43 protein-coding genes and 1 pseudogene are annotated in these 42,872 nt (G+C 48.8%); 33 read left to right on the top strand and 11 right to left on the bottom strand.

The window, feature by feature from the left end:
• Positions 1–3,026 (top strand): annotated as a pseudogene (locus B7L70_RS13220) (hypothetical protein); the annotation flags it as partial.
• A 38-nt stretch (positions 3,027–3,064) separates the two neighbouring features.
• On the opposite strand, the gene B7L70_RS03555 reads toward B7L70_RS13220, so the two are convergent.
• From B7L70_RS03555 to B7L70_RS14095, 5 genes are all read right to left on the bottom strand, one after another.
• Complete coding sequence (locus tag B7L70_RS03555; RefSeq protein WP_081226522.1) at positions 3,065–3,319, bottom strand: hypothetical protein; 255 nt, start codon at positions 3,317–3,319, stop codon at positions 3,065–3,067.
• Positions 3,320–3,602: 283 nt separating this feature from the next.
• Positions 3,603–5,201 (bottom strand): hypothetical protein, encoded by a 1,599-nt coding sequence (locus B7L70_RS03550; RefSeq protein WP_081226521.1) that lies wholly within the window; start codon positions 5,199–5,201, stop codon positions 3,603–3,605.
• Between the two features lie 247 nt (positions 5,202–5,448).
• A complete protein-coding gene (locus tag B7L70_RS13215; protein ID WP_162009084.1) occupies positions 5,449–5,610 on the bottom strand; it encodes a hypothetical protein in 162 nt (53 codons plus the stop codon).
• Entirely contained in the window at positions 5,591–5,944 is a 354-nt protein-coding gene (locus tag B7L70_RS03545; protein WP_081226520.1) for a ribbon-helix-helix domain-containing protein, read from the bottom strand. The genes B7L70_RS13215 and B7L70_RS03545 overlap by 20 nt, the downstream gene beginning before the upstream one ends.
• 18 nt (positions 5,945–5,962) lie before the next feature.
• Positions 5,963–6,094: a hypothetical protein gene (locus tag B7L70_RS14095; RefSeq protein ID WP_255408838.1), complete on the bottom strand. Its 132-nt coding sequence runs from the start codon at positions 6,092–6,094 to the stop codon at positions 5,963–5,965.
• Positions 6,095–6,991: 897 nt separating this feature from the next.
• On the opposite strand from B7L70_RS14095, the gene B7L70_RS03540 reads away from it, so the two are divergent.
• The 4 genes from B7L70_RS03540 (at position 6,992) to B7L70_RS03525 (ending at position 10,620) form a co-directional block, all read left to right on the top strand.
• Positions 6,992–7,870: a hypothetical protein gene (locus tag B7L70_RS03540; protein WP_081226519.1), complete on the top strand. Its 879-nt coding sequence runs from the start codon at positions 6,992–6,994 to the stop codon at positions 7,868–7,870.
• A 117-nt stretch (positions 7,871–7,987) separates the two neighbouring features.
• Positions 7,988–8,536 carry a hypothetical protein gene (locus B7L70_RS03535; RefSeq protein WP_101940223.1) on the top strand — a complete coding sequence of 183 codons (549 nt, stop codon included), beginning with the start codon at positions 7,988–7,990 and terminating at the stop codon, positions 8,534–8,536.
• Positions 8,537–8,556: 20 nt separating this feature from the next.
• Positions 8,557–8,877: a hypothetical protein gene (locus B7L70_RS03530; RefSeq protein ID WP_081226517.1), complete on the top strand. Its 321-nt coding sequence runs from the start codon at positions 8,557–8,559 to the stop codon at positions 8,875–8,877.
• Between the two features lie 21 nt (positions 8,878–8,898).
• Positions 8,899–10,620 (top strand): hypothetical protein, encoded by a 1,722-nt coding sequence (locus tag B7L70_RS03525; RefSeq protein WP_081226516.1) that lies wholly within the window; start codon positions 8,899–8,901, stop codon positions 10,618–10,620.
• A 74-nt stretch (positions 10,621–10,694) separates the two neighbouring features.
• Here the strand turns inward: B7L70_RS03525 and B7L70_RS03520 are convergent, their stop codons facing one another.
• Positions 10,695–11,360, bottom strand: coding sequence for a hypothetical protein (locus tag B7L70_RS03520; protein ID WP_081226515.1), 666 nt, complete (start codon positions 11,358–11,360; stop codon positions 10,695–10,697).
• Between the two features lie 255 nt (positions 11,361–11,615).
• Between B7L70_RS03520 and B7L70_RS03515 the strand changes: the two genes are divergently transcribed.
• The 10 genes from B7L70_RS03515 to B7L70_RS03470 all read left to right on the top strand — a co-directional run bounded on the left by B7L70_RS03515 (position 11,616) and on the right by B7L70_RS03470 (position 20,738).
• The gene (locus B7L70_RS03515; RefSeq protein ID WP_081226514.1) at positions 11,616–12,635 is read left to right on the top strand and encodes a TFIIB-type zinc ribbon-containing protein; all 1,020 of its coding nucleotides are present in this window, start codon (positions 11,616–11,618) and stop codon (positions 12,633–12,635) included.
• 133 nt (positions 12,636–12,768) lie between these two features.
• The gene (locus tag B7L70_RS03510) at positions 12,769–14,604 is read left to right on the top strand and encodes a hypothetical protein (RefSeq protein ID WP_081226513.1); all 1,836 of its coding nucleotides are present in this window, start codon (positions 12,769–12,771) and stop codon (positions 14,602–14,604) included.
• Between the two features lie 45 nt (positions 14,605–14,649).
• Positions 14,650–15,597: a hypothetical protein gene (locus B7L70_RS03505; protein ID WP_081226512.1), complete on the top strand. Its 948-nt coding sequence runs from the start codon at positions 14,650–14,652 to the stop codon at positions 15,595–15,597.
• A 21-nt stretch (positions 15,598–15,618) separates the two neighbouring features.
• Positions 15,619–16,506: a hypothetical protein gene (locus B7L70_RS03500; RefSeq protein ID WP_081226511.1), complete on the top strand. Its 888-nt coding sequence runs from the start codon at positions 15,619–15,621 to the stop codon at positions 16,504–16,506.
• Between the two features lie 28 nt (positions 16,507–16,534).
• Positions 16,535–16,987, top strand: a complete 453-nt coding sequence (locus B7L70_RS03495) for a hypothetical protein (protein WP_081226510.1) — start codon at positions 16,535–16,537, stop codon at positions 16,985–16,987.
• Between the two features lie 54 nt (positions 16,988–17,041).
• Positions 17,042–17,512: a hypothetical protein gene (locus B7L70_RS03490; RefSeq protein ID WP_081226509.1), complete on the top strand. Its 471-nt coding sequence runs from the start codon at positions 17,042–17,044 to the stop codon at positions 17,510–17,512.
• A 111-nt stretch (positions 17,513–17,623) separates the two neighbouring features.
• Positions 17,624–18,205, top strand: a complete 582-nt coding sequence (locus B7L70_RS03485) for a hypothetical protein (protein WP_081226508.1) — start codon at positions 17,624–17,626, stop codon at positions 18,203–18,205.
• A 42-nt stretch (positions 18,206–18,247) separates the two neighbouring features.
• Complete coding sequence (locus B7L70_RS03480) at positions 18,248–18,583, top strand: hypothetical protein (RefSeq protein WP_081226507.1); 336 nt, start codon at positions 18,248–18,250, stop codon at positions 18,581–18,583.
• 29 nt (positions 18,584–18,612) lie between these two features.
• Positions 18,613–19,737, top strand: coding sequence for a hypothetical protein (locus B7L70_RS03475; RefSeq protein ID WP_081226506.1), 1,125 nt, complete (start codon positions 18,613–18,615; stop codon positions 19,735–19,737).
• Positions 19,737–20,738, top strand: a complete 1,002-nt coding sequence (locus B7L70_RS03470) for an ATPase domain-containing protein (protein WP_081226524.1) — start codon at positions 19,737–19,739, stop codon at positions 20,736–20,738. The genes B7L70_RS03475 and B7L70_RS03470 overlap by 1 nt, the downstream gene beginning before the upstream one ends.
• A gap of 28 nt (positions 20,739–20,766) precedes the next feature.
• On the opposite strand, the gene B7L70_RS03465 is transcribed toward B7L70_RS03470, so the two are convergent.
• A complete protein-coding gene (locus tag B7L70_RS03465) occupies positions 20,767–21,213 on the bottom strand; it encodes a hypothetical protein (protein WP_143701522.1) in 447 nt (148 codons plus the stop codon).
• A gap of 54 nt (positions 21,214–21,267) precedes the next feature.
• Between B7L70_RS03465 and B7L70_RS03460 the strand changes: the two genes are divergently transcribed.
• From B7L70_RS03460 to B7L70_RS03425, 8 genes are all read left to right on the top strand, one after another.
• Positions 21,268–22,845: an ATPase, T2SS/T4P/T4SS family gene (locus B7L70_RS03460; RefSeq protein WP_081226504.1), complete on the top strand. Its 1,578-nt coding sequence runs from the start codon at positions 21,268–21,270 to the stop codon at positions 22,843–22,845.
• Positions 22,846–22,851: 6 nt separating this feature from the next.
• Positions 22,852–23,667, top strand: coding sequence for a ParA family protein (locus B7L70_RS03455; RefSeq protein ID WP_081226503.1), 816 nt, complete (start codon positions 22,852–22,854; stop codon positions 23,665–23,667).
• A 268-nt stretch (positions 23,668–23,935) separates the two neighbouring features.
• Entirely contained in the window at positions 23,936–24,325 is a 390-nt protein-coding gene (locus B7L70_RS03450; RefSeq protein WP_081226502.1) for a hypothetical protein, read from the top strand.
• Positions 24,322–24,840: a hypothetical protein gene (locus tag B7L70_RS03445; protein WP_081226501.1), complete on the top strand. Its 519-nt coding sequence runs from the start codon at positions 24,322–24,324 to the stop codon at positions 24,838–24,840. Before B7L70_RS03450 ends, B7L70_RS03445 begins: the two co-directional genes overlap by 4 nt.
• A 10-nt stretch (positions 24,841–24,850) precedes the next feature.
• Positions 24,851–26,935 carry a helicase HerA domain-containing protein gene (locus B7L70_RS03440; RefSeq protein WP_238376081.1) on the top strand — a complete coding sequence of 695 codons (2,085 nt, stop codon included), beginning with the start codon at positions 24,851–24,853 and terminating at the stop codon, positions 26,933–26,935.
• Between the two features lie 58 nt (positions 26,936–26,993).
• Entirely contained in the window at positions 26,994–27,905 is a 912-nt protein-coding gene (locus tag B7L70_RS03435; RefSeq protein WP_143701521.1) for a hypothetical protein, read from the top strand.
• 139 nt (positions 27,906–28,044) lie between these two features.
• Entirely contained in the window at positions 28,045–28,755 is a 711-nt protein-coding gene (locus B7L70_RS03430) for a hypothetical protein (RefSeq protein ID WP_081226499.1), read from the top strand.
• 103 nt (positions 28,756–28,858) lie between these two features.
• On the top strand, positions 28,859–30,604 hold the full coding sequence (locus B7L70_RS03425) for a hypothetical protein (protein WP_081226498.1): 1,746 nt from the start codon (positions 28,859–28,861) through the stop codon (positions 30,602–30,604).
• 252 nt (positions 30,605–30,856) lie between these two features.
• Here B7L70_RS03425 and B7L70_RS03420 read toward each other — a convergent pair whose 3' ends face one another.
• A complete protein-coding gene (locus tag B7L70_RS03420) occupies positions 30,857–31,651 on the bottom strand; it encodes a hypothetical protein (RefSeq protein ID WP_143701520.1) in 795 nt (264 codons plus the stop codon).
• Positions 31,652–31,954: 303 nt separating this feature from the next.
• Between B7L70_RS03420 and B7L70_RS03415 the strand changes: the two genes are divergently transcribed.
• A complete protein-coding gene (locus B7L70_RS03415) occupies positions 31,955–32,740 on the top strand; it encodes a hypothetical protein (protein WP_081226496.1) in 786 nt (261 codons plus the stop codon).
• A 70-nt stretch (positions 32,741–32,810) separates the two neighbouring features.
• On the opposite strand, the gene B7L70_RS03410 is transcribed toward B7L70_RS03415, so the two are convergent.
• Positions 32,811–33,077, bottom strand: a complete 267-nt coding sequence (locus tag B7L70_RS03410) for a hypothetical protein (protein ID WP_081226495.1) — start codon at positions 33,075–33,077, stop codon at positions 32,811–32,813.
• Between the two features lie 493 nt (positions 33,078–33,570).
• Between B7L70_RS03410 and B7L70_RS03405 the strand changes: the two genes are divergently transcribed.
• A complete protein-coding gene (locus tag B7L70_RS03405) occupies positions 33,571–34,305 on the top strand; it encodes a hypothetical protein (RefSeq protein ID WP_081226494.1) in 735 nt (244 codons plus the stop codon).
• 10 nt (positions 34,306–34,315) lie between these two features.
• Here the strand turns inward: B7L70_RS03405 and B7L70_RS12990 are convergent, their stop codons facing one another.
• On the bottom strand, positions 34,316–34,522 hold the full coding sequence (locus B7L70_RS12990; RefSeq protein ID WP_143701519.1) for a hypothetical protein: 207 nt from the start codon (positions 34,520–34,522) through the stop codon (positions 34,316–34,318).
• Positions 34,523–34,595: 73 nt separating this feature from the next.
• On the opposite strand from B7L70_RS12990, the gene B7L70_RS13210 reads away from it, so the two are divergent.
• The 8 genes from B7L70_RS13210 (at position 34,596) to B7L70_RS03365 (ending at position 42,257) form a co-directional block, all read left to right on the top strand.
• Positions 34,596–34,739: a hypothetical protein gene (locus B7L70_RS13210; protein WP_162009083.1), complete on the top strand. Its 144-nt coding sequence runs from the start codon at positions 34,596–34,598 to the stop codon at positions 34,737–34,739.
• A 58-nt stretch (positions 34,740–34,797) separates the two neighbouring features.
• On the top strand, positions 34,798–35,730 hold the full coding sequence (locus B7L70_RS03395) for a hypothetical protein (RefSeq protein ID WP_081226492.1): 933 nt from the start codon (positions 34,798–34,800) through the stop codon (positions 35,728–35,730).
• Positions 35,727–37,703, top strand: a complete 1,977-nt coding sequence (locus B7L70_RS03390; protein ID WP_081226491.1) for a hypothetical protein — start codon at positions 35,727–35,729, stop codon at positions 37,701–37,703. The genes B7L70_RS03395 and B7L70_RS03390 overlap by 4 nt, the downstream gene beginning before the upstream one ends.
• A 38-nt stretch (positions 37,704–37,741) precedes the next feature.
• A complete protein-coding gene (locus B7L70_RS13205; RefSeq protein ID WP_081226490.1) occupies positions 37,742–37,963 on the top strand; it encodes a hypothetical protein in 222 nt (73 codons plus the stop codon).
• Between the two features lie 149 nt (positions 37,964–38,112).
• Positions 38,113–39,945, top strand: coding sequence for a hypothetical protein (locus B7L70_RS03380; RefSeq protein ID WP_143701518.1), 1,833 nt, complete (start codon positions 38,113–38,115; stop codon positions 39,943–39,945).
• A gap of 45 nt (positions 39,946–39,990) precedes the next feature.
• The gene (locus B7L70_RS03375) at positions 39,991–40,860 is read left to right on the top strand and encodes a hypothetical protein (protein ID WP_081226488.1); all 870 of its coding nucleotides are present in this window, start codon (positions 39,991–39,993) and stop codon (positions 40,858–40,860) included.
• Between the two features lie 382 nt (positions 40,861–41,242).
• Complete coding sequence (locus tag B7L70_RS03370) at positions 41,243–41,923, top strand: endonuclease NucS domain-containing protein (RefSeq protein WP_162009082.1); 681 nt, start codon at positions 41,243–41,245, stop codon at positions 41,921–41,923.
• Between the two features lie 142 nt (positions 41,924–42,065).
• Positions 42,066–42,257, top strand: a complete 192-nt coding sequence (locus B7L70_RS03365) for a hypothetical protein (protein WP_081226486.1) — start codon at positions 42,066–42,068, stop codon at positions 42,255–42,257.
• A 305-nt stretch (positions 42,258–42,562) separates the two neighbouring features.
• On the opposite strand, the gene B7L70_RS03360 is transcribed toward B7L70_RS03365, so the two are convergent.
• On the bottom strand, positions 42,563–42,802 hold the full coding sequence (locus tag B7L70_RS03360) for a hypothetical protein (RefSeq protein ID WP_101940221.1): 240 nt from the start codon (positions 42,800–42,802) through the stop codon (positions 42,563–42,565).
• Positions 42,803–42,872: the final 70 nt, after the last annotated feature.

The following is a 42,872-nucleotide window of genomic DNA, read 5'->3' as shown; positions in this document are numbered from 1 at the left end:
TCGACCTAACCAACCAGTTCAACACGATAAAGGCATTCATGGGCAAACTAATCAACGAGACAGAGGTCTCGAAAAAGCTCATCTACCCAAACGTCACAGTGCCGAGTTACGCACTCCCGAACCCAACGCCGGTCGGCTACAGGCAGATGGAATTAAGTATTAATTGCATTAATTGGAATAATTATTCGGTAGTTGTTCCGCTGACAATCACGATTCACGGCGTAGCCGACAACCCGTGGTTTGCCTCTGTACCATTCCTCATAAGCCCAGCCGACGCCTGGATCATAAACTCACCAATTGTTGGTGATAAGCCGTTGCTCATTAATTGGTGGGACGTAGATGTGAAGGGACTACTTGGCTTCCTCGGCATACCAATAGCCAATTGGCTAGCCGAAATAGCCGTGATATACGGCTTGTTGGACGGAGCGGCCTGGTTCTTCGGACTACCAACAATACTAAGCCCAGTCTACTCAATAATGCAGGGCGTAATAATGGAATTATCGCTGGTGCTGTACCTGCAAATAAGGGCGATAGGCAGGTTAATGCAGAGGGCTGTTAGGAAAATCACGAAGTCAATAGGCACAAGGCTACAGGGCACCTACCAAGCCCTCTCAAACAAACACCCAAAACTAGCCAAGGCATTGAGTGCACCATCTAGTACTATCGGTAGTGCTAGGCGATTTCTCCACGAGCACCTTGGGTCGTGGGTAGCACACCACAGGGTTGTCAAGCAAGCCCTAGAGCGAGTCACGAGCCCAACAGCGGCGATGGCTGTGAGGATCGTTTTGAACCCATGGCACCAGGGACTAAGCGAGGTAGAGGCACGCCTAGAAAAGAAGCGTCGGTTGTACGAGTCGATGGGGCTTAGGAGGAAGGCCCGGCTGTACAGGTTCGCTGCGGGCACCACAAGGTTCGTTAGGGACTACAGCAAGATTAGGGCGTACTCCGAGAGGGGGCTACTCTTCGAGTACACAAGGCGTGAGTTGTCGAAGCTCGGCGAGGAGCCAACACAGCTCAGCCAGTCCCTAACAAAGGAGGGGGAGGGTGGCTTGGTCACGTATAGGCCCTCGCCCCAATCCATACTCCTCGATTGGCCAAGGCAGGTGAGGAGGCTAGCCCCACCCCTCGCCAGAATCACGAGGCAAGTAACCCAGGCGGAGGTGATTGTAACGCTCGAGGAACTGCTTGGGAAGAACCACCCAGCCGTGGGGCTCGTTAGGCACCACTTCGAGACCGGCAATTACGCCGCGGCAAACGCAATAGCCCTAGGCAAGGCAGTCGGCGTGAGACTCATCAAGCCCCTCCAGGCGGAGGTGCAATTAATCAAGGAGGAATTAGGCGAAATCGGGAGGGCACTCAGGAATTGGGAGGGCTTTGTGATTAAGCACATCGGTGATAAAACGGAAGTGTACATCCACGACGCAAGGCTAACCCACGCACTCGACTCGCTGGCGCGGCGTGTGGGTAAGGACCCAGCCACAGCCAGCGAAGCACTGGGCAAAGCCATTGAGAGGGTGACGGCTGTTGTCAGGGCTAACCTGACTAGGGGTGCATTGAGGGATGAGTTCCTGGGCGAGGTCGTAAGTAGGCTAAAGCCGATTAGGGAGTTCATGGAGGCGGCGAATAAGGGTGTTTTTATCAGTCTCAACCACTCAATCATCCAGAGGCTCATCGACTTCCTAGGCCCGGAGTCTGAGAGGGCGGTTAGGGAGGTGTTCAACACGAAGGGATTAATCGACAAAGATGCAGCAAATGAAATCATAAACAGGCTCAAGCCAACAATCCAAAGGAGGGTTAGTGAGGAGGTTGAGGCGGCTAGGTACGCAGTCGCGCTCAGGCACCACGCGGATGAGGTCGTTAGGGAGTTCGCAAGGGAGCTAGGCATCGACAGGAGGGTGGGCGAGATAGAGGGGGAGGTCAAGGAGCTTGGGGACTTCGTTAGGAGGGTCACCATGTCGACACTCCCAATGCCTAGGGAGAGGATCACCAACCCAGAGCTCTTCGGCGAGTTTAGGGAGGTCGGTGGTGGTAGGGTTGTCCTCAGGGAACCACTCAACATGGACATAAGGATTGACTTGCAGTTACCCAAGGAAATACTCAACGACCCAGGGCTATCGCTGCTGCTCACGGCTTGGTTGGTCAACTACTACGCCGATAGGTGGCACGGCTGGTTCATACGAAGCCCAGGCGATGCCATTTACTACACCTCGCTCTACAAGGCACTAACGCCGGAGGCGGAGGTGTTGGCAATACTGTTCGCATCGGGCATAGACCCAGCGAGACTCGACTGGGGAGGGCTACTCGACGAAAAAGAGAGGATTGAGGAGAGGATGGATAGGATAAGGGCACAACTTAAGGAGTCCAAGGACGAGGGAGAAAGAGCAAAACTAAGGGAGGAGTTGGGGAGGCTGAAGGAGGAGTATGAGAACACGCTCAGGGCATTGTTCCACTGGGCGAACGCATTTAGGGCATTCCTAAGCACACTCCCAAGCGAGGAGGGGGAGAGAATCTACAACTCACTGCCGAACAAGCTTAGGGACTACATAGACACGGCAAAGGACCCGAGGGATGCGTATGAGGCATACGTGAAGGGCGTCGCCTTAAAGATCGAGGGGATGAAGAGGAGGATGGGTAGGGCTGGTGAGGGTGGGGAGGAGGAGGGCGGTTGGGTGAGAATCGATGACGTGGCGGAGATGAGGGAGTTGATTAGGAACAGACTACCAATGCTCGACGCGTTAATCGAACCGGTTAGGGTCGAGTTGGTTGATGCAATAACCGAGAGGGTTGGTGAAGTGGTCAGTGAGTCGGGTAACGACCAGCCGGCGAGGGCGATGCTCGAACAAGCACTCAACGAGTTGGGGAGGGGGAACCTAGACAACGCAGTTAGGCAACTAAGAAACGCCATCGACCACCTGAGGGAAGTGGCTAGGGAGAGGGAGGACTTAGTAATGGACGTTAGAAGGCTCGATGCATTGGTTAAACAGCTCGAGGCATTGAACGCCTTGATGAGGCTAATGCGGGCCTAGGCAGGTCCTATTGATCAAAGCCTGCACTAGTTGTTGGCTCACCAATCTGATGTGCTCTTAAATCGACGAATTAATGAGATTACGCCGTCAGCAGCCAGAATAGGAACCACTATTATCATTATTGCAATTACCATAAACCAACCAAGCCCCTCATAATATTTAAGCCAAGGAACCACTGGTCTTAACGGTGTCTGTGAAAAATGCTTGATCATTGACGGCACAACTACCACTAAGAGGAGGAAGGTCACGGCTATAGCTATACCGATACTAACTAAATCGTTCCCGTAACTCATCAACTCATAACGACCCCTTGACCCTTTTAAACCCTTCAAGCCGTGACTCACCGTGAACACCGCATCTGAGGGTGAGGTAACTTCCAGCCTCAATCTGAATCTTTCGGCATCACTAGGTGTAATCGCTTAGGGCACTGAGCAACTGGGTGCAAACCTTAGGTACCAGTTCCTAAGCTTCTCATGCCTTGGGGATTGGTGGTGTTTGGTGTGGGGGTTTCGTCATGGTGGAGTTAATTGGGGGGAAGTTTGTTGGTTTTGATTTGGGTGTGTGTTTTGTTTTTGTTTATTTTTGTTTGTATGTTATTGTTATTGTTGTTTGGTTTGTTATTGTTATTGTGGCTATGTATGAGCCCCACGGTGTCCCTATGTAGTTCATGGTATTGTTGTTAACATTCAGTCCAGCCAGTGTGTAGCCGTTGTATGGCCATATTATGAGCGTTATTGTAGTGTTCACTGGCAGCACAAGGCTATTACTCACTGGTCCATTGAGTATTAGCGAGGTCATTGGTAGTCCGGGTTTGTTTATGAGCATTATCAAACCACCACCATAACTCATATTCAAACCAACACCAACCATTGGTTCGCAACTAATTAGAACAGTCACGTAATTAGCACCATTACTCAACGTAACCTCGTTAGAAGGCTCATAGGTTACTGAAGGACTTGGGCAGTCACTGATTGAGGAAACATTGAGGGAAACACTGGTACCAGGCCAACCAGGAAAGGCAGGGCCAAAGGACGCGGAACCAGAGCCACTATAGTACGTGTACCAACCAGTTGAGGCATTGGCGTAAATAGTCCAGGATGCAAAACTCGGAGCCACGACACGTACATACAAAGGAGACGGAGGAGGCGGGGTAGGAGCCGGAGGCGAGATATAGGTCATAGCCACATACAACAAAGCCCAATCAGCACAGGCCCAACCTGTATTTCCTGCTGTGCCGAACACGTAGTTGCCACTACTCGGTGGTGTGTAGTAGCCGTTTAGGTTCAGCGTGAAGTTTGCCTCCCAACCCGTGTGGTTTAGGTCCACAGCAACACCGCTTAGCGTGTTTGTGCTTGGGTCATAAGTCACAGTTATTTCTATTAAATCACCAGGACTGGGCATGAAGGCACCCGTGCCGATACCGTCCCAACCGCCGCCATAGCCAAGGTTTGGTGATGGGTGTGGACCAACGCTTGGGTTGTTACCGTTTGGGTTACTCACAACCCACACGTTCCACTGCCCAGTGGCACCAGGTTGTGAATGGTAGAACTGCCAGAGTGGGTCCCACTGAATAATGAGGTATGATGTAGAGCTCTGGGGATAGATAACCTCACCCACAACCGGTGATGGGAATATTGCTTCGTTGAGTACTGATGTGTAAGGTATTGAGTAGTTGTAGTTCGGGCTTACGCCCCACTTTGTTGGGTTTAGGAATAGGTATATCTCGAAACCATCACCGAAAAGCCTAGATGGCCGAGTTGGCCAACCACTTGAGAATGTGCCAATGATTGTTATCTTCACCGGGCCTCCACTGTAGGTCTCGCTCCAGAACATGGCACCGGCTGAAAAAGATAGGGCTGGGACTAACTCAAGCACCGGCTGGTTTATGCTTGGTGATACGGGGTCAAGCGCTATCGCTGGCTGATTTATGTTGGTTGAGCTCCAGTACTGGCTTGCGTTGTTTGGCCCATAGTACGCTGGCCACAGGTTTATTGGTTCACCGTCAAAGTCGCCTTGGTATACGTGTGGTGTGCCGAAGTATTGTTGGCCGTTGAGTAGGTTCATGATTACCTGTGTATAGGGTTGTTGAGCCTTGGTTGTTGCACCCACGATTACCAACACCACCACAAGTAGTATTACTGAGACCGCAATCATTAGTTTATGTTTGGTAGGCATAACCCAGATTTTTGATTGCTTTTTTAAGTTTTATCACTCGTTTTGGATTATTATTGTTGGGATGGGCATTGCATGGCTCGTTTCCCATTCCAATAGTGCTTATGGTGGGGTTGGGTTGTTGTTCTAATTTGGGTGGTAATGGGGTTTCACGGAGCCGTGCAAGGCAATGATGGTGTGCATGGATTCAGAATACATGAGGCGTATCGGTAAGGGTGCATGCAAACACCCCAACCGTCTCTAGCCACACCTACACACAACAAACCCTAGGCGCGAACCTTAGGTACCAACTCCTAAGCTCCTCGTGCCGAGGAGACCAATAATGCTCGACTAGAACCCTAAACTCCAGACAGAAACCTCTGGAAACCTTAACTAAGCACCTTGAGTAGGTCTCACGGGTTTTGGGATCCATACCTAACCCTCAGGATCTGGACCCAAGGGTTGTCACCAAACAACGAGTCACCAGCCTCATTCTTAGACTCAACAGACACAGCCTCGGTTTTCATAGACTCAGCCCCAACGGGCTTATTCTCGGCTGTCTGCTTGATGCCGAGCCTACTTAGGCAATCCCTGAGCATTGCCTTCACCTCGCTTAATTCCTCAACTATCGAGTTACCACCAACCCCACCCTCGTAGTTATTGAGTAGCTCCTCGATTAGGTCGTTGATTGTCTTGTTCCTCTCGGCGGCTAACCTGGAGAGCCTCCTATAGACATCCTCACTGACGCTGATTACCCTACGACCCACAATAAACCAGTCCCCAATTTAAAAAGCCACAGTTACCGAGAAGAATCGATAAGCCCATAGTATACCAATGCATACAACAACAACGGCGTTAATCACGAACAATGCATACCAAAGCAACCACGGAAAAACCAAAACAACCAATGCATACAATGAGGAACCCCGCCCCACAAAGGGGGCGGGGTTGCCCCGTGGGTGTGGGGTGGCTGGCCGCTTGGGTGGCGTTTACAGCATCAACCAGCGCGCTTATAAGTGTTGCGTTCACGCAATATTCCTCTGAAATCATCCAACGTGTGAGAGGTACAACGACATACTCATTTGTTTAATCAGTAACGTTTCAATATTCCTCTGAAATCACCTATCAAGGCTGCGTACGAGCTTGACAGGTACTGGGAGAGGATTGTTTCAATATTCCTCTGAAATCACCTATTATTATTGTGCATGACAGATATGGAATAAGCCACTGTGGTGTTGTTGTTTCAATATTCCTCTGAAATCACCAACTCCAACACGTCGAGACCAAGGCCCTTGAGCCGTATGTTGAGGTTTCAATATTCCTCTGAAATCACTCGGTGATATGTCGTTCATCGTAACGCCACAGGCAGTTGAAACAACTTTCAATATTCCTCTGAAATCATCATGCTGAACTTGTGGCCAATTGTTTAGTATATGATGAGGGACTTTCAATATTCCTCTGAAATCATCCGCTGGGTTGGTTTTTGTTTTGGGTTTTAAAGTTTTTCTCCCCCGTTCCTCGGGCTTCGTGGGAACGTGTTTCTACTCCTAATGCTTATGGTTCATGCCTGTTCCCACGGTATGCTTTGGGGATTGAATTGTTGTTCCCACGGAATTTCAATCCCAAATCAACGGTTTGTTCCAACGGTAATTAGTCAAAAGTCAAGCGTAGAAAAATGCGCGAATTCGTGCATTTAACACGGAAAGCCTCGGCAACGAAAAACGCAACGTGGGTGTTCACGAATTCGTGCATTGGGACTATTGCTTATTGCACGGTTTCGTGGGGTCCCTTTAAAGGTTGGGCCCAAATCACCGATGATTAGGCTAGTCATTGGTAGGCTGGACTATAGGGGAGTTAATGGGCTGCCGGCAATCACGTTCAAGGATTACGACGGCTCGGTTAGGCTAGAGGGCGTGCCTGACATGGAGCTTAGGCCAATCACTAAGTTAGTAATTAATAGGTTGTTTAGTGCGTTGGGTATTCAGTTCGATGCGTCGAACGTGAAGAGGCTCGGTGACGTCTTCGAGTACTGCGTGCAGTGTAGTTGGTTCAGCGGCTTCATTAACCTCGTTAGTGAGTCTTTACCTGGAAACGCAGTAATCACGGTCCCTATACCGATGATTGAGCCGGTGAGCACGTTGATTGGCTTAGCCCTGGCATTCAACAACCCCAACTTCGAGGTTGAGCTCTACAGCGATTTGTGGCCGCAAATAACAGACATCCTTGCCCAAGCGAAAGCCCTTGGGCTTAGGCTGACAATCCACACCTCGGTGCTTGACATCAATCGAATATACGTGTTTGATGAGGTGGTTAGGAGAATGGTTAGACTACCAAGGGTTGACGTGTTGACAGGCTCGACAGACTTCAGCAACAAAATCGAGGTCGTTGGCGAGAGCTATAGGACGCCCACAATCCAAGCCAACCCAGTCAAGGTAGAGCCTTTGGTGGCTGAGCCGAAAATCGATGAGGCTGTCCTAAACGCAGTGAGGGCTTTGGGGCTTGAGCTTGGTGGCGTATCAACACTGAAGGCGTTAAGTGACTTGGTTGGTTCTGAGGCTGTGGTTAGGGCTGTGACGATGGGTTACTTAGTCTACAACCCGATGGACTTGACTGTTAGACTATCAAGCAAGGGACTAGCACTCCTAAACGCAATCACCGAGGAAGAGAGCCAAGGCGGTGGGGAGGGTGGCTAAACGCTGTTTAGCCTCTAGGGTCGAGAAAATAAATCAAGCACTCTTATTAGTTTGCTCACAATCTCCGTGGAACTGCTTTTGATGGTTTGCCTTAAAAAATCCGCTGGGCATTACCTGATGATCACCCAGCGGGTGATCGACCTAGACACGTTAATCAACTCATCAATCCCGCAATCGAAAACCCCGGAGTACCTAGTCAGCACTCAAGCAATCGATGAGGAGGTAAATGGGGCTAGGGTTAGGTGCTTCATGGCGCCTAGGGCTAGGGTCTTCTCAACGCATGAGGTCGTCTACCTAGCCGCAGCCCTAACCACAGAATTGGACGTAATCAAGAAGAGAATCGAGGAGCTAAAGCTGGGCAGGAAGGTCATCCAGAAGCTATACGCAGTCAGGCTCGACAGCGAGCCCTGGGGCGGCAAACCACTCACACTGCCGATACTGTGCGATAAGAACGAGGACAAGGAGTGCACCAACGACTTCGAAGCCGAACCAAGCGAGTTGAGGGGAAACATGGTTTACTCAGCCTACCTAACCATAAACGGGATAGGCAAATTCCTAAAGATAACAACACTAAGGTACCCAAGCCACTACGAAATCAACATAACCAGGCTAGCCGGTTACAAGGGCATAGCCAGGTACACAGTCAACACGAAACTAACCCCTTAAAAGCCAGGAATTAACAAGTGATGAGCCCAAGAAGAACAAAGGCAAGGACTAGGGGCCAATCCTCAGTATTCACTGCAGTCATAATGGCTTTAGCCATAATAGCCATAATAGCAGCGATAGCCGTCTCCTGGCCAATGATTAAATCAACCTTCGACAAGAACTACTGGAGCGGTTCAATGGGCACCTACACCCTCAAGTTCACAAACTCAACATACGCATACGCCCAAAACGGCGTTGGTGCCGAGGTTAACAGCACGCCTGGGGTCATCGGGTACTGCATTGCCTACGGCAATAACTCTACGAACGCAACCTACTCATGCCCATCGAACACGGAGCCTTAAAAACCCATTAATTAATTACTGATGTCGTCAGTATTTGAGGAGATAATAACATCAAGCGTCGGCTTCATAATAGCAATGGTGATACTAGTCGCAGTAATAGGCGGCGGACTCTACGGGTACTGGGTCTATGCCGATCACCAAACGCTCCAGAACTACCTGTGGCCGGTGGCCGAGGTACTGCCCTACCAAGGCGAGTACTTCCTAGCCATCGTGAACACTGGCAATGAGCCATTCTACGTCGAGCAAATCTACCTAAAGGGAGGCGCAGTACTAACCCCAAGCCAGGCGGGCAACCCAGGGCTGAGTTGGTGCTCGGTTAGCAATACCGAGTTGGTGCACAATGAGTGGTGGTGCGGGATGGTCAACCAACTGCCGGTTGCCGTCAGGGTGTGCTCCGCCCTGGATCCCCAGGTTTGCTCCGTAGTCCCCGTGCACGGGTGGCAAGTAGTAACGTTCAGCCAGCCCAACCAAGCAGCGTTCGGCCTAGGCAACGGCAGTGGTTTGATAGAGGTTGTGGTTAACGACCCGCTCAACGCAGGCTGGAGCGTTACCTGGAGCTACTCAGGTCCAGGTCCGTATGCCAATACCATAAGCTACTCAATGAGTAAGTCGACGAGCTACACCTGGTTCATAAACCCGCCATACGTCCCAATACAGATGAGCTTCAAGGCATCAATAACCAAGAACCCAACAAACTACAAGTGCCAGATAGTGCCTAGCTCGGTTACCAACACCTATAGCGCAGGCAGCGTGCAGCAATTCACTGTTAATTGCGAGTTATTACCAATAACGGTCTACGTCTACGACCTATACCCAGAACCGGCTGGTTGGGAAATAAGCTGGAGCGGTGCGGCGGGCGGTAGCGAGAGTGGTTATGGTATGGCGAGCTTCACAGTGCAGCCCACGCAGAATGGTACCGTCTACTTCAACGCCACAATCACAAACGTACCGAGCGGCTACTCCTCATGCACAATAACCCCAACAAACACCACAGCACTCCCAGGCCAGTCGGTAGGATTCGTAATAAACTGCTACGGAGGGCCGATATACATGGACCTCGTTGTGCAATCAAACGCCCCATTTTCGGTCGGTGTATATCCATGGCAGGGTTACCCAGTGGCGTGGGATCCAGTATTTAGCGGCGATGGCTCGCAAAGTGTATGTGGCATGTGGCTGTGTTGGACGTTGAACTCCAACGTAACCCTGATACCCGGGCAAACGTACTCAATAGGCGTACAACCCAATTCCGCCTACTTCTCCGGTGCCCCTCCTGGTAGTTATCTCCAATGCAGCATCAACGGTATACCATACCCGGTAGGAGCGTGGACTCCATTTACGGCACCAAACGTGTCATTCGTAGAGAGCGTGACTGTATTTTGCACAGTTAACACGCCAAGCCCACCCATCGGTGGAAGCGGCAGCGGTGGCAGTAACTACCCCGGAAACTGTCACGTCGATCTCAACCCAGCGTATACACCAATAACGTCACCAGGCATTAACACAGTAACCTTCACAGCATCACTCAGCGGAGATTGCCCAAGCAACGGATACTGGGAGTGGTTTGGTGGCAATAATGGCTATGTAGCACAATATAATTTTATGGTAAATAACACTTGGTACTGGACGGAGGCCGGCGGATCAATAGTCACCAACTTAAACTGCCAAACCAGTGATGGTCTTCCCGCCAGCGGCATTGGTTATGGATCGTCCATAACGGGATCCTACACGTTGATATGTAGTTAATCACGGGGTTAGGCTTCAGTTCAAAAAACTAAAAACCATTGTTTTGATTTTTATTGATCCTCCGCATCATTGGGTTACCTCTCGATGTATACCGTCACATTGCACGGGTATACATTTACGAAAGAGCTGACAGCGATGCCTTGGATGTTGTATGGCATTAGGAGCCAAGTCCCATTCCACTCAGGGCTCACGTACTCAAGAAGCGTTTCTGCATTCGTGGGGATAATATTGAATGGTGGGAAGTGTATGGTGCCGTTGTAGTACAGCATAGTGAAGATAGTTATTGATGTGGCGTTTGGGTACGGCAGTATCGCAAAAAACATTGCCTTATTGCTTGGAGTAACAAGGATTTTCTCCGCAACCGACGGCGTCATGTAGCCTATCGAACCAATCGTCATGTTGTGGAGGAACACGTACGCATCCAACCAACATGTGTAATTAACGTGGAACGGGTTCACGTAGACGGTCCTATTCACATAAACCGTCCTGTTTATGTAGATCGGCACTGTCTGGTTGATGTACCTAACCACTGTTTGGTTTATGTACTTAACCACCGTGTGGTTCACTGGCACGTAGACTATTTGGGTCGCCGTTGTTGCTAGCCCTAGCTTCTCGGCTATTGGTTTTAGCACCGCAACGTGTGGGCTTAGCACCACTATGACCAACGCTACGGCTAGTGCTATGACTATCGCCCTCATTCCCCAACCCATTAGGCTCCAGTCGTATGCTAGGTCGACCATATTAATCACTCATTCGTGTCAGGGCTTATAAGGGTGCAGTTTACGGGCATCACCGAGTGGGGTGAAACTTTCGCCCCACAGGTGAATAAAAATCACCTGCAGGTGAATAGGAATCACCTGGGGCTTACTTAGGGTAAATAGTTGCGCAAAACTTTCACTAAACCCTCTACTCAATCTAAATAAGCTCTAGTTTAATGCCTATGTAATAATTACTTAATGTGCCCCGCTTTATAAATAACGTTTAGGATAAAGAGGATGGTCATTGAGCTAAATAGATTGGATGTTAGGAGGGCGGAGCTGGTTAGCGGGCTTAGGCGCTGGGCTGAAGCTAGGGCTTGCCCACACAGGAACGTGGTTTATGAGAATGGGCACCTCGTGTGTAGGGAATGCGGCGCTGTGGTCAGGGAACGCCCGTTTGATTACGAGGTCGGTTATCCACCAGTCAATAATGCCAATGATGGTGGGGAGGTGAGGGTTAGTGCGGAGGATGTGCGTAGGGAGAGGGAGTTCCAAGCAAGGCACAGGGACGCCAAGGATTGGTGCGTCAAGGTTGAGGAGGAGTCCAGGAAAAACACCACGAACATAGACCCGGACAGGGCTGATGGGTCAACGAAGCTCTTGGAGAGGCTGAGGGGTAATACAACAACAATACAAAACAACGACCCGAGAAACCCCTTATCAACCAAAGCCCCACTAACCAACAGTATGGTTGAGGAAAACTACGTAAGGAGACTGGCCGAGAAACTAACCTCAAACGGATTCTTCGAGGATGGAGAGGTGGAGGTGTTTGCCCAAGTCCTCGCGGAGCTCCTGGAGGCGAGACTGGGTAAGGTGGATAAACTACCCTCTGTGGATATGGTTGCTAGGGTGCTCGATAATGTGCTCCACGGAGTACCCAACACAAGCGGCAACAATATCGACATGGACATAGCCTCGGCAATTAGGGACGCAATCGAGAGAGCCGGGTGCCACAGGGACGTGGTTAGGTACGTAATTAGGAGCAGGTTCGGGCTAGAACCAAGCGAAGAACTCACAGAGCTAGGCCTCAACTACCTATACATGCTCGACACCTGGATCACAGACTCGGGGATAGGAAGCAGGGGCATTAGGGACTACATCGGCGAAGCCGCAGTCGCAGCCGCCGCACTAGCCATAGCAGAGGTAGAGCTCGGAAGCCCGAAGTACGCATTGAACATCTTAAACGATAAGGGCGCAAAGACCGTAATAACGAGACTTAAGCTAAACGAGTTCATCAAGCAGCTGGAGCAGAGATAAAATAACTGACGAATAAAGAATCAACAGTTAATTTAAATAGTTGGCCGGCCAACTATTTAAATTAACTGACGAATACTACTTTAGCTTCTGCCGAGTATATAGGGTTTTAAATATTTGAAATTTCCCAATCCCAATGAGCTCTAGCGCCAGGGCTGTCGAGTTGGCGGGTTACGTATTTGACCTAGGCTCATCATTCATTGCCGACGCCGCCGCATTCGGCAGTAGGCTTGAGAGGTTAATCAACGAGTGTATGTGTGATGCTGCATCCTTGAGGAATGTTGTTGAGTACATGAGCGGTATAGCGAGGGAGGCAGTGGTTAGTGGTAAGATCGTGAGTTATCCAAACGTCGTCATTGCGGCTAGGGTGAGGGGCGGTGGGTGGGTGTGCATCTGGCCTCCCTGCGTCTGCAGGGCAATTGAGGAGTTGGTGGAGACGCCAAGCCTGGCAAGAGGCATTGCATTAACTATCGTCCCGGTTAGGGGAGAGTTCGATTTAGGCAAGCCCGAGGACCTGCTTGGGCTGAGGGGCTTGGCATCAATCATCTGCTACAGCGGGAGTGGGAAGAGGGAGACTGTTGAGCTGTTTGTGAGGTTCTACCTAATCGAGAGGGCGAGTAAGGATGGAGAGTTCAAAGCCAAGGTCGTTAATTGGCTGGGCAAGATTGGGGCGAGGGCGCCCTACGGCTTAGTGCCCGAGATAATGAGCCACATACGCAGGCTGGAGATAAACGTTGATGAAACAACGATAAAGGAGGCATTACTCAATGTGCGATATAGGTGGTACAGGGATATACTCGAGAAGCTCGGGTACAAGGCCGAGGAGGCACAACAGGAGGGATCAGTAGAGGTTAAGTGCCCCGATATAAAGGCTGTGAATTCGCTCCTTAAGGAATTGGGGTTTGAAGACATGAGTGAGGCCAGCGTGCATGCTGGTGTCCTGTGCATGCTAAGCAAAGAAAAGCTTAGGGCCTTGCTCAAGCTAGTTAGGGAGAACCCAAAGGTCAAGGAGGGGCTTAAGGGGATCCTGGCTAGGGGCGTAAGCGCCGATGACTTGAGGGGGTTCATTGACGACCACCTGGCCAAGGCTGAGGCCTCCGAGGACGAGTCTGAGGAGGGCGAGGCCGAGGAAGTCCCCGAGGTTGAGGGAGGTGAGGAGGAAGAGGTGGGGGAGGCGGTTGGTGGGAAAGAGGGCGTGGAGACCGCTGGGGTGGGGATGGTTGAGGAGGGTGGTGTGGTGGTTGCCAGGTCTGAGGTTGGGGGTGTTGGTGAGGGTAATGCTGACGCTGCCGCCAAGCTCATTGGTGTTAAGCCGCACTTGACGAAAATAAAGTACGAGTGCCTTGGGGATGGGGCTTATGAGTCCCTCCCATGCATGGCAATTAGGTCGATAGATGAGTACGTTAGGAGGAGTGATCCGGGGGAGCTGCTGAGGGCTTCAGCCCTACTCCTAAGCGAGGCCCTGGGCAAGATGGGTCCCGCGGGACTTAGGGCTAACATTCCGGAGCTCAGGGATGCCCTCACGAAGTTGCTGACGCTGCTTAGGGTGCCCAACGTTGGAAAGGTCGTCGATGTGCTCCTTTACGGGACAAAGTTCATGGAGCTCCTCGGCAGGGCCTTGGGTGGCGATGTTGATGCAGCCCTCGAAGTGCTGGGCATAATGCTGGGAGGTAGGGCTAACCTAACCGAGGTGGTTAAGATGCTCGGTAGGTTGAACGAGCACGACCTGGCTAGGTTGGGTAGGCTGCTCGGTGATGGGGCTGTGGTTAGGGAACTCGTTAATTACGCCGACGTCGTCAAGGGAGTCCTCGACGCGTTGGGTGGTAGGGCCGATGGTTATGAGGTCATTGATGACCTAGCGTCTAGGCTGGACCTCGATAGGTTGGGACTAGCCAATAAACTGGCCTCCGAGGTGATGATCAGCAAGGACGTGTGCCAGGTATGCCAGAGCATGTGCAAGGGCGAGCCCTAGGGGCATGTTCAATAGCCTTTTAATCCCTAGCTCGGCCTATTGTTGATGAGCTTCGAGAGCAGTTTCTTCAGGTACATGAACGCCATGGTTGTCTCGGAGATAGGGGCCAAGTTAATCGACCTAGGCGGTGTCGAGTGTAGATGCAGGGAGAGTGTTGGGGGTTACGTGAGGTCCATGAGGTCCCTGGCCAGGTGGTCTATGAGGGATGGCGAGGTTGGTGAGTACTTCAACTACGTAATCATTGGGGAGGTTAGGTACGCCGACCCAAGCGGTGCTGTTAGGGATGGTCTCGTCTGCCTCTCGCCCTGCCTATGCGATGCGATTAGGAGGCTTGTGAGCGAGGAGCCGGAGTTGGCGAGGTACTTGGCGATAGCCGTTACACCCCTCAGGAAGGTCTACGACCTAACGAGGCGCGAGGACTTGCTCGAGCTAAGGGCGTTGGCTGCGAGCATATGTAGGGCTGCGGGCCACGAAGCCGTGCTCAGTAGGGACGTTATTGCCGACTTCGCGAAGCACTACATCATGAGGAGGGCTGGTGAGGATGAGGCGTTTAGGTCCAAGGTTGTTGATTGGTTGATGCACAGACGGTCAGCACCATACGGCCTAATCACCGGCTTCCTCGAGCACCTGAGGAGGTTGGGCGTGAAGATTAGCGAGAAGTCCGCACGCTATGGGGTCTACCACCTATTCCTAACATCACGCACCGAACTCCTAAACGCACTAGGCGTTAGGGTTAAGGGTAGGGACGTGAAGGTTCACTGCCCAGACCCTGAATCCGTGATCTCACTACTACGTGAGCTAGACCTAATCGGCGTAAACGAGGCTTGGAGGCACCTAGAGGCCCTATGCGGGCTATCCAGACGTGAGGCCGAGGCACTACTTAGGTTTGTTAGGGGGAGTGAGGAGTTTAGGGAGTTGGTTAGGGCGAGACTCAGGGAGGGCGTAGGGGTTGATGAGTTGAGGAGGTTGATAAGCGAGAACCAAGCCCCTTAAAAGGCGATAATAACTAGTTCGATGGTTAGTGAAATACTCCAGTCACTACTCCCCTACTTAGGCTTTGGTGTATTCGCGATACCTGTGTTGGTTTACGGTGCTGTGAAGTATGCCCATGGTCCCACGCCTGAGGTTAGGCGTGAGGGTTTGGATTTGATGCTTGATGTCCTTGTTGGTTCGGTTATGTTTGGGGTGTTGTCCGCATTGATTGCTTCGAACTTCTTCGTGAATGTAGTCCATGTGATTGCCTCGTCAGTAAGCGTGGACGTGAACGGCACAGCCACAACGCTCGCTGCCCGCATGCCCAATACGAACAACGCAACGCAGCTGTTGGGTTGGAGCGCCCGCACTGCGTATAGGTACTTCAACGCCACGGCTGGTTGGTTTAGTGCGTTCTGGAAGGTCGACATCACGTTTGCCGTCATACCCCCTCTTTCGCCCTTCAGTTGGTATTTGCAACAGAGCACTTGGTACTTACAGATGATGCTGACTGCTACAATCACTAATTTAGGTATCATCTACGCATTGAGTCTCATCGCCGAGTATGCATGGGGGTTTGCGGGCTTAGCCGTTGGTATGTTGTTGATTAGGCAGACTAGGCCCATAGGCACATTCATAATAACCCTAGCATTGACTGCATTATTCCTCGTGCCGTTATTGACTGCATACACCGTCATCGCCCTAAACCCAGCACTGGCTCGGTTAGGCGTACCGCCGGACTTGAAGAACCCAACATGGAGCGAGGTATGGGGGTTCCTCGAGTTAATGTGGAACAACGGCTTCCAAGCCGGCCTAATGCTGCAGACCTACGACGTCATTGTCGATGCCGTGTTGGCATTCGCCCTAGTCACGAGCATCGGCATAGCCAGGGTGTTCGGCGAGGCAATAACTGAGATCTTGCCGATCTAAGCCTTTTAAACCAGCCCCACTAAAATCGATGACTGCAATCCACATACTGCTCCAGGCTGGGAATGTGACTACTAGCGTGGTCAATAATGTGACTAGTATAAACGTCACTAGCGTGGTGAATAATCTCGTTGAGAGTGTCGCTGCTCCAGCGCTTAGCATCATATTGCTTATTGGCGGTTTTGCGCTCATGGCGCCATTAATCATAGCGCTCGCCTACATCATAGAGTACCTAATCCACCCAGTGTCGTATTCTCGAACGGCTGCCTTAGCGGAGGCCATGAACCACGCAAAGCGACCAATCCTCGCTGCAGTAGCCATATTCCTATTTATTTACGTACCACTGCTTGTTATCGGCTTACTCAGTAATAACGCGCAATTAACGGGCAACGCAGCTAACTATGCACTCTGGATCCTCCAAGCCATGCTTAAGGAGGTAGCGAACCTCTTCACTACCGCAGTACAACAAGCACTAAAGACATAACCAATCGAAACAGATCAAAACAACCCCCTTAAAAACCACAAACCCTCCTTATCGATGACCACGAAACCCCTAGTCAAAACGACCAAGGCGATGCCTAAGGTGCCTAAGTCAATGACAAAGAGCCTAGCGAGGAGTGGTGAGTTCAATATCCTGTGGGCCATAGTTGCTGTTGTTGGTATAGCACTAGGCTTATTCCTAATCTTCTACGTCTTCCACGGTGCAATGCCATCGCTGGGTGCAAGCAACACGCTGACTGTGACTGCGGAGGAGTTGGGTGGGGTGCTTGTCGTGAACATGAAGGCTATGGGCGTCAGTGCCACTAAGATTACGGGTGTGCAACTACTACCGAGTGGTAGTTGTATATGGACGGCATACCTAAACGGCCAGCAACAGAGTACATTCACACCACCAATCACGCTCAACCCAGGAGACACATTATCACTGGTCTGCACAAACCCACCAAGTGGTGTAACGGAGGTCGAGGTAATAACAACAAGCGGTGCATACACGGCACCAATATCGTGAACCAGCACAACCAATCAAAACCAAAAATCAAAACCATTTTTCCTCTTTTCCCATCCTTACCCAAACTTCATCCAACCCTTATATTCAAACAAAGTTTCATTGAGTGAGGCAATGAGTAGGGAGCTCATTGACTTAGCTATCGAGAGGCTTATGGAGGAGTTCCCAAGCAAGTCAAGGTCTTGGGTTAGGAGGGCTTTGGTTAGGTTCATGAAAAACACCGTCAAGGAGTTCGGCGAGGGTGTTTGGGTCGTGAAGGGACTACCAGAGCTTGGTGATAAATACCCTACCTACGTGGTTAGGTTCAAGGAGAACAAGTATCAGTGCTCGTGCTTCGAGTCCAACTGGGGTCTTAGGAGGAGGAGCGAGGTTTGCACCCACATTGCAGCAGTAATCCTCTACCGAAACTACAAGAGGCTGGATAGTGACGTTTATGCCTCTGTAGTGAACATAGAGTGCACAGACTACTACCTAGAAATACCGAGTGAGCTAAAGGGTAAGGTTAGGATTGTTAAGTCCGTTAAAGTAATCGATGCAACAGACAAGCTAAACCCTAGGCATAGGGTCACGTACGTCATCTACGCAAGCGAGCCCATTGAGGTGAGGGCAAAGCTTGTCTGCGACGGCGACGTTAGGGAGCTAAGCCTCAAGCTAACGAGGACGAGGAGGTACATCGTTGAGTTGTTGGTTAGGTGATTCTTATAGGTTTAAATTGCTGTGCTAACTGCAGTGGTTTGTATGTCCTCGGGGTTGGATGATGTCGCTAGGGCGTTGGCTGAAATGAGGGAGTTGGGTAGGAGGGTTCGTGAGAAGTTTTTGGAGTTTAGGAAAGCCCATTCGCGGTTCGAGGAGGCATTGCTGATGTACACAGAGCAGGTATTGAGGAGGTGCCCGGAGGATGAGGGTGAGGACTTAGGGACTGCCGTAGCGTGCTTCGAGGAGCTCGCCAAGGTTGAGGCGGATTTGATAACAATTCTCGACGCAATGCTCGAGGCATTAAACGAGGACTACAACGCCCTGAGGGAGTTAATAGACATATACCACAGGAAGATAAAGCCCATGCTCGGTAAATAGCCCCTTTAAAACCACCCCACCATTAGTCGATGACCTCTATCAAGGAGTACATCGCCGACTTAATATTCGTGATTAGGGCTCCTGAGGATGGCACGGACCTGGCAGTAAGTGAAGCCTCCAGGTTGAGTAAGGCTTGGTTCAGGATATCGATGCTTTTGAACGTTGTCGCTAGCCCGTGGTTGTTGAGGAGGGGTGGTTATAGGCGTGAGTTGTTGGCCTACGCCCACTCGTTCGTAACCTCGGGCACTGACCCTGACGTAGCCTTCATGGCTATTTTGAATAAGCTAAACAATGTGTTGAGTAGTAGGCTCCAGTGGGTTAATGCGAGCTTAACAGCCGTCATTGTCCTCTCGATAATGACTGGGGTGTTGGCTTTCCTAACCATTTTGGGGGCACCGCCAATTGTCGGGTTAATCAACCTACTCTACATACCGCTGATCCACTACTACCAAATAGAACTCGCCAAATACGACTACATCAAACCACTGATCAGTGGCTTCGTTGGGTTGGGCATCGGCTTGGCGGTTTCCTTATTACTGCTCAAGCTGCCTGCCTTGATGGCTGCTGTTGTCTCGATAATGGCATTCGGCATAGGCTTCGCGGTTTTTTACATGCCCCAATTCATTAGGTTTGCTAGGGATTACACAGGAATGTATGGTAGGGTGAGCAAGTCCTTCGGCGAGCTACTGCTCGTTAGTGACCCAAAGCCACCAACGCCTAGGACACTGGTCGAGAGGGAGTTAATCCAGCTATGGGATTATGCGTACAGTAGGGGTTCTAGGGATGTTGTTGAGCGTGTCAACATGGTTGTTGACTCATTCACGAACTTCATTAGGCAGGTTGTTAGGAGTGGTTTTGTCTATGGGCCATTCATTGCCGTCAGCTACGCAATGATGCTCTCACTAACCGCAATGCTCCTGGTACTCCACGCACCGGCACTAGCATCGAGTGCAGTATCTAGTGCAGTAGGCATAACGGGTGCGGTTTCATTCATAGCTGGCTTGGCGAGTGCGAATGCCCTATTCACAATGCTCATTATCCTAGGAGCATCAACATCGATTGTTGTAGGCAAGGCAATGCATAGCATTGGTCTCGGCATAAGCCTATTGCCGCTCTTCCTGGCGCCAGTAATAGCCCTAATGGGGTGGTTGTAATGCCTAGGAAGAGTAAGGAGGCAGAGGTTAAGGAGAAAACGCAATCAATCGATGACCTTGATTCCTTGCGGAGTTATGGTGTTTCGGTGCAAATGATTGAGAGGCTTAGGGCTGTTGGTGTAACGAGCCCGAAGCACCTGTTGTTGTTCAACGCGGAGGAGTTAATGGAGCTACTCAACCTCTCCGAGCTGGACACGGCGAGGAGAGTAATCACTGCGGCTAGGGGTTTGCTCAATGATGAGCCAAAGCCAATGAGTGCTAGGGAGAGGGTTGATTCGTTGAGTAGGCAGAGGGTTGTGAGGACTGGGGTTGAGGAGTTCGACAACCTAACTGGTGGCCTGAGGTTTGGTAGTTCGTACGAGTTCGCGGGTGAGTTCGGGAGCGGCAAGACAATCATGTCCTTGCAAGTCGCCGTTGCATCGGTTGCACAGCACCAGGTCGGTGTCGTCTACATCGATACAGAGAAGACAATCGACCAGTACCTAACCACGGGCAAGTTAATTGAGAACATGTGCAATAGGTTTGGCATTAATTGTGGCGAGTTCCTGGAGAGGGACTTGATCGTCTATAACCCAGCCACTGTCGAGGAGCTAGAGGACTTCATAAAGTTGAAGCTGGCTAATCAAGTGATTAGTGGTGGCGTTGGTGTTGTCATTATCGATAGCGTAACAGCCCTATATAGGGCTCAGTTTAGGGGTAGGGAGAGGTTGGCGGAGAGGCAACAGAGGTTGCACTACGTCCTCGACTGGATAAGGAGGTTAACAATAAAGTTTGGGGTGTTGGCTATCTACACTAACCAGGTAATGACGATGCCGAGCGGCTACGTCGAGATCAAGCTACCGGTCGGCGGCAACGTCCTGGCCCACACAGTGAACAGCAGGTGGCTAATGCTTAGGCCTAGCAAGGCTAAGCCGGAGGGTGTGATGAGGGCTTTGGACGTTCCAGGGCTGGCGCCCGGCACCGAGGTCAAGTACACAATAGCCGACGATGGACTGCATTAAACCCCGCACTCCCCCAACCTGGCTTGGATTAGGTACTCGGGCACTCTGGCGGTACCCAGCCCCAGTTCCTCCTTAACCTATCAACCATCTTATCAACCAATCGCTTATTCATCAGTGAGATGGTGTAGACACGCCCACCATAAGCCACACGCATGTTGTAACTCCTGCCCCTGGAGTCCCGCTCAATACAAACCACATTACCAGCAACAACCACGTCCCTCGGTATGAAGACCCTCCCCCTCCTACCACCCCTCCCAATAACCAACCCATCCACTGTGAACGTGGCAACAACTATACGGCGCAGCATCATGATGAACAGCACGCCGTCGATTACGCCAAGGGCTATTGATAGGTAGAGGCCCACGTTGGCGGTGTACGCCGCAATAATGATTGTGAGGAAGGACAGGGCGAAGACGTCTAAGAGCACGTCCTCGGGCTTTTGGGGACCAGAAACCCTCGCGACCACCCTACCCATGGGCACATCCCAATCACTGACCTGTGCCTTTAAAAATTAATTAGCTGTTAGTCGATGCATGTTTCTAGGCCGAAGGTTATTAGCCAAGGATTAGTTAAGTTCTACAGTGTTGAGGGTGGGGAGAACTTCGGCCTGAAGACAAGCATAGAGATTCACCAGGTCATTGACCCTACTTACCAAGTGCCCGAGTACACCACCTACGTCATTGATGACGTACCTGATTGGTTAATCGCGCTACCCCTCGACTACATAGCCGATAGGATAGGCTCTGGAGCAAAGCTTGAGAACGCGACCAAGAAGGCTTTGGGCCTTATCGGCATTAAGGCGAGCAGTGAAAACATTGATTTAGCGAAGAAGGTCTTTGAGCGTTGGTTGAATGGGTATGGGGCTTTTACACCACTCTTCCTAATGCCGGAGATCACGGACGTATACATTCGAAAATTAGATGATGGCTTTGTTGTCCACGTTAACCACGAGGAGCTTGGGCTTATGCGCGTAATCATCGGTTGGGAACCCTACGAGTTAATCGTTAGGAGGGGCTTGAGGAGGGTGACTAGGAGAATCACTGTTGGTGATTTCGATGCCGTAAGCTACCTCTTTAGGAGGTTCTCGATTAGGATGAAGACACCGATCACCACTCACAACCCAATGCCCGACCTAGTGGATCCGGAGTACCGCATTAGGATTGCCGTAACCTCGGACCCCGTTGGTAGGCCAACGCCTTGGGTTAGCATTAGGGTCTTGCCCAGGAGTCCTAGGCTGATCACTGAGCTCATTAGGAACAACGTGATCAGCATAGACCAGGCAGCACTACTGTGGCTGCTGGCTGACTACAAGGTCCCTATACTCTTTGTCGGACCAATGGGTGCTGGCAAAACAACACTACAGAACGCCATTGCGTTCTTGCTTGTTGATAGGGTGATTGCCCTGGTGATGGACGTTGTTGAGTTATTCCTGCCCTACCACAGGGTTGTCCTGCCAATGCTTGAGAGGAGGGCGTTTGCTAGGGGCATTGAGTTGATTGATAAGGTGAGGCTCATAAGCCATGCGTTGAGGTCTGGCGCCGACATTGTCTTGGTTAATGAGGCTAGGGAGGATAGTGAGTTTAGGGCTTTGCTTGAGGCAATGACCCTTGGTCATGGCACAATAACCACATTCCACGCCAACGACTACGAGGACGCAGTAACAAGGCTCAAGGTCAAGGGCTTTGTTGATGCAGAGAGGTTCTTGGGTGAAGCCGTCGTTGTCGAGGTTTCCCTTGCTAAGGAGAGCGTTAGGGACCCAAGCGGCGTTGTTAGGGTTGTTCATAGGCGTTTCGTTAGGTCCATTAGGAATGCGGATAGGCACATGGAGGTGCTAACTAGGGACTACGGGAAGGACACCATCGATAGACAGCTCCGCTATAGAATCGAGTTCCTGACTAAGGCGTTGGAGCTAAACCCAACACCAGAGCAGTTGGCCAGCCTACTCTACGCATTCTACAAGGACCCGGAGTCCGTGTTGTCAGTGAAGCCGAGCCTAGAGGCCGTTGAGTCCCTAAACCTGCCTAGGCTTGAGTTGCCGAGTGAGGTTTTGAGCCTTGATGGTGAGGTTCTCGGTCTCGAGAAAGAGTCTTTTAAAGGGAGTGGGTGATTGGTGATGCTGGTTCCTAGGCTAGCCACGATTACCTACTTCAGTGGGCGTAAGGGTGGGACTGGGAAGTCAACGCTGGCTGCTAATCAGGCAATTGCGTTGTCGATGGCGTTGAAGACTAACGTAGTCCTAATGGACTTCGGGATTGACTCAACACAGACGTCAAGCCGACTACTCGGCATTAATCCAGAGAGGCCAGGTGCACTGGATTTCATGCTTGGCTTAACTAGGGACGTGAACCAGGTAGTTGTTAGGAGCAATGTGGTGCCGAGCGTATTCGTAGTACCACCAGGCTCACTGAAGTCTTGGGATTTGTGGGGTTCATCAATAAGTGTGAACCAGGCATTCAATGCGTTGAGGAATCTCGTGATAACAGCCTCTAGGCTGACTAATGCCCAGGTTGTGGTTATCGATCTGCCCGCGTCAATTGATGATGTGGTTGTGGTGCCCGCATTAATTAATACCAATATCATCAACCTCGTGATGGACTACGCAAACTACGCAGACATAGTGCTAGCCGAGCTGGATAACAGCATAGTTAGGCCAATGATGGATAAACTCAAGTTGAACCCTATTGTTAATGTTGTCCTAAACAAGTGGTTGCCTGGCTTGGACGCTGTGGAGGCTAAGGCTAGGGCTTTTGCCCACAACGGTGAGGTGTTTGTGCTACCGACAAGCCCAATCGTGCAATACCTAACATCGACACTAAAGCCCTTTGTGCTGTTTGAGCCCAAGGGAAGCCTGGAGAGGTACATGAAGGAATTCAATAGGGCAACTAACGAAATAGCCAAGCAGGTGAAAGCCCTCCTTGGCTTTCAGTAATTGAAAAAAACTAAATATTTTAATAACAATCGACGGCTTCCGCTAGGTTCAGTCCCTATTTTTACGATTACGTTTCATCTTACCAAATGCATCCTTGGACTTGAGATATGACTTATGGGCTTGCACAAACTGCTCGTAATCAGAATCGGATAATATGCCTATTCTCCTTAGGAATTTGCCGCGTGATTAAGGCACGAGCCATCCCTTAATAGGCAATAATCGAAACAGCACAGCCTAGCCCCTTTTAAACTCATTACTCATTAGGTCGATGAGTGATGTAATATCGAAACTAAGGAGGCTTGGTTTTGGTGGTAACGATAATCAACAACAGAGTCAGCAAGTTAATCAAGCTCAGGTGGGTGGTCAGGTTGATGTGCCTAGTCAATTGCCTGGTCAAGGTCAGCCCGTTACCTCTAGGCTTGATAGGCTTGTTCCGGCTGGTAATCCCAAGTTGAGGGCTATGGTTGAGGAGGTTAGGGGCTTCTCAATAATCGAGAGGGCTATCTTGGCTAGGGTCTTGTTTGAAAACGATGAGGTCGTGAACAAAATAAAGCCGGAGGACTGGATAGCCTTGATTAGGGACAAGATCGGTGAGGAGTACGCGGAGGTCTTTAGGGCATGGCTTGAGGGTAGGGGCATCAAGGTGGAGAAACAATGAGGAGCGATAAGAAACTAAGCAAGCTCGATAAAATTGACGGCAACCTGGAGAGGGTTGTCGCTAGGCTCAAGCAGAGAAAGCTCAACATCGAGGTTAAACCGTTGGTTGATCAAAAGCCAATCAAGCAGTGGAGCCAGAGGTGCGTTGAGTCTCTGAGGGTGTTTTGTGAGAAGGTGTTGGGTGAACTCTACACTCACTACACGCCGGTTTCGGTGAACAACCTACTCAACGAGGTTGTCCAGAGGGGGTTGAGGCTTGAGGTTGCCTTGGCTTTGGCTAGCCAATTCGACCCAACGCTTGGTAATGACACACTGCTTAGGAGGTATATCGATGAGGGCTATGTGGATTGGGACTACCTAACCTCGATAATCAATGGCTTTGGTTATAGGTTTGGGGTTGATGAGCTTAGGAATTTGCTTTCTCAACCTGTTGTTGAGGTTCCCAAGAGGGGGAGGTTTAGCCTGCCTAGGAGCTTGGATCTCTCGGGCATTGTTAAGGGCCTTAAAAGGCAGTAGCTGTTGAGGCGTGGGGCTTGGCGTTAAAATCAGGTGGTTCCTACTCATTTCAATCATAATAATGGGGATTGCCTACAAGCAACTATCCCTACTCCTAATACCACTACTCATCTATAGGGAGACAAGGGATTGGATAATCGATCTTTTGTTCTCATTAATCTTCCCAGGACTTGCACCTCGATTGGAGGTGCTTGATAATTATGTCTACGACCATAAAAACAACATCGCGCACGTGTTCTATAGGGCAGAGCCACTCTTCGACATTAGCCGATTGAGTGGCTCACAATACGTGAACTTGGTGAATGAGTTTGCCCGCCGTTTGTCTCTTATGCCTAACGAAATCTTTTCCTTCATTCGATTGGGAGAGAACAAGTACATTAGGCTCTCGAAGAAGGTCGAGCCCACGGAAGCCGGGCTGAGTGAGTTCACAAACTGGGTTAAGGCGAAGGAGACGTTACTCAGGCAGTACTTCATACTGAGCCTTGTGGAGAAGAGTGAATTGAAGAGACTCGTTGGGTTCCCAAGGCCGCCCTCAACAACTAGGCTTGTAGCATTCCTGGCACTACTCGATTTTGCCGGCTTCCTACTCATGGGAATCTACGGCTTAATAGCATTAGTCGTCCTAAACGCACTAGCCATCAAGGCTAGGAGTAACTACAGCGTGATCAAGGGCGGTGAGTTGGGGAGGCTGAGCCACAGGTTGACGGCTAGCGGCTTGTTGTTCACGAAGCCTAGTGAGGAGGATTTGAGGAGCATCGCCGAGGCATTCGTTTCAAGCAACAGCAACTTCATGCTCTCGGTAAGCGGTAACCCGGGCTTTAGGGGTGAGGTTTCTAGGACTGTGGTCTCAAGCCACACGAAGTTGATTGTTCACGAGAACCCAAAGGCAATACCCAAGGCGAGCCAGTGGGCTGTGGTTTTGGAGAGGATTAATGAACGCGGTGAGGAGCCCGTGAAGGCGATGTTAGCCCTCGATAGGCAATCAACAGTACCGCTACTCTTCACCACTAGAACAACAACACAGATGCACCTCTGGTCAATGCCAAGCATTGATGAGCTTGGTTATGATTTAGCCGTAATACCAATATTCCACGGAGGGAGGGTCCTCTCGGAGAGTCTGAGGGCTAGGGTTTACTTGGGTAGGGATAGGGAGAACAACGAGCTTTGGATTGACTTTGATTCGCTGCCCGCCGGCTTCGGCCTTATTGTTGCCCCAACTGGTATGGGTAAGACTAAGACTATGAAGTTAATACTGCTCGGGCTGGTGGGGAGTGGTATTAGTGTGGTTGTTTTTGACCCGCACGGTGAGTACAAGATACCAGGCATCGAGCCCGTGGACATCACGCAGAGGTTCTTCAACTTTTTTGAGTTGAATGGTGTGACTGAGGCGGAGCGGATTCATCGATTATTGCTCGCTTTCGAGATGTTGGGCATACCGCAAGAGGCCATTTTGCCGGACTTGAGAGCGGTCTACAAGACCGGCATCTACAGGGACTTCCATGGAGCTATGGGGTTCATCAGGGCGAGGTTTGATGATGACTCCCCCGTTGGTTTGGTCTTCGATAGGTTGATGCAGCTCCTAGAGAATGCGGAGATTGTGCCGATCTCGGAGTTAATGAACAACAAGGCACTGCAGCTCTCAAGCGTCAGGAGCCCAGACCTGAGGGCCTTCCTAATGGGCGTCACGGTTGACCACATGTACTCATTCACGATGAGCCGAAGCATCATTGAGCGTTTACAGCAGTTGATAGTTGTTGACGAAGCCTACGACGTCCTCAAAACCCAATTGATAGAGTACATGGTACGTGAAGCGAGAAAACGTGGAGTTGCGATCATCTTCATCACGCAGACAATAAGGGACATTAGGGAGGAGATCCTAAAGAACATGCCGTTCATGATTGTTTTGGGAGGCAACGCGGCATACGTCGAAGAAGTAGCTGAGGTGTTGAACCTAACCGATGAGGACAAGAGATGGTTATCAACGGCTTTGCCACCGCACATGGCTGGCTTAACAGCGAAGGCCATAGTCATAACAGAACCAATAAGGAGGCAGGCCATTATCGAGCTGGAGCCTGCGGTTAAGGGGTTGGGTTAGGTCAGCAATTTTTATATTGGGTTCTCGATTTAAGTCGTTTATGATAATACGTTATTTAATGGAGGTAATTAGAAGGTTTAGGAGGGATAAGGTTTTGTTAAAGATTGTGATAGCACTTGTTTTAGCATGTCTTGGTCTTGTGCTGTCGATAGTAACATACTTCCTCCCACCATATGGAATTATTGCGCTCATACTCGTTGTAATATCCCTAATCTTACTTATGTTAGCATTCTCTCTCTGGTCCTTGGCTGGTAGTAATTTAATACCCGCATTCCACGATTTAATGAAAACACCATTTGAACGCTTAGGGAAACTGGAAGAATTCCTTAGTGGTAATATTGATCCTAAGGCATTGATTGCCCTACGCCAATCCCAAATCCCAGACTCGACACTTAAGGATTTAATTAACACGTTCGCAAATTATTTCGGCTTATATGCCCTCATTTTTTATCCTCTAGAATTTGCTGGCATTCTGAACGTGATTTTCTACGTATTATTGGAGTTCGCGAACTTTTCAATACCGTTACAGCCGTTCGTGGGCTTCTTAACCGTAGCCGTGCCAGTCACTGTATCAATAGCCCTAGGGTTAACTGAGTGGTGGGGTGATTCGTTATTGAACAACCCTAGGTGCATACTCGATTTATTAGATAATCTTAAAAGTAGAAAATCACTATTATTTGGCGATTTTGTATTTCTCTTATTCTTTTTGATACTTTCGTTCTCTCTCATGCCCATAACACTAACTCTGAAAATAGGGGTTGTTCCTATACTCGTAGCTTCGGCAATTTTTGGCATTGACCTTGGCTTTTTAGCAAGCATTGTGCACCACCTGGTGCTGGGGACATCGTATAGGGACTTCGTATATCTAAATTGCCTATACAGACAATTGATGGATAAGGTTGCTCAGCAAGCACAAGACATAATCAAACAAGGTGCGCAACATCCCACTGGTCAGGGTCAAGGTACGTAGGTGTAGCGGTTAGGCTAAAGAGATGCGGGGTTGGGCATGATGATGACCTAGACCTGGCATTGCAAACCACGCTAGTGGCAGTAATAATTAATGAAAAATGAAATGAGATTTAAATTAATAGCGATGTTATCGATTAAGCATGCTAACTAGTGGAAGAGTAGGTTGGTTTAGGAGGGTTAGGGGGGTAGTTGCTGGATTCTTCAACCCTGGCATAGCTGGTTTGTTATTCATCCTTTTCTTCTTTGTTTTATACTTCATCCTCTCACTAATACCGTTGAGGATTGGTAAGTTGTTTGTTGAACCAATCCTATGGCTCTACAAATCCAGAAACTACTCGGTGGGCCTAAGCCTAACAGGCTCAGTAATCCCCGCGATTGTGGCTATCGCACTGGCTTGGTTACTGCATAAGCGCAGACACAGAGCTATACCAACAATAATGGCCAATAAGTGGTTTTGGGCCTTCGTAATAATCTACGTAGTCATCATAACAGCCCTACCAATAATATCGCCAATAGCCACCGCGGTAATACTGAGACTAAACCTCGCGGCACTAATTCTCGCGGCGCCATTAATAATCATTGCCATATTCGACCTAGCACGCGATGTTAATGAAGGCGGTTATTGGGTAACTGCGGAGGCTTACATAGCGTTATTCATATCCCTCATACTCTCCGACTCAATAACAGCTCTAATGGCTGGCATTGCGACCGAGACTATGCACCTATTCACCAAGGCATCGCTCGTGATCGGGGGCTACGGAGCCACGGACGGATTGGTGCTAATACCAACAGAGGCGGCGATAGCGGCCTTAATCACCACGGCAATGATTAGGAGGTTGAGGAGCGCTTAACTAAGCCGACATTTTTAGCGTCGTAATGATGAATCACTTTTAGATTAAATGCCACTCCCATGCAGAAAGTACTTTAACTACTGATACATGTTAAATCTTCCTAATGGATGTAGACAGCGGTGTGAAAGAGTTAGAGGAGAAGAGGGAAGAGGAGTGCTTGAAGTACCCACGTATCGTGGGTGTTTTATCCAGTATTATAAATAACCATAATAAGGTTCTTGTTTATGGTTCTAGGGATGTCGGGAAATCCCTATACGTAAGACTAGCCGTGCTAGACCTGGCTCATCGGTCAAGCGCATCGTGCGAAAAGAAGCCAGAACAGAAGGAGGAGCTGCGGGAGGAGAAGCAGGGGCAGGACGGGCGTAAGCAGAAGGGGAAGCAATACTTACCGGTGTTCCTTCAATGCCCAATTACCGCTGATGTTGTGCTACGATTGGCAGATCTTGCACGTTTCCGTACCGAAAACATCCCGTTGCTGCCTCATTATGACATGGAGCCAATAATTGTACTGGACGATGCGCACCTGTGCAGTGATGAGGATTTGGTTAGGATTAGTTCTCAATTACCGGATAAGGCTAAGCTCGTATTGATTGCGCCCTCAGCCGCAATTGGAGGACGACCTGAGTTTAGAAAGTCTGATTACAATTCCATTAAAGTCCTGCCACTTAGGTTCGTTGAAGTGGCAGAAATAATGGATAAAAACATCCGAAATTTCTTAAGGGAGAAGCATTTAGAGGGATGCGAACGCATAAAAAATTTAAGTGATGTTAAGATAGTGCGCGAACTTCTCGAGGAACTTTATTACAAATCTCTTGGTCATGATGGTTACGCCTCTTTAATGAAGCTGTTTAGGTGTTACCTAATTTGTGGTGGTACCGCGCATGGTATTAAGTGCGTAAATGATTGCATAAATAATAGAGAGTTAAAGGGCTTTAGCCATACGTTCTTTAAGACTGTGGAGGAGATCCTTGAGGATGCAAGGGTATACGGTAGGTATTACGGGGGGATTGATTACACGCTATTCCAAGTAGCCCTCCAAGCGGTTATGATGTATTTTACAGAGAAGGTGATGAAAGAGGGCTTAGAAACTAACCAAGGGAATCTTCTTAAGGGGGAGGTTATTAACAAGGCGCAAGAAATTTCACTATGGTGGAATATAGGGCGGGGGCAGGAGGATCTGCGTAATGCTGTATTGAATGCCACTAGGTATTTAAATGATAGTGGGGTTGTTATAGGAATAAAACATTATAAAGTACGAAATATGGTTAAGTACGTATTCACAGACCCCAGGTACTTAATCGGTGCATACCTATACTATACGCACATGGTCGGTAATAAGGAATATCCAAGTGCGTTTGGCGAGATCGTGAGAGTCATTGATGACTTAGTGCCAATAGAACCTAAACAGCAGGCTCAGGAGAAGCCAGAAACCGAGGACTTAAGTGCCGAACTTGGGCATTACCTTGAAGCCATTACATTGTCGAACCTAGCCCTTGGTGCCTACGCAATGAGCGTCTCGTGCGGTAGGCCTGAGAAGGATAGACCTCCACTGAGTAAATACATTAAATACGTTAAGGACAAAAATTATGAAATCGACGCACTCATAAAGGTTGGGTACTCTGATGAGAGCAACGGCAAAGTAAACCTAGGAATTCTTTTCGAAGTTTCGAAGAGCTTTAGAAAAGAACATGTTGATAAGTGTAAGAATGCTCTGGATTATGTTAGGGTGGCTTTAGAAGATGTCAATGATTTGTACTGCATCTACGCGACGCTGGATGAGGACAAGGTAGATTTTCGCGATGGCAAGGTCATCGTTGCGCCATTACCCCTCGCATTACTCCTGTTTTAGTAAATTTTCTCAGTATAAATCCTAATTGAGAACCAACTCGTTAGATGCGCCATGGGTATAGTTGTTACTCCTCGATGCACGTTCTTAATGAGGTGTTTGTGTATATTGTTGTTTATGTACCTTACGTATCTCGTTAATTCTCCTCATGCCTTTGGCAATTAATGATGCTTGATAAGTATGTAGAACCGCCAGGTGGGCTTGATGCCGCGGCAACGACGGTGTTTATCGCTACGGTATTTCCGGTCTCGCTGATTAAGGCGTCTGCGTCGTAGATGGGGTTTGTTTTTGGCTGCCTTGCTTGAGCTTGAGGTACTCAGCTAAGTACCTGGATGTGGATAACGCTATATCCCTACTGAGCCTCGCCTCGGGTAGGGATCCGCGGGTACCGGCGTGCTCCCCAAAGCTACTTATTAGGCTATACGCCTTTGAGAGGTATTCGTAGAGGTGCTCCTTCCTACTCCCCTCGATTGCGTCTGCCTCTTTCACGATATTCCTCAGACCCTCAACGACCTTCCTAAAGAACTTTATAGACCCCTCATAGTCGCCGCCATAAAACCTCACAAGGCCCTCCCATAGATCCGCAGATACGTCCTGCAACCCCACAGTACTTAAGAGATCCACCACCTCGTACATACCACCTAACTCCCTCAACACGCGTGCGTAACCCGTCACCAAATTCGATACTTTCTGCGGGATATTGGGCGGCATCGAGTACCTAAACTCGTCAGGGTACACCAACATCCCATACCGCTTTGTCCCACTTTCAACGGTAAGCGATATCAGGAGGACTTCGAGGAAGTAGCCTATGGGGATGCTGTAATCGAGGTGTATCTTCGTGAGGTCTAATACATAAATATTATCCCGTTCAATGACCGGTGATTCAATATTTTCATTGACCTCTTTCACTACATCACCCTCCTCATTAAACACCCTTCTTACGTGTACCCTCGCATATACCTTCAATCCGCTGACAATGGTTGATGGGCTAAGGATGGAGCTGTAATGGCTAGTGAGCTCCGTAGGCAGTTCTACCCCTACAAACCGCATAGGTAGTTTTATCGCGTTTACCCTTACAGATCCAAAGTATTCTTCTAACTTTTCAATAAATAGTAATACCATAGGGCTCACCCCGTTATGCACCTTAAAACCCTATCCTCAAGCGCCATAGCTATGGCATAAGCTAAGGGTACAAGCGCCACCTCGTCAAGGATTCTAAGGCGGCAGGGCTCGAATCGTGTCCGTCCCCTGTAGAATACCATTCTATCTCATTAGCGGTGTATTCTACACCGAATAATGCCCGTTGCCGAAATAATAATTTTATTATGTTGTTGTTTTTATTTTAGTTTAGTCATGTCATTAATGAAGGCACCTGGTGAGATAGAGAGGAGGATAGCGAATGCCTTAGGTGTCCTTGAGAGGTTTTCGGATGAGGTGGTGGAGATAGTGAACAGCATAAGGGTGGATGATTTAGTAGATGGGGGTCTGAATCCGTACTTGTTGGTGTCGATGGGCGTAAGGGACTTCAGGGACATAGCCTACCTATTCGTTCATAAGAGGGTTGTGAAATCGCTGGAGACCAGCTTTGGCTATGTGCTAGAGGAGTTCTTAAGGGAGGTGTTAGGTGGGAAGAGCGGGAAGGATCATGAGGAGTGTAGGAGCAGTAGAGGGAAGTCGTGGATATGCTGGTGGGACATAGTGCTTGAGGGCGAATACGAGGAAAGGGGCATTAAGTTCAGAGGTAGGGTAATATCGGTAAAGAGCGGGTCGGCAAATGTTAGTAAGGAGACCCTTGAGGACTTCGCCCAAAGGGCCGCGGAAGCCGAAAGGCATGGATATAGGTCATACTTAGCGCTCATGTATGGGAAGAGAGTATTTAACGTAATAGGTGTTTTAAAATCGTCCTTAAAAAGTGCTGGGGCTCGGTGGGAAGACCCCGGCGATTACGTCTTAGTGGGGAGGAGGGTGTATGAGGTGCTTCTGGGCTACGATGTTTATGAATACGTAATGCAAAAGGCAATAGAAATAGGGGTGCGAATGAATTTCCGCGACCTAATAGAAAAGAAAATAAACGAAATACTACTTGAATTAAATAAACGCTTTAACAACGTTAATGAACTCCTGACCGAGATGGCGTAGTAATCGTAATAGGGCCTCTCGCGAATGGGATAAGTTATCTTAATGGTTTTAAGGGCGGTTTCTGCCTACTTTAGAATGAGCATTGGATGCGTGGGTCTGCGAGCCCCTCCATTACATGCCACTTACCCTTAATTACGTCAATACCGCCCCTCTCAAACACTCTACCTAATCCATCCACGTCGTACTCACTCATTGTAACAGTTGTGGCTTGAGCGCTATCGTGAGCACCAGAAGTGAGAACCGGGATCAACATTGCCGCTATTGAATATGGTAATGAACACCCATACTGCTGATTCGTGATGAGCCTGGCCCACCTACTCGCGAGACTCCACCGCATATGGTTGGTTTAACAACGATAACCTTAACACGACTAAGCCTATAAAGGGGCAAGCCACAATCAAGCTCGAGCCCGCGGCAAAGGGTTGGGGTAATGAAATAACTTGGTTTCTTAGTTTAGCGATCTAATGCCATGAATTGGGTCATTTTGAATCATCGCAGGTATGGGAAGGCATAATCACCTAAAGTCGAGGTTGGGTGCCTTGATTCCACCAACTTAATCTTTAATTATGACTGATTTTTATTACTTAGGATGGATAGGTCCCGCATTATCATTACTTGTGCTATCATTTGTGCTATCGCCCTAGCAATAATAATGCCTATATTGTGTTATTTTTTTCAGTTCTCTCACTCCCATTATAATTATACTCTCCTTAATCCTGTTATTGTCCTCATTAGTCTTGACCCTCCCCGTAATCATTATTCAGAAGTCGAGACCCTACACTTCACCTCTCTCGCTCACGCTTTTAGTTTCAAGCTTTATATTATTATTAATGATGGCTATTATCCCATTTCTAAAAATCTACCTAAAGGCTTATCGCTATATTCTTGAGTACATCACGGCACCCATAAGCGTGGTTACGGCTCTTTTTGATGCGTTCCTGGTTAAGCCCTACTTTAGGGAGGTAGCTAAAACGGGTAATAATCTAGATGTTAATATTAGGGGGGTCACGATTAAGAATACTGAAGGAAAGGAGATAGGTAAGTGCTCATACTATTATCCATGTTATTATTCTAGCTCGGTTATCCAGTGCTCCCTGAGGCTTAGGTCTGAACACTTCGCCGTACCGATATACGCTAAGAATGCCACTGGTTGGGTTGCATTGATTAACAAGGCACGTAACATCGAATTACACGCTGGTTACGCACCATGGGGCTACTCACACCACTACGTACTGAACATAGTCGGTGAGGAGTCTTTGATCTTATTCTTCATACCATGTGTCAATACGCAATGCAGAAATTTAGCTGAGCAACTGAGGGACTGCCTAAGCGGCAGGGGGTGCGGCTTAAAGAGTATAGATATAATGTTCCCAGTGAGGCCGGTGGAGATAACCAGGAACTGGGACCAGGGCGTAGCCGTGGAGTTCCAGGTACCCATTAACGAATTAAATAACCTAAGGCTCAGGGTTAGGGCTGGCGGTGAGAACACCGCAATCTATGAGGATGAGTTCGAATTAAGGGAGGTAATAACGAGCTGCATTGATGACTACCTAAGAAGGAATTAAGTCCTTTCCCTTATCTAAGTTTGATGCTGAGGTTAAGCCTGGGCTTAATGTTTGTTGATGAATCGCACCCAAGCGACCTCATGATCTTCGCCACATCTCTGCACGCTCTATCATCATGACACACATGGCATGCGTACTCCCTAAGCCTCGCCAACTCATTGCATGCCTGCCCAACATTCTGCTCATCCGTAGGCAACGTGATTGAAATACTCCTCATGCTAGGCGTCGCCCATTCGTGACGGAGGAAGGGAGGGATTACACTATGTGCTGTTGGTGGAGCCACAGCCTGAGTGGTTGATGGAGATGGTGACATGATGGGCATTGAAACACCGACACTAACTAATGTCGAATGCGCAGGCACCTTCACGGCCAATCCTACAGCAGGCAGTAGTGCGTGGGCAACCATTGGTTTGAGCAGAACTACACTAATATAAACCCTGCGGTTTGTAGTAATACAGTAAATTTTTATTCATCCTGCTGCGGATTTACGCAATGCTTACTGCAGAGTTTGTTAGGTTGGGTGTTCCAGGGAATTACGGGGAGGTTTATGAGGGGTTGAGACTTGCCTTTGAGGTGAGGTTGCGTAATTGGGAGCAGGATAAGATGTTGGTTTGGGATGTTGATGGTGAGGTGTTTGTTGGTAGTGATAGGAGCCCGAGGAGAGTTTACCTAGGTCGGGCTAGGTCCTTAACCCCACTTGAGATAGACCCCAATGTAGAGATCCCAACAAGGGCTTACCTAGATCTGAGACATGATGAATTGGAGACCATAGAGGGGTTGAGGGATGGTGGTAAGCCCAGGTTCGAGGTGAAGCTATCCATACTACTCACAATATGCCTACAGCAACCTCCCAAATGCGAGGGTTGTCGATGGGTAGGCATAGGCCCATGCGGGCCATCGCAATACCTCTACCTAACGAGGTACACAGTTAATGTCATGGATCCAAAGAGCAATAGCTCGATTATTGAGGTTGACCGCGACACGTGGCTCGACATACTATCCAAGCTAGGCTTTAAGCACGTTAGGATCATCGAGGTTCCGGCGGTAACTGGTATGGTGAATGAGCATGCTAAGGCGGCTATCGAGTACCTTGATAGGGCGTGGGAACTGATGAGTGCGAATTATGAGGAGACTTTGAACGCGGCGAGGAAGGCGTTGGAGGAGTTGAAGAGTTACGCCAGGGATTTGGGTTTCGCTAATGAAAAAGGAGAGGTTGACTTCGCAAAGGTATACGGTACAGATCCTAAAAGTAGCTTGGCCGAAGCATTAGATGATATATTTCGTGGGCTTTGGGCATTAACCAATGTTGGGTCACATGCCGGTAGGTCTAGGCTCATTAAGAGAGCTGATGTGGAGTTCGTAATAACCACGATATACATGCTCATGAAGAGCATGCAAGAAAACATGAAGAGCCAACAACCATGAAGCCCAGCAATACCAATACTGCGAAACCTAAGGGATCGAATAAGTTAAGTGATGTGAAGTACGTAATTAAGCACCCACTCGTTTACAGTGGGGCGTTTGTACTCGTAATCACAATAGTCCCTTTATGGCTCAGGATCATCCCTTACACGGTAGCCGGCCCAATACTTGGCACCGCAATTACACTGATTGCAACAGGTCTACATAGTGCCATGAATTACCTCTCAAAAGTCACAACCCTCAGTCACGAGCTTAACGTTGAGTGTGAGAGTTATGATTGTAGTAAGGGGCGGATAATCATCCGCGTTAAGAACACTGGCAAAAACATCGCTAAGAACGTTTACGCCCTCATAAGTATAAAGGCAAGGAAAGGAAATACACCTCCTGAGGAGTATCTTGGGAAGTTCCTGGTTAATAAGGGCCTCTGTGGAAATTTAGTTATCGCTAACGAGGATCCACGTATTGAGGATGAGTTACTGCCATGGTTATTATCTCCTATAGACGTTGCTACCAAAGTCTCAATAAATCCAATGCATAGCCGTAAGTTGTTGGCTTTTGAGTACGAGAGGGTGCCCGACGGTTACGTCATCAGGGTCCCGAGCGAGGGCGGTGTGGGTAAGCCCAGGGTCTGCCTATGGCTCGACTTTAACACTAAGTACGTATTTCGCATAATGGTTTATGGGAAGGGCGTGAGGTTGCCCTTAGAGACTGAGCTTTACATAACCATGGATAAGCTCGACGCAATAGCGTCGTCTAAGGCAATGCAAGCGATGCTTAAGAGGATATACTTTGATGAAGAGGAGATTGCTAGGGAAGTGTTCAACATAGTACTTAAAGAGTTAAGTAATGACTGGGGTATTACTGAACGCGCCTCTGCACTACGCGAAGTGGTCCCTATATTGGCATTGAGTAACAATATGGGAATGTACCTTAAATCCACAAGTAAATTTGAGACTCTGTGGAATGAATTAAGGAATAGATTCAGGGAAGAACCTAGGTGGGCTGAGTACCTGGGCTCAATCTTCGGTGTCTCTTACGAGTACGCGGTTTACCTAGCCCTAGCCAAAAGATGGGATGAGCTTACCTCCTTCATAAGTAATAATCGCCTCCTTTCCTCCTGTAATGATGATGTCTGTGTCATGATGAAGCTCCTGCTTAACCTAATAATAACTGATGAGGAGTTTAGGGAGAAATTTGGTGGTTGGCTTATTAGCGACGTTTATACTTCGCTTAGGTATTACGTACCTAGGCACCTCAGACCAGCCCTGGCACGCCTACTCCTACCCTTCGGTTATGAAAATATCACTTGCGAATCTGCGTGCAGATACGACGAAGAGGAACGCTTAGACCAAGAATGTTATGAGAGTTGTGAACGCATACTTAGCGTACTCAATGGCGACGAGCATGCTGTGTACGAGATCGCCTCGGAATTAGACTCGGTACTACAACGCCACTGGGCGTATAAAAATTGGGTAGGGGGATCATCGGAGAAGTCGGCACCCCCAATGTTAATTAAGGAAATCATCGATTATGCACATAATAATAAAGAACCTCAGGATAAAAAGTTCTTCAGTAGGGCTGTTGTGGAGTTGAGGTTACCAACAACATCTCGGTTACGATTCATCCTCATACTCCACGACCTACTCAGGGCCAGGGAGGAATTCGAGAAGGGCAACATTGATGAGGCCATCAAATTCGTGGACTTGGCAGAGGCGCATGCCGTAATTGGAAGGGTGAAATTCGAGAGCAAGAGAGGTAAAGGACTTACTATAATTGACGTAGAACCTTCTTTTTCTCTTTGGCCCCCTCTAAGAAGTGCCGATAACCTCTTTAATTCAATTAGAATCCTTACCTCAGCAATTAAAAGTGACCTCGAAAAGAATAAGAAGTTCGAAATTTCGAGCAATCATGCATTAATACTACTTTCGCTTTACCACTACCACGTACAGACCAACCTAGCTGAGACCTGGTCATAATTTAACAGACAATGAGAAACTGCCATCTCCGTAGGGCAATGCCGATCACTGCCCTGACTACATCGTTATTGGGCATGATATTCGATAACATCGTGATTAATGTTTCATTAGTAGCTGCAGGTTTCATCGTTTACGCATTTAGCAATTGGGGAATCCTAGCTAATTACTTCTACAATAAATCGTGGCACATATCACAAATCGTACCGATACTTCATGACTTTATTACAGCGACAGACCTCGTGGTAATTATTTCCTTATAATAATTTTGATTTGGATTATCATGAAGCATATTACTAAACCGAGGGTTGGTGGGCTTGATGTATAGGTGTGATATGGGTTTATCTTGGCTGTTTTACTTTTATTAACCCGTATACGCATCATTAATATGATGTTTAAGATTTTAAACGTTATGAATATACTAAAGGTTGTCTTCAAAAACGCCCTGGTCAACATCGGGCTCTCCGTATTACTGTTTACAGGCGTGCTCCTAGGCCTCAGGATTATTCCGTACAACCTGGCGGGACCCGTATTCGGCGCCGCAATCACACTATTCGCAACGGGCCTTTACAGCGTCACGAACTACCTATCAACAACCACAACCCTCAGTCACGAGTTCGATGTTGAGTGTGGGGGTGATGATTGCCGTAGTGGCCGCATATCAGCCCTAGTTAGGAACGAGGGAGGGGTGGTTGTTAGGGATGCCAAGGGTGTTGCGAGTATAGCCGTGGTTAGGGGGAGCAACCGCGAGCGAAGCCTAAAGGGCCTCCTCGTAAGAGATGCATGTGAAGACAGGGGTATGCTTGTTAATGAGGTTAACCCGCACGTTATTGGTGAGGCACTGGCCTGGGGCTTGCCCGAGACCACGTATTGGTCGACCTTCAAGACTGATAATCAACCAGTAAATGCAAATTATGCGCACATAACCTCAATAAGCCCTGAACAGAGGAGTAGGTTATTGATCTTCGATTACGAGTATAATTGGTGGGGTGGCACATACGTGATTAAGGTGTATAGCGAGTATGGAGGGCTCGGTCCAAACGATCCGGTGAAAAGGCCGTACAGGGCATGCCTACTGCTCGACAACGGCACCAAGTATGAGTTTGAAATCACGGTTCACGGCGAGGGCTTGAGGGAGCCTCTTGGGTTCAAAATGTTCGTTATTAAGGACAAGCTTAACGCCCTAGTTAGGTCCGGCGAGATTGCGAGATTAGGCGGTGAGGGCGTGGTTATGGACGTGCTTAAGGAGATCGAGGAGGATGGCGATGAGGGTTTCATTGATCGTTATTGGCGCATCCGCAATAGAATCCTCGAGGTTAAGAGCCTCGATGAGTATAAGAGTGTTGCTAAAGAGCTCGAGAGCCTATGGAAGAGTGTCAAGAACAAGCTTGGTTCTAAGGCGTCGTACTTCGGCATCGCAACCGGCATCCTAAACAGTTACCTAGTTTATCTAGCGGCAATCGGCAAACAAGATGAGGCAAAGAATCTATTCACGGAGAATAAGGAAACCCTTAAACCAGAAATAGAGAGCAACGTATTAACCAAGCTCATGCTGAGGCTGTTCAGGGTTGAGGGAGTCAAGGTTGAGGTGAATGAGTTAATTGATTTGTTTGAAAAACGTAGAATGCGCACATCCTCAGGCGAGAGTACTACTGTACATGTCGAAGACTATTTCATGCCTGCCCTAAAGCTCATCTTCGGCATATATAGTGATGAGAAGGTGGCGCTGAGTGAGTGTGATCGCAGATACAGTGAAAACATATTAAAGAGTGAGAACGCACTATTGAGGAATAAGTATATATTAAAGAAAATATATTGTGAATATGCCGTCAAGGCGTTGTTCAGTGACGTCAATGCCCTGGGCAATCTAAGTAATAGTATATTTCAAGCATTATTAGGCGATAGATATGAAGAGCTGAAACAATTCTCAGTTAGGTTAGACGCGAAGAATCTCATCTTGGCCTATTCGCCCGAAACACCACATGCCAGGTTAGCCCTTATCCTGCATATGCTGGGTCAGGGCGATGCTAAATCCGTTGGAGCTTTGGCGTATGTTGGGTGGAAGATGCCATCAAGACATGCACCGTTAATGGTGCAGGTAGAGCGGTATAAGCAATTGCTGGATCAAATAGGAAATTTATTCCGTGAAGTGTACGACGCATGCAGTAATAGTAATTGCAGTGCTGATAACTATAATGAGCGGCTCAAGCTGGCGTTGCTCAAGCTCTACCACAGGCTCGTCTAGGCCGTGGAGTTGGTTTAAATATTCCGGGGTGGGTGTTGCATAGTGATGGGGAGGGTTGTGCGGGGTTTGAGGGCGTGGCGTAATTCCCAGAGTTGCTTCGTATTATTTTTGATTTCCAACAGCGCAAGGGGTGCGCGGTGGTTCTCTGTTATTGTCGTTATTGTAGGAATTCTAGGACTTATCCTAGGAATTCCAGTATTGATAGGTTTGATGAAAGGTTCAGTAGCGTCGGTAGTGAGTGATTATTATGCAGAGCTTGTTGCGCTCATGGCCATGCTCGCGGTCTTAATGATTGCCTACCTCACGGTGTCCCTCACCGGCTTCAGGGGATTGGCCAACGCACTGCCCACGCTCGTTGAGGAGCTCAGGGGTGGGGCACAGCCTGGGGGTGCTGAGGTTCCCCCGTGCTTGGTCGAGTACTTCGGTGGTAGGGCTACCGAGGTGTTGGGTAGGCTTTACTCGCGGTTGCTTGCGAACACCTCCGTAGCTATGTATTTTTTAGTATTTGCCATTGCCGACTTGGTGCTGTTGCTGGTGATTGGCCCACCCTCATCACTCAAAGAGCCACTACTCACTGAGGTGCCTGCTGTGCTGAGGACTTCCGTGGATGTTGCCTTGGGCATCCTCGGCGTAATAATCACGGTGGTCCTTCTCCCTCGGCTCCTACTCATTGGTAGGGATGCAATCAATGCCGAGGACCTGCGTGTAGTTCGTGGTGTTAGGTTTCGCTTATTGACGTGGTTCTCCATTGCAATAACCCTAATCATAGTATCGATAATGCTCCCGCCAATAGCCTCCATAGTGTTCATCACACCAATGATCCTAGCAATCACAATAAGCCTCGTGACCTACCTAACACTGGCAACAACAGTAATCAAGCACATGCAATTACCAAGAGATAATCAAGGAGACTAAGGGTCCGTGGAGCTAGGACATCGAGACCACAGGCCTAGTTTTATTTAATCATTGCTTATTCGCAATTACGCCGTCATAGTTTACCCAGCTAGCGTGTTGCGAATTCCTCATCATCAGTGCACTGATTAAACTATCAGTACTACAGGACGTAATATTCGGGAGGTTGGGGGATACGGAGTGTGGGTGATGTTGAGCAATGTAACTCGAGATTTCCGTAATGAACCGCGCCTAAAACACCGTTACTTTAATGTTTCATCGATAGTACTTTTTAAGACGCAGCTGCTGATTACAACCCGTGGGCTAGCCTATGCAAAACCCAGGTATACTCCCGGTCGAGGACTTGTATCAAGCCTTGCATAGCGGGTACACCATTGTTATGTACGTGAAGTGTAAATATGAGTATGTGAAGTATTTACGCAATAGCGCTCCTCCAGGAACTGGCCCGGAGGATTTGCGATTAATCATTATAAAGCCGGATTGGAGTATCCAGGTACACGGTGGCAAGTACGCTCGGCCAGAGGTTCAGCTACCACGTAATTCACGCATTGTATTTCGTGATAAAGAAATATTAGCAGGAAACAGAAAGAGGAAACAAGCCTTACGAATTATTATTCATGAAACGTACTGGATTGAGTATCCACGGTTGGGCGGCGGCTTGATGATAAGGGAACTGACGCACAATGATATTGTGAATTTTGTGAGGTCGTATCCTAGGTTATTCCTTGATTGCGACAATGTCATTATCGGGGCGGAGGACCTATTCGATGAGCTATATAAACGGCTTAGGGGGGTCGGAAGGCCTGACCTAATTGCCTATGGGTGTGGGAGGCTTTACGTAATTGAGGTTAAGACAGAGCAAGTTAATACGGATGATGTGTCGCAACTTAAGCGCTACGTAGATGGGGCGAAACAATATTTAGACGTGGAGGAGGTCGTCGGAATCCTTGTCGGCGAATCCTTCACAGAAGATGCGGAGAGGATGGCAGAGAATTATAACTTTAAGATTGTTGAGTATCCAAGACCCATAGCTTACATTCAGGTAAAAGAGTTGTTAGGCCCTTAATTAAATTGATCAAGCCATGAGCGTCCACGGTATTGAGGGCTTCCTTTCAATGAAGCGATTATAGTGGCAAGCTGGAGTAAACCCCAAACTACTGAACAGTTTATTCTCAAGGTTTTTTATGAGTAAGAGAGTTAAGGGTTGCGTGACTGGGTTCTTCGTTGTTTGTTGGGGTGGCTCGCTCCTCATTGCCCTACTCAGAACCTTACCAGCCGCCTTGCACCCACATAATGTAACATTGCCCACGGCAATGACGGCGTTAATAACCACGGCATTAGACACCGCGGCATTCAGGGAAAGAGGATTGTCAGCGATAGAGTACTCGAGAAATGCTTAGTGATTTACTCATATTACATTAATGAGCAAAAGAAACCATACTAAAAATATTCACGCATTACTCCAGTAATCCCCATGTAATACCTCAATACTACATGTGCAATAACCAACACGCTGCGTAAAGCATATATACAATACCACAGAGATTAAGGATAGCCCGCCGGATGATACAGAGGGATTTCGAGCTGAACGGTGATCGAAGGACCTAGCTTCTGACCGGCGGGCACCACTGCAGTGACTACCGTTATTTTTATCGTTACAGGGGGTTTATAAGATTTACTCCTAAACCCGCCACTTAAATCGTAACTACTGGCTCGTAGCTATACCTGCACTATTACACGTCGTGGAAGTTCGTGTTGGTTGTGATGTGTTACGGATAATCACGATGAGGGAAAGATCCTCCATCCTAAACCTGGCAGCACACTGGAGGTACTGTCCGTACGGATTCCCGGTTATGCCCAGGTACTCAAACCTCGGCTTAGACACAACACCAAAGACGTAACCACCAGCAAACCCAGCCGCAAGGCCACCTAAGAAGCTGCCCACGGCAGTAGCAATGATTCTTCACCAACCCATTGAGACTTTGTTCATTTTCGCGGCTTTAAGCATTGCCTAC

The organism is Vulcanisaeta sp. EB80 (assembly GCF_002078205.2).
Note: the sequence above shows the minus strand (reverse complement) of the source record. Positions and strands in the feature narration are given on the sequence as shown.

Bases quoted from the DNA above. Each gene is read 5' to 3' on its own strand.
- B7L70_RS03555 (WP_081226522.1), bottom strand. From the start codon at position 3,319: ATGAGTTACGGGAACGATTTAGTTAGTATCGGTATAGCTATAGCCGTG.
- B7L70_RS03550 (WP_081226521.1), bottom strand. From the start codon at position 5,201: ATGCCTACCAAACATAAACTAATGATTGCGGTCTCAGTAATACTACTT.
- B7L70_RS13215 (WP_162009084.1), bottom strand. From the start codon at position 5,610: ATGGATCCCAAAACCCGTGAGACCTACTCAAGGTGCTTAGTTAAGGTT.
- B7L70_RS03540 (WP_081226519.1), top strand. From the start codon at position 6,992: ATGATTAGGCTAGTCATTGGTAGGCTGGACTATAGGGGAGTTAATGGG.
- B7L70_RS03535 (WP_101940223.1), top strand. From the start codon at position 7,988: ATGATCACCCAGCGGGTGATCGACCTAGACACGTTAATCAACTCATCA.
- B7L70_RS03530 (WP_081226517.1), top strand. From the start codon at position 8,557: ATGAGCCCAAGAAGAACAAAGGCAAGGACTAGGGGCCAATCCTCAGTA.
- B7L70_RS03525 (WP_081226516.1), top strand. From the start codon at position 8,899: ATGTCGTCAGTATTTGAGGAGATAATAACATCAAGCGTCGGCTTCATA.
- B7L70_RS03520 (WP_081226515.1), bottom strand. From the start codon at position 11,360: ATGGTCGACCTAGCATACGACTGGAGCCTAATGGGTTGGGGAATGAGG.
- B7L70_RS03515 (WP_081226514.1), top strand. From the start codon at position 11,616: ATGGTCATTGAGCTAAATAGATTGGATGTTAGGAGGGCGGAGCTGGTT.
- B7L70_RS03510 (WP_081226513.1), top strand. From the start codon at position 12,769: ATGAGCTCTAGCGCCAGGGCTGTCGAGTTGGCGGGTTACGTATTTGAC.
- B7L70_RS03505 (WP_081226512.1), top strand. From the start codon at position 14,650: ATGAGCTTCGAGAGCAGTTTCTTCAGGTACATGAACGCCATGGTTGTC.
- B7L70_RS03500 (WP_081226511.1), top strand. From the start codon at position 15,619: ATGGTTAGTGAAATACTCCAGTCACTACTCCCCTACTTAGGCTTTGGT.
- B7L70_RS03495 (WP_081226510.1), top strand. From the start codon at position 16,535: ATGACTGCAATCCACATACTGCTCCAGGCTGGGAATGTGACTACTAGC.
- B7L70_RS03490 (WP_081226509.1), top strand. From the start codon at position 17,042: ATGACCACGAAACCCCTAGTCAAAACGACCAAGGCGATGCCTAAGGTG.
- B7L70_RS03485 (WP_081226508.1), top strand. From the start codon at position 17,624: ATGAGTAGGGAGCTCATTGACTTAGCTATCGAGAGGCTTATGGAGGAG.
- B7L70_RS03480 (WP_081226507.1), top strand. From the start codon at position 18,248: ATGTCCTCGGGGTTGGATGATGTCGCTAGGGCGTTGGCTGAAATGAGG.
- B7L70_RS03475 (WP_081226506.1), top strand. From the start codon at position 18,613: ATGACCTCTATCAAGGAGTACATCGCCGACTTAATATTCGTGATTAGG.
- B7L70_RS03470 (WP_081226524.1), top strand. From the start codon at position 19,737: ATGCCTAGGAAGAGTAAGGAGGCAGAGGTTAAGGAGAAAACGCAATCA.
- B7L70_RS03465 (WP_143701522.1), bottom strand. From the start codon at position 21,213: ATGGGTAGGGTGGTCGCGAGGGTTTCTGGTCCCCAAAAGCCCGAGGAC.
- B7L70_RS03460 (WP_081226504.1), top strand. From the start codon at position 21,268: ATGCATGTTTCTAGGCCGAAGGTTATTAGCCAAGGATTAGTTAAGTTC.
- B7L70_RS03455 (WP_081226503.1), top strand. From the start codon at position 22,852: ATGCTGGTTCCTAGGCTAGCCACGATTACCTACTTCAGTGGGCGTAAG.
- B7L70_RS03450 (WP_081226502.1), top strand. From the start codon at position 23,936: ATGAGTGATGTAATATCGAAACTAAGGAGGCTTGGTTTTGGTGGTAAC.
- B7L70_RS03445 (WP_081226501.1), top strand. From the start codon at position 24,322: ATGAGGAGCGATAAGAAACTAAGCAAGCTCGATAAAATTGACGGCAAC.
- B7L70_RS03435 (WP_143701521.1), top strand. From the start codon at position 26,994: ATGGAGGTAATTAGAAGGTTTAGGAGGGATAAGGTTTTGTTAAAGATT.
- B7L70_RS03430 (WP_081226499.1), top strand. From the start codon at position 28,045: ATGCTAACTAGTGGAAGAGTAGGTTGGTTTAGGAGGGTTAGGGGGGTA.
- B7L70_RS03425 (WP_081226498.1), top strand. From the start codon at position 28,859: ATGGATGTAGACAGCGGTGTGAAAGAGTTAGAGGAGAAGAGGGAAGAG.
- B7L70_RS03420 (WP_143701520.1), bottom strand. From the start codon at position 31,651: ATGCGGTTTGTAGGGGTAGAACTGCCTACGGAGCTCACTAGCCATTAC.
- B7L70_RS03415 (WP_081226496.1), top strand. From the start codon at position 31,955: ATGTCATTAATGAAGGCACCTGGTGAGATAGAGAGGAGGATAGCGAAT.
- B7L70_RS03410 (WP_081226495.1), bottom strand. From the start codon at position 33,077: ATGCGGTGGAGTCTCGCGAGTAGGTGGGCCAGGCTCATCACGAATCAG.
- B7L70_RS03405 (WP_081226494.1), top strand. From the start codon at position 33,571: ATGATGGCTATTATCCCATTTCTAAAAATCTACCTAAAGGCTTATCGC.
- B7L70_RS12990 (WP_143701519.1), bottom strand. From the start codon at position 34,522: ATGAGGAGTATTTCAATCACGTTGCCTACGGATGAGCAGAATGTTGGG.
- B7L70_RS03395 (WP_081226492.1), top strand. From the start codon at position 34,798: ATGCTTACTGCAGAGTTTGTTAGGTTGGGTGTTCCAGGGAATTACGGG.
- B7L70_RS03390 (WP_081226491.1), top strand. From the start codon at position 35,727: ATGAAGCCCAGCAATACCAATACTGCGAAACCTAAGGGATCGAATAAG.
- B7L70_RS13205 (WP_081226490.1), top strand. From the start codon at position 37,742: ATGCCGATCACTGCCCTGACTACATCGTTATTGGGCATGATATTCGAT.
- B7L70_RS03380 (WP_143701518.1), top strand. From the start codon at position 38,113: ATGAATATACTAAAGGTTGTCTTCAAAAACGCCCTGGTCAACATCGGG.
- B7L70_RS03375 (WP_081226488.1), top strand. From the start codon at position 39,991: ATGGGGAGGGTTGTGCGGGGTTTGAGGGCGTGGCGTAATTCCCAGAGT.